Raw genomic sequence first — 57,671 nt, forward strand, 5'->3', positions numbered from 1 at the left:
GACGGCCGGTTCCGCCGTATCGAGGAGACCACCCTCATGCTCCAGGGCGCCGACGCCGACCGGAACATCGGCAGCGCCCGCTGACCTGGCGGACACGCCGTCCGGCCGGGTCGGCTGTCGACGGCCGGCATCGACACCCCGAACCGTGAGGGCGCCCACGCCGGCTCCGGCAGCCGGGCTCACCGCCACCGAAGCCACGCCCGTCCGTGCCCCCGTCACGGACGGGCGTGGCTTCGGCGCCGCGCCCCACCTGCACGCCGGCGATGGCGGGAATCCCGCGCCGGCCGCGGCTCGTCCCCGGGCCGGTATCCGATCTCCGCTCACGTGTTACCACTGGAGGCCCACACCCATGCCCCGCACAGGCAACCACCCGCACCACAACGTGACCTTCGCCGTGCTGCTCCTCGGCGTGGGCGCGTACTCCCTGCTGCAATCACTGGTGATCCCGGTCCTGCCGACCCTGATCGAGCAACTGCACACCACCCAGGAGACCGCCACCTGGATGATGACCGGCAACCTGCTGTCCGCCTCCGTGGCCACCCCGATCCTGGGCCGGATCGGGGACAGGACCGGCAAGGAGCGGATGCTGGTGGCCACCCTCCTCGCGCTGACCGCCGGAGCCGCGATGGCCGGCCTCTCCCACTCCATCGGCCTGATGATCGTCGCACGGGTCCTCCAGGGCCTGGGCGGCGGCGTGGTGCCACTGGCGTTCGGCATCATCCGCGACGAGTTCCCCGCCACGAAGGTCCGCGGCGCCGTCGGCGTCACGGCGGCACTGAGTGCCGTCGGCGCCGGACTCGGGCTGATCCTGGCCGGACCGATCATCAACCACCTGGACTACCACTGGCTGTTCTGGGCGCCGATGAGCCTCACGGCCGTCGCCACCGTCGCCACCCACCTGTTCGTCCCCGAGTCCCCCGTGCGCACCCCCGGGCGGATCAGCTGGGGAGCGGCACTGCTGCTCTCCGCCTGGCTGGTCGCACTGCTGCTCGCCGTCAGCGAGGGGCCGCGCCAGGGCTGGAGCTCGCCCTGGATCACCGGCCTGTTCGCCGCCGCCGTGCTCTTCGGCGCCTGCTGGATCCGCATCGAGCTGCGCTCCGCCGCACCGCTGATCGACATGCGGATGATGCGGATCCCGGCCGTGTGGACCGCCAACCTGGTCGCGCTGCTCTTCGGCGTCGGGCTGTACACCACGATGACGTTCCTGCCGCAGCTGACCCAGACGCCGAGAAAGCTCGCCGGCTTCGGCTTCAGTGCGACCGTCGCCCAGTCCGGCCTCTACATGCTGCCACTGACGGCCGGCATGTTCATCCTCGGCGTCCTCGCCGGGCCACTGGCCGCCCGCTTCGGTTCCCGGCGCGTGCTGATCGCCGGCAGCCTGGTCACGATCGTCCCGTTCGCGATGCTGGCCGTGAGCCACGACCACCCCTGGCAGCTCTACACCGTCTCCGCCCTGGTCGGGGTCGGCCTCGGCCTTGCCTTCTCTGCCATGTCCGCCATCGTCGTCGAGGCCGTCCCGCCGTCCCAGACCGGAGTGGCCAGCGGTATGAACGCCAACATCCGCACCATCGGCGGTGCCATCGGCAGCGCGGTGGCGGCCAGCATCCTGTCCTCCGGGGTCACGGCCACGCGCCCGTTCCCCCTCGACTCCGGCTACACGAGCACCTTCTGGTTCCTGACCGGCAACGCCGTGCTCGCCGCCGTCGCGGCTGTCGCCGTCCCGACAATCCGGCACAACCGGGGCGAACAGGGCATGGAGGCGCCCCGGCCCGCCATGGCGAACCGGTGACCGAGCAGCCGGGCGAGCATCCGGGGCACCTTCCCGTCGGGCCCGAACCCGGTGTGCAGTGGGTGTGCAGTTCCCGGTCGGAGCCCTCGGGCCCACCAGCGGGCCTTTCAGGTCGAGCACGGCGGGCGCTCGGCGTGGACGGGGATCAAACGGTCACACAGGTTGGCATCTGGAAGGCGGCAAAGGCGAACGTAAGGTGCGAATCATGCCGAAGATGTTGGTCGCCGCGCGACGGGGCGTCCGCCGTACGCGACTCGTGACGTTCTGTCAGATCGAACCGGGGTCCGCGGCGATCCGAGTGTGAGGGCGCCCGGCGGCCGCGTGGCGCCGGGATCCCGGGATGACGGGACCGGGTTGCCCGATCGGTTCGGCGGGCCAGCGGCGAGCGAGTTGATCAGCGACATGTGCACCACGACGCTGCGGCTGAAGGTGTCGGCCCAGGTCTGGCAGCGTACGTGGACGACCGGCCTCACAACCCCGGCGTCCGTCCCGGACGAGAGCTACACCGCGCTGGTGATGCACGCTGGCCGCCGGACGACGGGCAGGCACTTGGACAGCGCCGTGGCCGGAGCCGCCCGCCGGTGCCTGGGTCTGCCGCTCACCCCCTACACCGTGGAGCGCGTCCAGAAGCGCGGTCTGCTGCTCGGTCAGCCTGCCCTCGGCACGGGCCTTGGCCTGCTTGCGCAGCCACGTGCCGGGCCGAGTTTGGCCTCGCCTCACGGCCCGCTGTCATTACTCAGAGTTGCCAAGGAGCGTGGGCTTCCGGTATTCGTATGCGGCCATCCTCCTGTCCCCCTAAGGATTGACGTGTCCATACCTTCCAATGAGGCCCCCCAGCAGCCCTACGGCGCGCCGCAGCAGCCGTACGGCTACCCGGATCCGGCCCAGCAGCCGACCGGATCGAACGGCTTTGCGATCGCTGGTCTGATCCTGGCCTTCTTCTTCTCCCCGCTCGGCCTCATCTTCAGCATCATCGGCCTGGTCAAGTCGAAGAGCGCCGGCAAGGGCAAAGCGCCGGCGATCATCGGCCTCATCGTCTCGCTGCTCTCGATCGCGGTGGGCATCACGGTCTTCATGGTGATCGGTTCGAAGGTGGTCAAGGCCATCGATCCCGGGTGCACCAGCGCCACCAGCACGGTAACCACCTACTCGAACAAGATCAGCGCCGACGCCAGCAACCCGGACGCGCTGAAGGTCGACCTCAAGAACGCGACCGACCAGCTGAACGCCGCCGGGGCCAAGGCCGGCAATGCCGACGCCAAGAACGCGATCAGCGCGCTGGCCGCCGACTACCAGCAGATGTACACCGCGGTCAGCACCGGCACCGCGCCGAGCGCCGACCTGCAGTCCAAGCTGGAGAGCGACGCCAACAAGGTCGACACCGCCTGCGGCCACATCGGCAGCTGACTCCTGAAGATCACCGCGCTGGCGGCATGATGCGACGCCTACTGCTGGCTGACCTCCCGCCAGCGCCCGGCACACGTTCCCCTCTGGGGAACGTGTGCCGGGCGGAGGCGGACCTGCAGGTTCGCGGCGCCGGGTATGCCTCGCCACCGGCGCGGTCGGCCGGATCATCCAGAGTGCGGTGAAACGAACACTTCGCCTGACGATGCAGCCCGGGCTACTTCGGCACTGCCAGTGTGGGGGTTTGGACGTTCACCCAGGAGGCTCCGCCGTCGACGGAGACGACGCCCCTGCCCGTGATTTGGTCTCCGGGAGAAACGTGGACCTCTATGTCGCCGGGGCAACTGCCGAAGGCTCCCGGCGGCGGCGTGCCGCTCCCTTCTGACTGGAGCGTCAGGTTGCACGCGCCGGCCTGGTCGCGCACCCACGTCCACGGTGCTCCGTTGATGCTGATGGACGTGGCTATCAGGACGCCGTGTGCGTAGTCCTTGTCCAGGTTCTGCACAGGGACCCGGATCAGGGCGACCGGGTTGCTCGACGTGGCATCAGGCGCTGCCGACCCAGGGCTGGTGTAGGCCGAGATGCACGCCTGAACGCCCACGTTCCCTACGGTGGTCAGCTGTCCGTAGGGAGTGGCGCAGTACTCAACGACGGTTGCGGGCAGAGCGGCTGACGGTGCCGACGCGGACGCGGCCGAAGCGGCCACGACAGAACTGGCGAGCATGGGGATCACGCTCAGCAGGCTGAGATATTTCCTGCGCATGGGGTCACCTTCTTCAGCGCTGGCCCGATCCGTGCGGAATATCATCGCGCGGCGCCAGGGCCGACACTTCCGCGGCGGCGCGGCCTCCTCGGCGAGGCCAGCCCCCCCGCACATCGTTGTTCAGCGCTTCGGGATCTGTTGCTCTGCTCCTTCCAGGAGAGCACATTCGCTCGAATGGGGCATCCTGTGGCAACGAATCGCGTGGACCGGCCGACCGCTGCAGCGCCTTGTCCAGCGAGGTCTCTACGGCCCGCCCGCCGCGCCGGTGTAGGCCAAGGGCCGCCGCCGCCCGACCGCCGGCCACCCTCGGCATCACGAGATCAAACCGCCGCGCTGCGCCACGCCCGCGCCCCACCGGCCGCCCGTCCGGCTCCCGCCCGCCCGGCTCTGCCCACCTGGCAGCGCCCAACGCCAGAGCCTGCGGTCTCCGTCAGCGGGCAGCTCAGGCCCACCGACGGTGCGCGCCACGAGCAATGGGATGCAGCACGCACCGCCCGCCCGATCCTGCCAGAGCCCCGCAACCCGGCTCCCCGGCAGACCCGGCCAGCACGCCACCGCGCCCGCCAAGTACACGCCGGTGCGCCGGGAGGAATGCCCGGGCGACGCGGCCGAATGCGGCGGCAAACCGGACGACACCTACCTCAACAACCCACGCTGCGTCGGCATCGCCGACAACGGCCCCATCCCGGAAGGGATGTTCCAGTTCGAGGCCACGCAATGGGCGACCTTCTCCAGGCTCGAACGGCTGAGGATGCTGCCCGGAGGCAACTTCAAAAAGCTCACCGTCACCGTGACGTACACCGCCACCGCCCCCGACGTGGGGACGGTCGGCAGGGCGGTCGGGCGGTTCACGTACCCGAAGAAGAAGGACCCCTCCTTCTGGACCGGCTCAAGGCCGGCCTCGGCCTGGAGGAATAGAGACACACCCAGGAGACACACCCAGCGGCAGAGCAGCCCGTCGGCCCCGCGGACGCATACCCCCGGTGGACCATCAGCCGTCGAAGTTGGACCAGAAGATCCCCACGCCCGCACCGTGCGCGTCCCGGCCGACCAGGATGCTGTTCGCCGTGAAGTCACGGGTGGGGAAGACCAGGGCGTTCGCGCCGCTGGCCGGGTCGACAACGGCATCGATCACGGGGGTGCGGGAGCCGCTTGCCTGCTGGGCCGCGAACTCGGCCACGGCGTGGGCCTCGGGGCTGTCGCTGCCGGCGAAGCCCGCGGTTCGGTGAAGTGCTCCGCCGATGGCCAGGTTGCCGGGGGTGCTGGAGTAGATGGCCGAGGCGTCCTCGCTCAGCATGTTGACGTCGTCCGACGCCTCGTCCCAGCTCGCATCCACCAGTTCCTGCGGGGTGGTGCCACCGGCGACCAGCGCGACCGCGGAGACGGTGGTGCCCCGCCCGTCGTGCCGGTCGTACGCCAGGTACACGTCGTGCAGCCCGTCGGCGACGGCGGAGAACGTGTAGAACTCGGCGCCGTCGAGTCCGCACACCGCGATCTCCCCGCGGCTCAGCAGCCGCCCCGCCAGCGTGAACTCGCCCTGGTAGCCGGGCCCGCCCTGCGGATCGTTCGCCGTCAGAACCGCGTCGATCGCCTCTATCATCTTCATGCTGGCGAGTGTGCCACCTCCCTCCGACAAGCCGGTCCTACGCCCCGGTCCACCCGCCCGTCGGGCCCGGCCACGGAGCGGGTGCCGATGCCCGGGGAGCGGCTGGAGAACCGCGCGGGCGGTGAACACCGCGTTGCGTCCGGGCCGGTGCCGCTACCGCCCGTCGTGTAGGTCTGCGTACCGGGCGGGGGGTGGTGGTTTGGTCACCCGTCAGGTGGTCGTGGTGGTCCTGTGGCGAAGGCGCTAAGCTCGTCGCTGCGGCAAGGTAGTAGATTAGGGGTGGGCCGCGGTGTCGCACTTCGATTCCTTCGGGTAAAAGGACACGTTGTGCCCACTCCTGGTGTGTTGAGGGTCTTCCTCCCTGCGCTCTCGCTTCTGCCCCTGCTGCTGTTCGTCTTGCTGTCGGCGCCAGCGTGGGTTTGCTGGCCCTTCATGCCGGAGCGAAAGCAGCGGGTCATGATCGAGGTGGTGCAGAAGTTGATCGACTGGACGCGTGCTTGCGCTGACGGCCGATAGCCGCCGGAGGAAGCGAGGAGGCGGGTGGCTGCTGGCAGCCACCCGCCTCCGGCCGGTTCCGGGGGCCTGCTGCGCCCGGGCGCGGCCCGGCCCGTCGCCCCGGCGTCGCCTCGCCGCGGTCCTGGCTGTTCTCGGCCCGTTGCGCCGTCGCCCGGCCCCGTTTCGGTGCCCCGTTGTCCTGGCAGCGGGGCACGCTCGCGGGCACGGGGGACTCCGGTCTTCCAGCGCCTGGCACGCATGCGCGAACGGGCCGGAGCACCGGAGGAGGCGGCGCGGCTGTACCGGGCGCACGCGGAGGCCGGCAGCCGTTTCGCCCCCTGGGACCTCGCCTGGCTCCAGGAACGCAACGGCGACCCGTCCGCGATGGACCGGCTCGCCGCCCGGGCACTCGCTTCGGGCGACTACGACGCCCAGCTCGCCGTCCCCTGGATCCGCATGGGCCGGGACAAGCATCCGTTGTTGGACGAAGAGGTCCACGACGCCGCCATGCGGGGAAGCGCCGTCGCCCTGTGGGCCATCACGACGGACGGGTACGAGAGGGACCTGGCCGACCTGGAACCGGAGCAGCCCGAGGAGGCCTGCCGCCGCGCCGCCGACGCCGGACGGAGCCAGGCCCTGGAAGCGCCGGCCGAACGCCGTTCCGCCGACCCGCACTGGGCCCAACTGCTGTGCTACGGCCTGGAACCCGACGGCCGTCCCTCCCCGCCCTGGACCTGACCGGGCGGCGTGCCTCCGGAGTGCCCGGCGGACGGCCTCGCCGGGGACCCGCACCCTGCACCCCGCACCCCGCACTCGGGGGCCCGGCACCCGGGGGCCCGGCACCCGGGGGCCCGGCACCCGGGGGCCCGGGAGTCCTGAGTGCCCGGCAGCCGTCAGGAGACGCGCTTGAGCTGCCAGGAGTTCTTGTCGAAGCTCGGCACCGAGGAGTACTGGCACCCGGAGCTGTAGAAGGTGCTCACGATCGTCCAGCCGACCGGCGGCCAGGTGGAGGCGCAGGCGTTGACCACGGTGCCGACCGGGTAGCCGGTGAGCTGCATGATCTTCTTGGTGTTGGGGTTGAAGCCGGAGCCGCAGCCGGCGCTGTTCCACCACTGGACGTCCACGAAGCCGTCCGGGGTGAGCGACGACGAGCAGATCGTGCTGGTGCTGCCGGGTGCGGCCTGGGCGGTGCCCATGGTGAGGGTGAGGGCGGCGGCGGTACAGCCGAGGGTCAGGACGGCGGCGCGAAGGCGGGTCACGGAAGCGGCTCCTCTCGGGCGACGCGGCGGGTCCGCGTCAGGGCCCATTCCTACCGGTACGAATAACCCTTCGAACAGTGCCTTTCCGGCCCGACCGGCGGCGCGTTCTCGCCCCCTCTCCTTCGGACCCGGGCCTCAGCCCACCCGGTCGAGGACGGACGCCAGCGCGGCGCGCAGCTGTTCGTCCTCGCGGATCATCGCGTGGTCGGCCCCGGAGACGACCAGGCGGCGGTCCCCGGTGGCGAGCGCGGTCAGCCGGCCGTGCTGCTGCGGCGTCAGGGCGGCGGAGCCGAGCGCCCGCAGGGCGTCGCAGGCGCCCTTGAGGTCGGCGCGGGTCTCGGCCGAGTGCAGCGCCGCCTCGGCGAGCCGGGCGCGGTCGAGGCCCGCCGGGTCGGCGACGGCGAGCAGCCCGAGGACGGCCGAGGGTGCCTGGGCCGGGTCGTCGAGGAGGGCTTCGAGCCGGGCGGTCAGCGGGCGCCCGGCCGGGCCGAGCGCGGCGATCTCGCGGGCGGCGCGGGCGGCCGTCCAGTGGAACCACGGCCGGCCCCCGCTGTTGTCGAACACCGAGGCCAGTACCGGGAGGACCTCGGCCGCTTCCCCGGTGATCCGCCACAGGGCGAGCGCCAGGGCGAGGTCGGTTTCCACCGCCGGCGTGGTGGCGCGGTCGGTGGTGCGGCCGAGCGCCGTCCGCAGGGCCGGGGTGAGGCGGGCGGCCGCCGGGCCGAGGCCGGCCACGGCGCGGGCGCCCTCGGCGGCGCCGCGCACACCGGTGGCGAGCGCCGCCTCGGCGGCGGCGAACAGCGGTCCGGTCTCACCGGTCAGCCCGTGCAGCGCCTGCGCCACGAACAGCTTCCCGGCGCCGGCCCGCAGGGCGGTGGCGGCCTGCTCGCGCTGCTCCGGCCCGATGTCGGCGGCGACGGCGGTGATCGCGGTGGCGGCGTACTGGAACCGGGGCAGGACGGCGCACAGTTCGGGCAGCGCCTCGACGGCCCGCGGGCCCCATTGCCGCAGCAGGTGGACCAGCCCGGCGGTGTCGTTGTGGTCCTCGGTCGTCGAGCAACCGCAGTCCTTGCACCCCTCGGGACGCTCCAGCGCCTTGGCGGCCAGGCGGGCGCGGACCGCGGGGAACAGCTCCGGGTCGAACGGGAAGGGCGCATCGGCCGGGGCGTGGGACCCGGTGGCGCACTGCATGGCACGCGGGCGCCGGCCGAGGGCCCGGGCCAGCAGCGGGGCGGCGGCCTGGGGCGCCACCAGGACGAGCGCGGCGAGGGCCTGGTCGGCCGCCTCGTCGTCCGGCTGCGCGGCGAGTTCGGCGAGGACGGGCGCGGCCTCGGCGGCGGCCGGGCCGAGCTTGCCCAGCAGCCGGGCGGCCGCCCAGTCGGCGGCGAGCGGGGCGACCGCGGGGATCAGCCACCGCGGGGCGCCGCGGGACAGGGTGCAGGCGAGGTCGGCCGCCCACAGGGCCTCGGCCCGCACCTCGGGGCACTCGTCGCGCAGGGCGGCGTCGAGCAGGGCGAGGGCACTGTCTCGGTCGGCGTCCGTGTCCCGCTCCAGCAGGATCCCGACGATCGTGCGCAGCGGCTCCCGGTGCTCGTCCGCGTAGCCGGACCTGGCCGTCTCGCGCGCGGGCAACAGGCCGAGGACGGCGTCACGGTGCGCGGCGAGCCACGGTTCCCCGGCGTCCAGGGCGGTGAACACGGCGGCCAGGCGCAGCGGCGCGGGCGTGTGCGGGCCGAGCAGGGCGCGGGCCTCGGCGAGGGCGCCCGCGCGGTCCAGCCGGCCGTACGCGGTGAGGAGTTCGGCCCGGACGGCGGGGTCGGTCTCGGCGGCCAGGCGGGCCCGGACGGCGGGCAGGGCGGTGCCGGTGTCCCGGGTGTGGCCGACCGTCCAGCCGGCCGCCTGCCGGACGGCGGCGTCCTCGTCGGTCAGCAGCGTTATGAGCAGCGGCAGTTGGGCGGTGACGGCGGCCCGGACGGCGCCCGGCTCGACGTCGTACTCGTCCTCGCTCTGGGCGAGGCGGCCGAGCAGTCGGAGCGCGTCGACGCTCTGCCGGCCGCAGGCGGCGATCCGGGCGAGGTACGGGGCGGCGTCGACGCTGGCCGTGTACACGGTGCCCTGGTGCACGATCGAGCCGTACAGCTCGTCCAGTGCCTCCTCGGCGTCCTCACCGCCCTCGGCGAAGGCGCGCAGCAGCCCGGGCAGGTCCTCGGCGGGGCCGTAGGCGTGGTTGACGGCGGCCCAGGGGTGGGCGTCGAGCCCGGCGAGGGCGGTGGTGAGCTCCATGGCCGTGATCTTCGCAGGGACCTCCGACATCCGCTCGGACCAGCTGCCGCAGGCGGGCCCCGGGCCGGGATGAGGTGGTGGTTCAGAGCCAGCCGCGCCGGCCCGCTTCGAAGCCGGCCTCGAAGCCGCCGCGGTCACCGGGACCGTCGACGCTGTCGGGCCCCGGCCTCCTCCGACCCGATCGCGGTCATTCCACACGGTCACGTGCACGGCCAATAGGTCACTTTCCCGAAACCGAGGAACAGCAACTCCCGTGAGACTGAACCTCGCTGCTGCATCCGTCGGCCCCGTCTGCTGCGCCCGGGACCGCGGCCCCGGGCGCAGCAGACCCGCTCGCCGCGGTCCGCGCCATCCTGCGCCCCGTTGTGCCGGTGCTGGGCGGCCGTCAGGTCGCCGTGGAGGTCGCCCAGGCACCGGTAACGGGGACTCGTGAACCCGGTTCAGCGTCGTCGGAACCTTCCTCGGGTGGCCCCGGTCAGCGGGGGATCCGGTTGTCGGTCGCCAGCACGTCGCCCGGCACCGTCGAGCCCACCTGGCGCCGCAGCGCGCCGATCGCCGGATCGGAGATGGAGACCGTGAGCCGGTAGGGCGGCTGGCCGGTGATGGTGTTGTGCGAGTCGGTCGGCGCCGCCAGGCGCTGCTGGACGGCGAAGCCGTCGAAGCCCGGGCACAGGGCCTCGACCGGGAGGGTCACCTCTACGGAGGCGCCGTTCTCGGGTCCGACGTGGACGGTGCCGCCCGCGTCGGACGGGGCGTCGTCGTCGTGTGTGAGCGGGAGCCCGTGGGCCCCGCCGACCAGGCCGTCCGGGCCCTCGATCTCCACCGCCACGCCCTGCGGACCGAGCGGCGCGGACAGGTCCAGTGCGCGGTCGCCGGCGCCCGGACCGAGCCCCAGACCGATGGTGAAGTGCCCGGGGTCCTTCGCCGAGGTACGTGAGAACCCGTAGGAGCCGAGGACGAGTTGCGGTCCCGGCGGTGGGGCGTCCGACTGTGGTCCGGCGGCGAAGGTGAAGGATGCGGGCGCCGGCTCGAAGTGGTGGAAGCCCTTGGTGCCGCACCTGGTGCCGTCGGAGACCCCGCCGCCGGGCAGCGCGACGTCCGCGGTCGGCCGGGGCGATGCGGGCACGGCCTGCGGGTCGCGCGCCGCCAAGCCGTCCCTGTTCAGCAGACCGGCTGGGTCCGTTCCGACCGCGACGGCCAGCAGCGCCGCGAAAGCGGTGACCGCGATCAGCGCGGTGCGCCGGCGTCCGGGCCGGGTCCACCGTGAGCGGGCCGCGTCGGAAGCCGCCCCAGGTGCCCAGCGGCGGCCTCCCGGGTCCACCGGCGGCTCCTCCCGCCACTGCGCGGCGAGCATCCGGGTCCGGGCGGTCGGCTCCTTGACGGCGGCGTCCCTGATGAAACGCTCGTCCAGGACGAGTCCCTCGAACGGGTCGGGTGTCGCCCCGCCCGGCGCCATTGGCTCCGGCTCACGGGAAGGGGGCTGCTGGGGTTCCTCGGCGGTCGGCACGGCGCCAGTATGCCCGCCCGTTCGGACACACCGACCGGCGAGGTTACCCGGGACGCCCTGCGGCTTGGACACCGACGGTCACTCAGCCGTCGGGCGTCCCCCGTCACCGGCACCGGGCGCAACACCGCATTCCGCGCGAAGGTCCGTGACAACGACCCGGCTCGCCCCGACCAAGAGCCGGCCGGCCGGCCGGTGCTCCGGTCGGCCGGGCCGCGGTGCCTTGCCCGCGCGGCTCTGCGGAAGGCCGAAGGACACCTGCCCGCCGTCGGTGACGGCCAGGAGCTCGGACATCCTCCTGAGAGGTCCGAGCCCCGTCGTCTGACGGGATCGAGGGCGACGGGTGGTGCGCTCCCCGCCGCACCTGTGCCCGCGACGCGGTTACTGGAACTGCCGATGACGTCGGCGCGGGCGCGCAGCTCGGCGTAGTTGTCACCGCCGTAGGCGAATTCGGCCGAGACGTACTTGCCGTTGGCGTTCGACTTGATGGCGTAACCGGCGCCGCTGGGCTCGAGGGTGAACTGCTCGAAGCCTGCCACGACGTCGGCGCGGGCGCGCAGCTCGGACCGTCATCTCGTCTCCTTCGGCGCGGCCACCCGGTCCGCGAGCGAGCCGGGCCGCCGCGAGTGGGCGTGCGCCCGCGGCGCGTGTGCGTGATGTGCGAGCGGCCCTCACCCGTTCGGGCGATGGGCCCTGCTGTGGGTGATTTCTACCTTGTCAGAGGCACATTCCATCGCCTTCGTTCGGGAGGAAGCATGCCAACCCCGCGTACCGGTCTCACTGCCACCGCGGCCGTGCTGCTCGTGGGCGCCATGACCGTGGTGACTGCGCAGAGCAACGTGAGCGCGGCCCCGGCCGCACCGGGTGCGGACAGGGGGATCGCGAAGCTGCACACGATCGTCGACCTGCCGCCCGGCAGGTGGACCGACACCCCGTTGGAGGTCACGCTTCCCCGGGCGGGTACGTACGAGCTCGACGCGGACGTCCGCGGACGCCTCCAGGGCACGGCGCCGCTGAACGTGTTCATGAGCGCGCGGCTGTGGAACGTCACCTCCGGCGCCGAGGTGCCGGAGAGCGAGCGGCTCGTGTACCAGATCATCGACGAGAAACCGCACCCGGGCACCGCCGTCGACGGCGGTAACGCGACTGCGCCGATCAGCGAGCTGATCAGGGTCAGCGGGCCGACGACGATCCGGCTGCAGGCGCAGGAGACCAACGCCGTCGGGGCGGCCGCTATCGCGCAGGTCTACTCCGACGGCGTTGGCTTCACCGCGCTCCGCTACGACCGGGTCGGCCCCTGATACCGGCGCTTCTCGATCAAGCAGCACGGTCTCGGCGGCGGTATCAGGGCCCTGCGGCGCCATGCACGCGGATCCCGTCGGCTTGTGTGAACAGGCCGCGCCCGATTGTCCGAGTCGCGTCAACCAGCATGTCCGCCGTCAATCAGCATGTCCGCCGTCAGCCGGGATGTCCGCTGGCGGGTGGCTACCTCGGGAGTTATCGTGCGCACACGAATCCTGCCTGTCGCGACCGCAGCCGCTGCTCTCATCATGGTCCAGCCAGGCCTCGCCATGGCGGCGGGCGACCCCAGCACCACGGTCACGTTCACCGTCACGTCCGGCGCATTGACGCTGTCGGTACCGGCCAGCGCCGTCCTCGGCTCGGGAGCGCCCGGCACCACGATCAGCGCGGCGATCGGTCCCTGTACCGTCACCGACGACCGCGCCCTCGCCTCGGCCTCCTGGACGGTGACCGCGGCGGAGACGGACTTCGTGAACGGTGCGTCGACGATTCCCGCCACCGACGCCACCTACTCGCCCGGGACGGTGACGACGACCGGTACCATCACCGTCACCCCAACGACCGTGACGCTGAGCAACGCCGCGCAGACGGTACTCACCGGGAGCAGCGGTGTCGGGGACAACACCGCGTCCTGGGACCCGACAGTCGCCGTCAACGTGCCCGCCGCCGCCGTCGCCGGTACCTACACCGGAACGCTGACCCAATCCGTTGCCTGACGGAAGGAAGGGTGTGCGCCGGTACTGGGTTCTCCTGCTGATGCTGGCCTTCGTGCAGGCCGCCGGGGTGATGCCGGCGGCGGGGCACGGGGCGCCCGGGGCGCCCTCGCCCCAGGACCCGGCTGCGGGCAGGACCATCGGCATCAAGCTGCTCGACGCTCCGGAGAACCGCCGTGCCGATCCCAGGGCGCACACCTACATCGTCGACCACGTCGCACCCGGCTCGACCATCGAGCGGCGGGTGGAGATCACCAACAAGTCGTCCACACCGATGCACGTCAACGTCTACGCCGCGGCAGCCACCATCGCGAAGGGTGAGTTCACCTTCGCGCCGGAGCACACCCCCAACGAGCTGACCGGCTGGACATCACTCGACACGGCGGACCTTGAGCTCGCGGCCTCCGAAACGGCGCGGGTACGCACCATCATCCAGGTGCCCAGGGGCGCCGCCGCCGGGGAGCGATACGGCGTCATCTGGGCGCAGACAAGCACCCCCACGGACCGCTCGCACAACCTGACGGTGCTGGGCCGGGTGGGCGTCCGCATGTACATCGACGTCGGTCCCGATGGTGAGCCACCCTCGGACTTCAAGATCGAGCGGCTCTATCCGACCCGAGCCCGCGACGGGCGAGGAGAGGTTCGCGCCCGGATCCACAACACGGGGGGCCGCGCCCTGGACATCAGCGGGGCACTCTCCCTCTTCGACGGGCCGGGCGGACTGCACGCCGGACCGTTCTCGGCCGCCAAGGGCACCACACTGGCTCCGGGCGACCTCGCGGATGCGGTCGTCCCGCTGGACGCACCGCTGCCGAACGGCCCGTGGGCCGCGGAGCTCACGCTCAAAAGCGGCCTGGTCGAGCACACCACCCGCGCCACCATCACCTTCCCGACGACTCCCGGTAGCGTCGGAGCGGTCGCCGCGTCGGTCGCCCAGCAAGGGCACCTGCCCACCCCCGCGGTCGCCGGGCTCTCAGTCCTCGCCCTCACCGCTCTGTGCCTTCTGCTCTCCAGGTTCCTCCGGCGCCGCCGATGACCACTCCAACCAGGCCCCGCCCCCGCAGTCGGCTGATCTGCTTCGTGAGCGACGCATGACGGTCCTCATCAAGCGCGTCACCGCTCCTTCTGCGCCGGCGCCATCCTCGCCGGCGCTCCGGCCCCGGCACACCACTTGCCCACCCGCTGTGTTTGTCGACTCCGTGTGCTCGCCACGATCACCGTCGTGTTGTATTCGCGAGCCCACCTGCGGAAGCGTAAAGAAATGTTCATGTCACGGTGAGTACCTACGGCTCGTCATCGACGGTTGGGAGCAGAGATGTCGGTGTTCAAACATGAGAGAGGGCGGGCCGGAGCAAACCGCGGCACGGGAGGTATGGGCGGCATGTTTCGATTGTGGCTGCGGGTAGGGGCCCGCAAGACGGGGGCAGTCACGCTAACCGGGCTGGCCGTCCTGGCGGTCGTCCTGGCCACAGCCTGGACCGCCACGGTTCAGCGCACCCACGTCGCCCAGGTCAACGACGGGACGGTGCCGATGACCGACGCCTTCACCGCCGGCCTCACCAAACCCAGTGGCACCGCCACCACTGACCCCGGCAGCACCGGCCTCACATTTACGGTCACCCCCGCCGTGACCACCACGTTGACGGCCTCCCCGACCCCGTCGCTCTTCGGGCACCCGGTCACGCTCACCGACACCGTCTGCCCCAACTCCACCACGATCCCGACCGGCACCGTCACCTTCACCGACGGCGGCGCCACCCTGGGCACCGCACCACTGACCCCCGGCGGAGGCGACCACTGCGCCCAGGCCCACCTGACCTGGTCGAATCTGCTGCCCGGCAGCCACACCCTGACCGCCCAGTACAGCGGCGACGCCACCTATCCGGCCCCCGCCGCGGAGAGCGCCACCCAGACGGTCAACTGCACGCGCACCGTCACCGGCTCCGTGGCCAGCGTCGTCGCCACCGGTGAGAGCACGTGCATCCTCAACGCCACCGTCCGCGGCAGCGTCACGGCCGGGGCGGGCACCGCCCTGTTCATCGGCAACTCCACCGTCCAGGGCAGCATCACCTCTTTCGGCTCCACCCTGGTCGGGGTGTGCGGCACCACCGTCACCGGCTCCCTCACCGCCACCGGAGCAAGCAGGTTCGTCGTCATCGGCGATCCCGGCGACGACCACTGCGCCGTCAACCAGATCCAGTCGTCGGTCCAGCTGAGCAACAACACCGGCGGTCTGGAGGTCGTCGGCAACCACATCGGCGGATCCCTGATGGTCACCGGCAACACCGGCACCGGGCCCTTCCCCGAGGACAACCGCCCCGAGATCGAAGGCAACACCATCGGAGGTTCCCTGTCCTGCTCGGGCAACACCCCGCCCCCCACCAACGACGGCCACCCCAACACCGTCACCGGCATCCGTACCGGCCAGTGCAGCACCCTGTAACCCACCCGGCCGGGCATCCCGCCTCCGGGTAAACCTGTCGTGCCCGCGCCCGCTGCCGCACTCCACGCAGCGGACGCGGGCATGCGGTGGCGGAGCAGGGGAAATCCGGCTCGGCCGTGCATCTGGCGCATGATCACGGGGGGACGGTCGGATGGAATCTCCCTCCGAAGCAGGGAGAAGAGCGCGGGTTTTTTCTCAGGGCTGGTCCAGCTCGGGGTCACGGCAGGGAATCTGCTGATCAGGTGCCTGCTTTCGATTCCCGACTTCTTCCCCCTGGGCCGGTGGATCGCCCGGCTGTGCCGAGTGCGCTGCTGGGTCAGGGGCGGTGGGTCAGGCCGGAGTGCCAGTACTCGTGCAGGTCCCAGCCCGTGCCGGGTCCCCGTAGTACGGTGCGCTCGTCCAGTAGTGTGCGGGCCTGCCTATAGGAGAGGCGGGCGGCCTGGAGGACCCGCCGCACCGCTCGATCGTGGTCGTCAGCGCGGGCAGTCACCTGCGGGTCCTGCTCGGATCGGTCGCGACCGCCACCGCGTGGTGCCTGCTGCTGACGGTGGCCGGTCTGGTGCTGCCGCCGGCCCTGCTCGTGGCCGTACCGACCGCGTTCCTCACCTTCCTCGCCTCCCAGACGGCCCTGGGCCCGCACGGCGTCGAGCTGAGCCATCCCGGAGCGCTGCGCGCCGTCCTCGGGGCCTGCCTCCACCTGACCCTCATGTGCCTGTTCTCGCTGGGCATCGCGACGATGCTGCGCAGCACGGCGCTCTCGCTCTCGCTGCTGTTCGCCTTCACCTTCGTGCTCTCGCCGGTGGCCAACACCATCCCGGCGCTGCGTACCGCCGCCTGCTACCTGCCCGACCACGCCGGTGCCGAGGTCATGAAGGCCGATCCGGGCCCCAGCCCAGGAACGGGTCTGCTGGTCCTCGCGGCCTGGGCGACGGCGGCCCTGCTGGCCGGCTACCTCACGCTGCGCGGCCGTGACGGCTGAATCGGACTCATTCATCTGGTCATGACTCCACAGAGAGTGGATCAGAACCTCACAGAGTGGCCAGGGCTTTGGTGGGTGTGAGGCGGGCGGCTTTGGTGGCGGGGTAGAGGCCGGCTGCGGCGCCGATGGCGAGGGCGCCGGTGAGTCCGCCGGCGATGGCGGCGGGCGGGATGACGGGTGGCCAGTGCTGGGCGAGGACGTAGGCGAGGGTGGCCACCACGCCGAGGAGGGTGCCGGCCAGGCCGCCGAGAGCGGACAGGGCGATGGACTCGGTCAGGAACTGGGCCCGGATCTGGCGGCCGTTGGCGCCCAGGGCACGGCGCAGTCCGATTTCGCGACGGCGTTCGAGGACGGAGATGACCATGGTGTTGGCCACTCCGATGCCGCCGACGAGCAGCCCGATCGCGGCCAGGCCGAGGAACAGCGCAGAGTAGGTGCTCTGGGTGGCGCGTTTGGCCGCGAGGGCGTCGGAGGGGCGGCTGATCTGGACCATGCCCGGCAGCTGGGGGTTGACGGTGGTGGGCAGGACCGCGCGGACGGCCTCGATGGCGTCTTCCCGCGCTTTGAGATAGATGACGGTGGGATGTCCGTCGAAGCCGAGGGCGTGCTGGGCGGTGTCCCAGCCGACCATGACGGAGCGGTCGATGTCGGGGGACAGGGGGGTGGAGTTGAGGATGCCGATGAGGGTGAACCAGCGGGAGTTGATGAAGATCTGGGGGGTCGGGGCGGCGGGGTCCAGCCGCGTGATGCCGAGGCGGGTGGCGGCGACCGAGCCGAGGACGGCCGTGGGGAGCTGGTCGGTGGCGGGAGTGAGGAACTGTCCGGACATGAGGGTGGCGTTGACGAGCTGGGGGAGGTTGTCCTGGGCAGCGAGGACGGTGAGGCCGGTGTAGTCGTGGGGGTCGGCGTGGTCGTTGCGGTGGACGGTGGCGTGGGTGTTGGCGACGGCGGTGACGGCGGTGACGGGGCCGATCCGGGCGGCCATGGCGGGTGCCTGGGTGGGCAGCAGGACGGGCGGCTGCTGGCCTGGGACGGGTACGACCTGCAGCATGTTCGTTCCCATGGCGGTGAGCCGGTTCATCAGGGCCTGCTGGCTGGAGGCGGGGATGCCGGTCACGATGATCAGGGTCGCGATGCCGATGGAGATGCCCAGGGCGGACAGCGCCGCACGCAGTTTGCGGGTGCGGATGCCGAGCAGGCCGACCAACAGCAGGTCCAGTGGTGACAGTCGTACCGGGCGGGTTCGGGGGTCGAGGTCCGCGCGCGCCCGGTGGTGGCCGGCGCGGCGACCGGCTCGCCGGCCGGTCGGCCCCAGGCCGGAGTGCGCGGAGGGTGTGGGCTCGTGGCCATGGGCGGGCGGTGTGGTGGTGTGGGTCACGGGTGGTGGTCTTCTCGTGCGGTGTCGGTCACGATCCGGCCGTCGCGGATCTCGATGCGGCGCGGGAGCCGGCGGGCGATGTCCCGGTCGTGGGTGATGAGCGCGATGGTGGTTCCCTCGGCGTTCAGGCTGACGAGGAGGTCGAGGACAGCGGTGCCATTGGCGGTGTCGAGTGCCCCGGTGGGCTCGTCGGCAAGCACCAGGGCCGGTTGGTTGACCAGGGCGCGGGCGATGGCGACGCGCTGGCGTTCCCCGCCGGAGAGCTGGTGGGTCTGGTGGCCTGCGCGGTGGGCCAGGCCCACCCGGTCGAGCGCCTCGAGGGCGAGGGGGCGCCTTCGGTGACGTCGCACGCCCGCGTAGAGCAGTCCGGTGGCGACGTTCTCCGCGGCGGTCAGGGCATCGGTGAGGTGGAACTGCTGGAACACGAAGCCCAGCCAGCGGCCCCGCAGTGCCGACAGACGGCGGTCGCTGAGCGCCGCCACCTCCTGCCCCGCGATCTCGATCGTGCCGCTGGTGGGGTGGTCGAGGGTGCCCATGATGTTGAGCAGAGTGGACTTGCCCGACCCGGACGGCCCGGCGATGGCCAGGAGTTCTCCTTCGTCGATGGTCAGTGAGACGTCGTCGAGCGCGGTGACACCGGGGTAGGCCATGGTGGCGTGGTGGACGGCGAGGACAGGGGTCATGAGGTGGTCACCACCCGCAGGCCTTCGGTGATGCCGGTTCCGCTGATCTCCACGAGGCCGTTGGCGAACAGTCCGGTCTGGACGCGCAGGAGTTGTCCGTCGGCGCGCTGGACGGCGTAGCCGCCCTGGCTGACGGCGAGGAGTGCGCCAACGGGGACGGCGAGGACCTTCTGCCGGGTCTGGGTGGTGAAGTGGGCCTGTACGGGGGCGGAGTCCAGGTGGGCGGCCGCGGTGGGGTCGTTGAGGGAGAGCGTGACGTTGACAGTGGCTCCGCCGCCGGGGGTGCCGCCTCCGCTCCCTCCGTTGGGACTGGCTTGGGCGGCGGTGCTGACCTGGGCGACGCTGCAGGCGAGGGTGGTGTTGTCGGGCAGGGTGACGCTGACCTGGTCTCCGTTCTTCATGGAACTGGTGTCGGTGGAGGTGACCGGGACGGTGATGACCTTGTCGGTGCCGGTGACGGTGAGCAGCGCGCTGGTGGCCGGGTCGCCGGCGTGGGCGGGGACGGCGCTGATCCGTACGGCGCCGGGCAGTACCGCGATGTCGCCGACGTTGAGGCTGCCGGTGGCGGGCAGGCCGGCCTTGGCCTGCCAGCGCTTGATGGCGTCGATCAAGGCGCTGGTGAGCACGCCGTCGCCTTGCCGGACCTCGACCACGGAGGGCGTCGCGGCCGCCGGCGGCGGGGTGGCCGGCGTACCGGCCGACGCCGGCGCGGACGCCCCGGACGCCCCGGAAGCGGCGGGAGCGGACGGGCCGGGGCCGGCCTGTTGCCTGGACGCCCCGGACGACGCGCCAGGGGCTGCGCCGGGGGCGGGTTGCTGGGTGACACGGGTGCCGGGCGCGGGTTGGTCGCCGATGCTGTAGCCCAGTGCCTTGAGGTTGTCCGCGACGGTCTTCACGTCCCGGCCGACCAGACCCGGGGTGTCGAGGGCCCGGAACAGGGGAGTGGCTCCGTAGAACAGCGGCACGGGCCGGTCGTTGACGCGGTACAGCTCCTGGCCCCTGATCACGGTGGCGCCCGCGGCGGGCAGCGAGGTGACCAGTCCGGGTCCGCCGCCGCTGACGCCCTGGGGGCCGCCATAGCCGAGGGTGCCGTTGAGGGTCTGGGTGTCGGCCAGGTCGGTGCGCACGACCTGGGTGGTGGCCACCGAGGTGTCCGCGGCCGCGGCGCGTGTGCTGGGACGCTGATGCGCCTGATGGATCAGGACGCCGGGGATGGCCAGGCCGGCAGCCAGGCAGGGAAAGGTCAGCAGGGCTATCCGCTTGGCGCGGCCGCGCTTGGTCGGCTGGGCGTCGTCGTTACTTGTGCGCACCGAAGGTCTCCATCAGGCACTGCTGGGAAATGTCGCCCCAGTTGCTCGGCATCGGCTCGTTGAAAGACGGGAACCGCCCGTCGGGGGAGACCTCGGTCTTCAGGCCGTGGGCGTTGTCGCAGTTGATCTCGGCCCGCAGGTCGTCCTGGAAGTGCGGGTTCTTGTCCGGGTCCGTCTCCACCGGCTCGAGCGGCTGCTTCGAGCGGCAGGCGTTGTAAGCCGCCGGGTTCTCGGCGTAGCTGTCGTTGTTGGTCAAGGGGACACCCGTATATCCAGGAGGATGATGAGGCGACATCGGGAAGCCGTGCTGCGCCAGACACTGGTAGAACGCCTGGAGAAACTGCTGCTTCTCCTCGGGGGACGTGTCCAGCCGCAGCTGAGGCCGTCCGGGGTCCGGGTCCGCCGACGGCGATCCACCGCCGGGGCCGGTGCTGGATGGCTGGGGGAGGGAGGCGACGTTCTGCCCGCCCGGTGCTGCGGATCCGCCGGAGCCGGGGGCGTCGCAGGCGGTGAGCCCCAACGCCAGGACCAGTGCGCCGAAGGCCGTCCAGGTGCCGCGGCGCGCTCGCCGCCGCCCGGGCCAAGGGCCGGCAAGGCCGGTGGGGTGCTGGATCTTCGACATGCCGTCACCCTGCCCCGGCGATATGAAGATCCTGTCAGGCCTCGATCAGCATCTCGTCAGCCCGCCGCCGCGCCCTTAGAGTCGGGCACATGTGCGCAGATGTCCTGATCGCCGAGGACGATCCGAAACAGGCCGAGCTGATCGGCCTGTACGTGGAACGCGAGGGCCACACCGCCCGCATCGTCCACAACGGGCGTGAGGCCCTCGACGAGTTACGCCGCCGCGAGCCGGACCTGGTGGTGCTGGACGTGATGATGCCGCTGATCGACGGCCTGGACGTGTGCCGCATCCTGCGCACCGAATCGGACCTTCCCGTGTTGATGCTCACTGCCCGCAGCACCGAGGAGGACCTGCTCCTCGGCCTCGACCTCGGCGCCGACGACTACCTGACCAAGCCCTACAGCCCCCGCGAACTCATGGCCCGGATCCGTGCCCTGCTGCGCCGCACCCGACACACGGCCGCCGACCCGCACCCGGTACTGCACGCCGGCTCGCTGAGCGTGGACCCGCTCCGCCACACCGCGCACCAGGGCGAGCGTGAAGTGTGCTGCACCCCGGGAGAGTTCGAGATCCTCGCCGCCATGGCGGCCGAGCCGAACCGCGCCTTCACCCGGCGCCAGCTGCTCCTGCGGGTCTCCGGCTTCGACCGCTACATCAGCGAACGCACCATCGACGTGCACATCCTCAACCTCCGCAAGAAGCTGGAGCCCGACCCGCGCCGGCCCGTCCACCTCGTCACGGTCTTCGGCATCGGCTACAAGCTCACCACCGCCACCAGCCGGCCCGTAGACGTCCGTGTCCGCTGACATCCCGCTGCGCCGGAGCCTGATGACGCGGCTGCTCGCGTGCTCGGTGCTGATCGCCCTGTGCTCGATCGCCGCGACGGCCTGGCTGGCGGTGCACTCCACCACCACCGCCATTCAGCAGCAGCAGGGACAGGTCGTCGCCGACGACGCGAGCATCTACGACACCCTGCAGGGCTACGCCGCCACGCACCCCGACTGGAGCCAGGTCGCGGGCACGGTGCGCGAGCTGGCCGCCCGTACCGGCCGCAGGATCGCCCTGACCACGCCTGATCATCAGCCGCTCGCGGACTCCGCCCCGGTACCTTCGCCGCTGCCGGCCCGGTCCTCGGCGGTCCTGGACCCGTTGCGGACCGATCCGGCGCTCGCCGCCACCTCGCAAGGACCGCAGGCTCCCGCGGCGGATTCGGACGGGATCGACCCCCGCGCGGTGGGCCCCTATCTCCTACCCGCCGCCGACCGTGACCAGCTCCACACCATCGCCCAGAAGATCGGCACCTGCCTGACCAGCCACGGCGTCTCCTTCACGACGACCGACCAACCCAGCGGCCGCCCGGCGGTGGCGCTCGCCAGCCAGGACGGCCTCCTGCGGGCCAGGCCGCCGACGACTGCGGCCTGGCCACGCTGGCCCGGCCCACACCCACCGAACAGCAAGCCCTGAACCGTCTCGACATCCTGATCGCCGACTGCTTCGCGCACCAGCACCTGCCTCCGCTGCGCATCGGCACCGACTTCGAGCCCCTCGCCCCGCACTTCCCCGACGCCGCGGCCGTGCACTCCTGCATCGACCAGGGCCGCCGCCAACAACTCGCCGACTACACCGCCCCCGCCGCCCTCCTCTACATCACCGGCCACACCACCTCGGACACCCGTTCGTTCCAGCCGTCCGCGGCCGCGACCTGGCGGATCGTCACGGTCACCGCCCTCGTCCTCCTGCTGGCCGTCACCGTCACCGTCACCGTCGGCGCCCGCCTGGTCAGGCCCCTGCGCGCGCTCACCCGCGCCGCGCTGCGCCCCGAGCACCTGCACCAGCGGGTCCCGGTTACCACCCGCGACGAGATCGGGCACCTGGCCGCCGCGTTCAACGACCAGAGCGAACGCCGTGAACGCGCCGAGGAGCAGCGCAAGGCACTGGTCAGCGACATCGCCCACGAACTGCGCACCCCGCTGACCAACATCCGCAGCTGGCTGGAGGCAGCCCAGGACGGCATCGCCGTCCCCGACGCCGCCTTCACCGCCTCCCTGCTGGAGGAGGCCCTGCTGCTGCAGCACATCATGGACGACCTCCAGGACCTGGCCGCCGCCGACGCCGGCCCCCTTCGCCTGCACCCCGAGCTTCTCGACCTCGACCAGTTCCTGGCCCAGGTAGCGGCCGCGCACCGCGGCCGCGCTCACGCCGCAGGCATCGCACTGACCGTCCGGACCGGAGAAAGCCTGGTGCTGACGGCCGACCCGCAGCGGCTGCGCCAGATCCTCGGCAACCTGCTGTCCAACGCGCTGCGCCACACGCCGGCCGGCGGGCAGGTGGAGGTGGGGGCTCACCGGGACGGCGCCGAGGTGGTCGTCGAGGTCAGGGACACGGGCAGCGGTATCGCCCCTGAGGATCTTGCGCGGGTGTTCGACCGCTTCTGGCGCGCGGAGAAGTCCCGTAACCGCCGCAACGGCGGCAGTGGCCTGGGGCTGGCCATCGTCCGCCAGTTCACCGAGGCTCACGGCGGTACCGTCGCCGTGCGCAGCGCCCCGCAGGCCGAGACGGTGTTCACCCTGCGTCTGCCGGCCCGCACGTCCGCGGGCGCGTGGCGGCCTTGAGTCCAGTCCCGCCGAGGGCCCTGACGGCCTTGTCTGCCAGTGCCCCCACCTCCACCAGCGGTTCGCCGAGGGCCACACCATCGCCCGGCGCCTGTTCGAGGAGATCCGACAGCGCGGCTACCCGGGCCAGGAGCAGATCGTGCGCGTCCACGTGCGCCGGCTGAGGGAGGCGTTCCCCAATCAGGATCCGCCCCGACGCAAGCCCTCCGTCAGGGACGTGACCAGCTGGACCACCGCCCCGACCGCCTCCGCGACGATGACGCCCGGCAACTCAAGGAGCTCCTCGCCCGAGTCCCTGTGCCGGCCACCACCGCCGAGCACGTCAGGGCCTTCGCCGAGCTGGTGAACGACCGCCGACAGGCCCGACCGCCGACTGATCCGGCCGCCGCTCGCCCACGGACCGCTCCACCCTGAACCGGCCGGCGTCCGCATCCGTCTGACAGCTGTGCGGGCCGACGGCCCGGAATTACGGAAAGGGGCTGCCTGGATGAAGGAGTGTCAGGTGCTGGTCGGACGCGAGCCGGAGCTGGAAGAGCTGACCGGGTTGCTGGATGCCGCGCGCGGGAACCGCAGCGGAGCCGTGGTACTGCGCGGATCCGCCGGCATCGGCAAGAGCGCGCTCCTGGGGCGACTGGCCCGGGAGGCACAGCCTGATGTGCGGGTGCTGACCGCCACCGGTGTGGAGTGCGAGGTCGAGCTGCCGTTCGCGGCCCTGCATCAGTTGCTGCGGCCGCTGCTGCCCTTGCTGCACCGGCTGCCGCAACCGCAGGCGGCGGCCCTGAGCGGAGCCTTCGGCATGGGTCCAGGACCGGTCGACCGGTTCGTGGTGGCCCTGGCCGCACAGACCCTGTTCTCGGTGGCGTCCGAGGAGACCCCGTTGCTGCTGCTCGTGGACGACGCCCACTGGCTGGATGCGGCAAGCACCGACGTGCTGACCTTCGTCGCCCGCCGGCTGGACGTGGAGGCGATCGCGATGGTCCTGGCCGTTCGCGAGGGCTCTCGTCCCTTCACCGCTCCGGGGGTGCCGGATCGTGCCGTGGGCCCGCTCGGGCCGGAGGCTGCGGCCCGCCTGCTCGACCGTACGCTGCCGAGCACCGCAGCCGTCACGCGGGAGCGCCTGTTGCGGGAGGCCGACGGCAACCCGCTCGCGCTGGTGGAACTGCCCGCTGCGCTCAGCCCCGAGCAACGCGACGGGTCGGCGCCGCTGCCGGAACACCTGCCGCTCAACGAACGGCTGCAACAGGTCTTCCGATACCGCGCGGCCAGTATCGCGGACCAGGGCACTGGTGTGCTCCTACTGGCCGCCGCCGAGAGCGGGGGTGACATCAGCACAGTGCTCGGGGCGACGCCGGACCCGCAGGCCGCCATGGACGTCCTGTCCGCTGCGGAATCCGCCGGCCTGGTCTTCCTGGACCACCGGCAGCTGCGGTTCCGGCATCCGCTGGTCCGCTCGGCGATCTACCAGGGCGCCTCGCACAGCCAACGGCGCGCTGCCCACCTGGCGCTCGCCCGGACCCTCGGCGTTGGCGACGACCGGCGGATCTGGCATCTGGCGGCCGCCACGGTCGGCACCGACGACACGGTCGCCCGGAACCTGGCCGAGATGGCCGAGCGGATCCGGCGCACCGGCGCCGTGGCCACCGCCGCGCAGGCCCTGCAGCGTGCGGCGGCCCTGACCACGGGCCGCGACACGCGGGCGCGGTGGCTGGTAGACGCGGCCGAGTGCGCGTGGACGGCGGCGAACACCTCGCTGGCCGAGGCGCTGCTCGACGACGCCGAAGCGATGACGGACGACGCGGTGCTGCGCGGGCACTGTGCCAAGGTCCGGGGGGCCATCATCCACGCCAGCAGTGATCCGGCGGAGGCGCTGCGGGTGTTCCTGGACGGAGCGCAGGTGGCCGCCGCGGTGGACGCCGAACTGACCGAGGAGATTCTGGTGATGGCGGCCCGCTCCGCCTGGGTGGCCGGCTTGCCGGGGAAGCTGACGGAGATCGGCGGGCTCGTCACGGCGCTCTCCCGCGACCGGCTCTCGAAGGGGGCCGAGTTCGGCCGGCACTTCACCTACCTGGGCTCGTTGGGCTCCGATGCCGACCGGCCCGTCCGCGCGCGTGACCGGAACCTCTCCGGCGCACTGATGACCTGGCTGTCCCCCGAGCGACTCAAGCCGTGGATGTGGCCGCCGGTCTTCCTCCCGTACCTGACGGGTGATGTCGAGCCCATGATCGGTGCGTACCACCAGGCGGTCTCCGCCCTGCGCAAGGTCGGCGCCGCCGGGGCGCTGCCGATGGCACTGGCTCCCCTGGTGGCGCTGGAACTCGTCACCGGGCAGTGGACTTCGGGTATCGCGCACGCCGAGGAGGCACTCCTCATCGCCACCGAGACGGGCCAGTTGGGAGCCGCGTGCCATCTGCGCACCATGCTGGCCTGGATGGCGGCGGCCCGCGGGGACGGGGAGCGGTGCCGTCACCTGGCCGAGTTGTCCCTGAGCGACGCGGCGCCCCGCCGGATCTACTCCGCGGTCGCCCTGGCGCACTGGGGTCTGGGCCTGAACGCGCTCGCCGAGCGGCAACCGGAGCGAGCCGCACGGCTGCTGGGCGAGGTCGTGCGTCCCGGTGGGCCGGCCGAGCACTTCATGGTGAGCTGGCTGGTCCTGCCCGACCTGGTCGAGGCACTGGTGCGCTCCGGCGACCCAGGGCGGGCGCGCGGCGTGCTGCGGATCTTCGAGGAGCGCGCCGCTCCCGAGCAGCTGCCGCACCTGCACGCGCCCTGGATCCGGTGCCGAGCGCTGGTCGCCTCGGCGGAGGAGGCTCCGGGCCTCTACGAGGAAGCGCTGGTCGCGCCGGGCTGTTCCCCTTTCGACATAGGCCGTACGCACCTGCTGTACGGGGAGCGGCTGCGCCGGAGCCGACGGATCAAGTCCGCCCGGGAGCACCTGCACCAGGCGGCCTCCCGGTTCGAGATGCTGGACGCGCGCCCGTGGGCGGACCTGGCGTACGCCGAGCTGCGCGCAGCCGGTGACCGCAGCCGGGCCGGTCTTGCCCCCGAACCCGCTCCCGCCATCGCGCAACTCACGCCTCGGGAACACCAGATCGTCGTTCTCGCCGCCCAGGGGATGAGCAACGGCGAGATCGCCGCGCAGCTGTTCCTCAGCCGACGGACCGTCGGCTACCACTTGCACAAGACGTTCCCCAAGCTCGGGATCAGCTCCCGTACCCAGCTCTACGGCATGAACCTCTGCTGAGCCCGCCGGGACCGACGTGCCACCAGCCAGTGCCGTCAGGTCCCGCGCGGTACCCGGAACCGATCATTTTTGTCGGACCCCGGTCATGTGACAGATGCCGGGCCGTGCCGCAGGTACGGATACTCGGAGCGCTGGAGCAAGGAGCTCAAGGGAAGGCAGGAGTCGGACAGGGGTTCTGCGGGGGAGCCCGCGATCCGAGACGAGCGGCCTCGGGAAGCCGTGCCGGCGCGACCGGGCACTGGAGGAACCTTCTGCGTTCCTCCAGTCCGGCCAGGCGACCCCGGCCTCATTGACGGACGTACGAGAGAGAAAACGAAGTGAACCTGGCAAATTTCCGACGAAGGACCGTCCGCCGCGCTCTGAGTGCCGTCTATCTCAAATTGAGCGGCGGTGAGAGCAGATTTCGTCTCATTTCTCCCTATGGGATCTTTCCCGAGGCACGTGAGCTGGAGAAGGACTTCTCCAGGATCAAGGCCGAGGTGGACGAGCTCATACGGCTCAGGCGGCCCCAGAAGTACAGCGAGGTCGAACCCGAGCGTGCGGCCGAGGTCTCGAAGGACTGGAAGGTCTACTACGGCAGCCTGATGGGTGCGATCAATCCCGAGGCCATGTACGTGATACCGACGATCACCTCCTTCGCGGCAAGGAACCCGCGCGTCGTCAGCACTGTCGTGTCGATTCTCGATCCCAAGGTCACCTTGAAAGCCCATGTCGGAACCAACGGGGGATTTCTGCGCTACCACCTTACGCTGAAGGCGCCCGAGGTGAATGCACCCTACATTCGGGTGGACCAGGAGAAGTACACCTGGAAGGAAGGCGAAAGCATCATACTGGATGATACTTTCGACCATGAGGTCTACAACGAGAGCGACGAGCAGCGAGTCGTCCTCATTGTCGACATATTCCGGCCGATGAACCGCATCGCCGACGCCGTCAACCGGATGCACACCTGGTCGCGCCGCAAGGCGGCGGCAAAAATTCTCGCAAGCTCCAGAATTCTTGGCGACAGGTAGTCGAGGATCCGGATACGGCGCAGGCGACGGTCCGGCATGTGCCGGCCGGAGATGTCGCCGGGGCCGCCGCACGATCACCGGGACTTTCATGCCCCGGGCGGCTCATCGGGAGTACGACCCGGGGCTGCCGCGCGCCGAGTCCCCCTGCCCCGAGCCTGGTCGGTCCGAGCCGTCCCTTCGTGAACTCCGTCTCTCCCGTACCGCCCGAACGAAGGATGCGTATGTCAGGTATTGCCGGTTGGCTTGATCGGGAGCGGGACTTGAGGTCGTTCGACCTGACGGTCGAACAGATGGCTTCCGCGCTCGTCGTGCGTGGCCGTGCAGGCGGCTCGGCGTGGCTGGAACGGCAAGTCGCCCTGATCCAGCGGGACTCGGCGCATGGCGGGCAGCCTGCGGTCGCCACCGACGCCCTCGGTGACGTGCTGGCCGTCGCGGTGTGCGACGGAGACGTGCTACCGGCGAGCGACCTGGGCTCCGGGGCGGCCGTCGGTTCCGGTGTGACGGTTACCGGTGGCAGCGGCGGGGCGCAGGCCGTGCTCAGGGCCTACCTGCAGTGGGGCCGGTCCGCCTCGGCCCATGTGGACGGGGCGTTCGCCTTCGCCGTCTGGGATGTCCGCAGCGGGGAACTGCTCCTGGGCCGCGACCGGCTCGGAGTGAAACCCCTGAGCTACGTCCTCACCCCCGCGGGGGCGGTGTTCGCCTCCGACATCCCCTCCTTGGTGAGCCATCCGCTGGTGCGCGCCGAGTTGGACGGGGCCGGATTGAGCGCCGTCCTCACACAGTTGCGGAGCCCAGGACACGGCGTTCTGCGCGGCGTTCGCGAGGTACGGCCCGGCCACACCCTGTGCCTCGCGCCGGAGGGTCGGACCGAGGAGCCGTACTGGCGCCTGGAGGCCCGCCCGCACGAGCTCGACCTCGACACCACGGTCAGGCACGTCAGAGAGCTGCTCGAGGACGCGGTGGAACGGGTGCTGCCCGGTGATCGGGCCGCCGTCCTGTTGTCGGGCGGCCTGGACTCCAGCGTCTTGACCGGTCTCGTCGCCACCCGCGGGGGGCGGGCTCCGCAGACCTTCACCGTGATGTTCGGGAGCACCGCCGCCCCCGTTCCGGACCGGCCGTACGCCGAGGAGGTGGTCCGGTTGTGGGGCTGCGACCACCGGGAGGTCGCGGTCCGGCCGGAGGACCTGCTGGACCCGGTGACCTTGGCGGAGGTACTCGCCGCCAAGGACCAGCCGACACCCTTCGGCGACAAGAACATCACCCCCTACCTCTTCAGCCGGCACGTCTCGCAGTACGCCCCGGTCGTGCTCAGCGGGGAAGGCGCGGATGCGCTGTTCGGCGGTTTGGGCGGGTCCATCGACGAGGGCCGGGTCCTGACGTCCTTCCCGTGGATCGAGCGGTCGCGACGATTCGGCATGCCCTACGGCATCGGCGTCGGCCTCTTCGACCAGGCGCTCCTGCAGGCGCTCGATGTCGACGGTCACATTGACCGCATGTTCCGCGAAGCGCTGGAGGAGGTTCCCCACGCGGCACCCACCGATCCGGTCGACCGGCTCGCACGTCAGGTGGACTACCTCACCGTCACCAGGCTGCTGGAGCAGACCGTGCTGCATTCCGAACGGCTGAGCAGCGCAGCCGGCCTTGAGGTGCGGTTCCCCTTCACCGACCATCGCCTGCTGTCGTTCCTGTACAACGTGCCGGCGGCGATGAAATCCTTCGACGGCCGGGAGAAGAGCCTGCTGCGGGCTTTGGGACGCGACGTGGTCCCGCCGTCGGTGCTCACCCGGGCGAAGGTGCCTTATCCCATCACCTACGACCCCGGCTACAAGGCCGGTCTGCTGGGCAGGTTGCGCGAACTCCTCGACGACAGCGCGGCGCCGGTACGCCCACTCGTCGATCTGCCGGCGATCCGACGCATGACCGAAGATCCGGCGCTGCTCGACCGCGGCGGCTGGTTCGGCCGCGCGGACGCGGAGATGGTGCTCCAACTCGACGACTGGATGCGGCGTTTGAACGTGCGGACGCGACTTTGAGCAGCCGCTCCGGGCGACCGGGAGGGCGTGGTTCCGCGCCTTCTCTCCCCTGATCCTGTCCGTTGCCCCGATCTTCCCCTTCTTCTCGACTGCTTTCCTGGCCCTTCCCGTGTCATGGCCGGGCGACTTGGCTTGCCCCGCCGGGGCACCGACCTCGATGTGAGAGCCTCCTTTGACAAGGACAACAAGGACGAAAAGGACAGCGCGGAACGCGTTCAGCGACCCGCAGGGCGCGACGAACCGGCGCTGCTTCACCACCGTACGCATACCCGGGTCGGGGACGGCCGCTCCCGAACCACGTTGCGCGCGGGCGCACATGCCGTCCGGGGCCGCAACACGTTCCGCGGGCGCCTCGGCCGCCGCCCCCCGCGACCGCGACCGCAGCGCGTGGCCATGGTCCGCCGGGTTCGTCACGCTCCGGCCGGCCGCGGGCTCCCCGGAGACGCGAGCCGAGGCTTTCATCCATCGTCTGCCGCCAGTGGTCAGGTCCGGGTTCGGAGACCTGGCTGCTGTGTCCGGCACCGGCTCGGGAGTTGTCCGATGACCCATGAGAACGCCATCGCCCTGGTCGGCATGAGCTGCCGGTTCCCGGGCGCGCACAACGTCGAGGAGTACTGGCACAACCTCCGCACGGGGGCGGACAGCATCAGCCGGTTCAGCCGGGACGAACTGCTGACAGCCGGCGTCGATCCCGCACTCGTCGAGCACCCCGACTTCGTGCCCGCCGGGGGAGTGGTCCCCGGCGGCGACCGCTTCGACCGCGACTTCTTCGGTTACAGCGCCGCCGAAGCCGCCGGCATCGACCCCCAGCACAGGCTCTTCCTGGAGTGCGCCGCCCAGGCTCTGGACGATGCCGGCATCGATCCGCACCGCGCCGGCGACTGGACCGGCATCTACGCGGGCTGCGACCACACTCCACCGCCGATCGCGGGACCGGCCGATCCGGCCACGGCCACCCAGCGGGTGATCGGCCGGGAGAAGGACTTCCTGGCCACCAGGGTGGCCTACAAGCTCGGCCTGCGCGGACCGGCTGTCACGGTGCAGAGCGCGTGCTCGACCGCACTCGTCGCCGTCCACCAGGCATGCCGGGCCCTGCTCGGTTACGAGTGCGACGTGGCTGTCGCGGGTGCTTCCTCGGTGCGGGCGCAGCAGGTCGGCGGGTACCTCTACCAGGAAGGTTCGATCCTCTCGCGGGACGGCCGCTGCAGTGCCTTTGATGCAGGGGCCACCGGCACCGTCAGCAGCGGCGGCGTCGGGGCGGTCGTCCTGAAGCGCCTCGCCGACGCGCTGGATCACGGCGACCGGATCATCGCCGTCATCCGGGGATCCGCCGTCAACAACGACGGAGGGGAGAAGGTCGGCTACACCGCGCCGTCCGTCACCGGGCAGCGCGATGTGATCCGGATGGCGCTGGCCCAGGCCGGGGTCGAGCCTGCGCAGATCGGGTACGTGGAGGCGCACGGCACCGGGACCCCGGTCGGCGACCCGGTCGAACTCGCCGCGCTCAAAGCAGCATTCACCGAGGGGGACGGTCCGGCCCGCCGCGGCACCTCCTGCCTGATCGGCACGGCCAAGGCGAACATCGGCCATGCGGGCGCTGCTGCGGGCATCGCCGGGCTGATCAAGACCGCATTGATGCTGCAGCACCGCGCCTTCGTCCCGACCCCGCACTTCTCCACCCCGAACCCGGCGCTGAATCTGCAGGATTCCCCGTTCCGGGTCAGCACCGAGTACCGCGCCTGGAAGTCCGAGCGGCCCCGGCTCGCGGGGGTCAGCTCCTTCGGCATCGGAGGCACCAACGCGCACCTGGTCGTGGAGGAGCCGCCGCACGCCGAGCCGTACCGGCGCCGCGCCGCCCACGAGCCGCGCGCACTGTGCCTGTCCGCGGGCAGTCCCGAGGCGCTGCACGTCCTGCGCGACCGCCTCGCCGAGCGGCTGGCCTCGCCGGAGGCCCCCGCCCTGGCCGATGCTGCTCGTACCCTGACCGAACGCCGCCGCTTCCCGTACCGCCTCACCGTCGTCGCCGAAGGTGCCGCGGAGGCGGCCGAGCGGCTGCGCGGCACCGACCGCGTCACCAAGGCCGCACTGCGTCCCCAGGCGGCGTTCCTCTTCCCGGGCCAGGGCACCTTGCGGGCCGGGCACGGTCGGGCGGCCCACGCGCTGCTGCCGGTCTTCCGCGAGGTCTTCGAGGAGTGCCGGGCGCGCGTCCTCGCCCGGCACAGCGTGGACCTGGCCCTGGCCCTGGATCCCGACACCGACCCCGCGTGGTTCACCGACACCCGTCACCAGCAGCTCGGCCTGTTCGTCCACGGCTACGCGCTGGCCCGACAACTGATGGCCTGGGACGTGACGCCCGTCGCCATGCTGGGGCACAGCATCGGCGAGTACGTGGCCGCCGCCGTCGCCGGGCTCTGGAGCTGGCAGGACGCCCTCGACGTCGTGTGGCAGCGCTCCAGCGCGATGCACCGGTCGGCCCCCGGTCGGATGCTCGCCCTGCGTCTGCCGCCGCCGGACGCAACCGCGCTGCTGCGGGACGGTGTCGCACTCGCCACCGAGGGCTCCAGCCACGTCGTGCTGTCCGGCCCGGCCGGGCGGATCGAGGAACTCGCCGCCGCGCAGAGCGCGGCCGGTGTCGCGGCCAAGCTGCTCGACACCTGCCACGCCTTCCACTCCCCGCTGATGGCAGACGCCGCCGAGGAACTGCGCCGCGTCCTGTCCTCCGTCCCGAGCCGGGCGCCCGCCCTCAGGTTCGTCTCCGGCGTCACCGGCGACTGGGCCGACCCCGACCGCGCCGCGGACCCCGGCTACTGGGCCGGTCAGCTGCTCGGCACGGTACGGCTGGGCCGTGGGATGCGGACACTCGCGGAGGCCGGCGCACGGCTCGTGATCGAACTGGGCCCCGGTGACTCGCTGGGCCGCGAGGCCGTGCGACAGGGGCAGGACGTCGTACCGGTGGCCCTGCTGGGCCGCGATCCCAAGGAAGAGCCCATCGCCCTGCTGACCGCCGTCGCCCGGTTGTGGGAGGAGGGCGTGAGCGTGGATTGGGCAACGCTGCGGCACACCGAGGCCGGCCGGCTCTGCTCGCTTCCGCCGCACCCCTTCGCCCCCACGATCATCCAGCAGCCCGCCGCCTCCCGGCAGCCGGCCGGCTCGACGGCCGGCGCACCGGTCACGTCCGAGGGCGCGCCGCTGACCACGAAGGTCTGGACGCAGACCACGTCCGCCCTTCCGGGGAGCTTCGACGCCCTCCTGGCGGTGGGGGACGTCGACCCGGGCGTGGCCGCCCTGGTCGGCGCCGACACGGTCGTCCCGGCTCGGTGGGAGCCCCGGTCCGTGGCGGAGGCCGCTGCTGCTCTGGCAGAGCGGGGCGCGTCGCGCCCGCTGGTGGTCGCCGCCCCGCGGCGCGGCGCGGGCACCTTCGACCCGCGTACCCCGGAGACCTCGGCGGTGCTGTCCGAGCTGGCCGCCGCCGCGCAGCGGCTCGGCGCGCCGCTGTTGCTCGCGGGATCGGCGATGACGGACGTGTTCACCGAAACGCCGTCGCCGGGCGCCGCTCAGCTGGCGGCGTGGGCCACGCACCACGGGCGCGCCGGTCGGCCGGTCGCGGTGCTCGACATCGGCACCGGCCCCGCTCCCGCCCGGTTGCCGGCCATCGACGGCTCCGCGACCGCGTACGCCTGGCACCGCCAGGGTTGGTGGGCCCGCGCTTCGAAGCCGGTGCCTGTGCCCCCGGCATCCGTCGACCGCGGCCCCGTCAACTGGGCGGTGGTCACCGACGGCCGCCCGAACGGCGCCGGACTCGCCGCCGACCTGGCCGAGAGCGGGCTCCCGGTGCGCAGCTACACCGATCTGACGCCCCCTGCGGATCTCGGCGAGCGGATCGCCGAGGCGGTCGACCGCGTGGTGTGGAAGAGCGGTGAACCCCCACTCACCCGCAGGCGCGGCCTGAGCCGCACGCTCGACCTGTACTGCGCAGGACTCACCGGCTGCCAGATCATCGCCATGGCCGGCCTGCGGGGCGGTGAGCGCATCGCCGACAACGAACTGCGCCACCGCATCGATCCCGACCGCCGTCTTCCCGCCCTGGCCGACTTCTGCCTGCGCATGCTCGCGGACGAGGGCTGGCTGCGCCGGGACGCCGACGGCTGGCACGTGCACGAAACCATCGTGGACTCGCTCGCCGCCGCCCTGGCCGGTGGCGACGAGCTGACGGAACTGCCCGGCCTGAAGAAGATGCTGGACCACGTCACCGCCGCGTACCCCGACGTCTTCTCCGGCCGCCGTACCCCGGTCTCGGTGCTCTATCCGGACGCGGACGTCGACTTCCTCGACGGCTGCCTGCACGACAACCGGATCCGGCTGGACGACTGCGCCGCCGCCCTTGACGCCCTGCGCACCGTCGTCCGTGAAGCCACCGCCCGGAGGGCGGACGACGACAGCCGACCGCTGCGCGTCCTGGAGATCGGCGCGGGAGCCGGGCGGCTCACCTGGCCGCTGCTCACCGACTGGCCGGAACGCCGTGCGGTCGAGTACCACGTGACCGACGTCAGCCCGCTGATCGTACGGCGGGCCAAGGAGCGCGCGGCCGAACTCGGCCTGACCGACCTGCGGTTCTCGACGTACGACATCGGGCGGGACCCGGTGGAGCAGGGGCTGGCGCCCGGCAGCTACGACGTCGTCATCGGCTACAACGTCGTCCATGTGGCCGAGTCGATTCCCACCGCTCTGCGGCGATTGGCCGGGCTGCTGCGGCCGGGCGGGCGGCTGGGCATGGTCGAGGTGACGGAGATCGCCCGCTGGTCGCACGTGATGTGGGGACTCGCCCCCGGCTGGTGGGACTTCGGCGACGAACTGCGCAGCGACTCCATCCACCTCGATGCCGGGACCTGGCAGCATGCGCTGCGGGACGCCGGATTCACTGACGTCCGTGCGGTGGCCGCGAGCCTGGCCAGCGACCACGTCACCGTACTCGCGGCCAGTCCCGGCCCCGACCTGCCGGAATCCGCCGAAGGACTTCTCTGCCTGCCCGCTCTGCGGCAGGGCGCCGCGCAGCGGTGGGCAGAGCTGCGCTCGACCGCAGCCACCGACGGGCCGGTCTGGGTCGTCACCGAGGACCCGGTCGATTGGCCGGACGAGGAGCTGCGCAGGACCCTGGACCCCGATCCGCACACGCCCGGCTGGGGCCATCTGGAAGTCCCGCGCACCGGGCCGGCGGACCTGGCCGACCTGTTCGGGGGCCACCGGATACCGCCCATGGTGCTGCGGCTGTCCGGTGCCCTTCCCCGCGAGACCCGGGCGGGCACGCCGGCCGTGCCGAGCGCAGCCGTCGCGACGCCGGAACCCGGACGGCCGCACGGGCTCGCCGCCGGGCTCGCCGACATGTGGTGCGAGGTCCTGGGCGCACCCGGCGTCGACGAGAGCGACGACTTCCACCGGCTCGGCGGAGATTCCTTGATGCTCGTCCAGCTCACCGGGATGATCCGCAGCCGGCTGGGGCGGCAGGTCCCCGCCGCGGACCTGCCGTACGAGCTGACCTTCGGCGGCCTGCTCGCCGCCGTGGCGCAGACCCCGTCCGTCGCACCCCCGTCGGCGCCCGTCGCCGGTTCCGGCCGCGTGTCGACGCCCGGAGGGGCCGCGACGCCGGGCCCGGCGTTCCTGCCCGACCATGCCACCGTCCTGCGGAAGGGCGGCGGCGAGTGCCCGCTGTTCCTGGTGGCGCCGGCCACCGGAGACAGCCTGTGCTACCGGCAGCTCGCCGACCGCCTCGAGGGTTCCCGGCCCGTCTACGGTCTCGACTCCCCCGGTCTCGACGGCCACCGCAGGCCGCTGGTCAGACTCGAGGACATCGCCGCGCACCATGTCACCGTCCTCCGGCAGATCCAGCCGAGCGGACCGTACCTGCTGGGCGGCTGGTCGTACGGTGCCATGGTCGGGCACGAGATGACCCGGCTGCTGGAGTCGATGGGGCAGCGGGTGGAGTTGCTGGTCGCCATCGACGGCTATCTGCCCCCGACCAGCGGCCTGCCGGTCGCCGCACGACCCTCCTGGCTGCTGCCCAGCGTCGGTCTCATGCTGAAGGCCCGTCTTGCGCGTGGCCGCTCGCTCGCCGTTGGCAACGCCGGAAGGCCCGCGCGCGTCGACGGTGAACTCGCACGGATCGACACCCTGGCCGCACTGGCGCCCGCGACGGGCGGGCCGGACTACGTGCGGCTGCACAACGCGAGCATCACGGCGCTGCTGCGGCACCGGCCCAGGCCGGTGACCGGCCGGATGCTGCTGCTCAAGGCAGGAGTCGACGCGGCCGGGCGCGCCAGGCTGACCCGGCAGCTCGCCGCGCTGTACGGCGAGGTGACGGTCCGTCCGGTACCGGGCAACCACCACAGTGTCCTCGGCCGGCACCACGTGGCCGCGCTGGCCGCAGAGATCGACCGGGCGCTGGCTGTGACGGCGGTGGGCTGACCCCGACGTGTGCCCGCGGCACGGACGCGTCCCGCGGGCACACACGGTCGACGAGCCCCCGGCCGTCCGGCCCCGGCGATCGGCCGGCGCCAGGGCGCGGCCCGTCGGCAAGGCGTTGACCGGCCTCGGCCGGCAGGACGCACCCCTGTCCGCTCCTCCTTGACGTCCCACTCCCTGACGAAGGCGTTGTCCCATGGCGTACCGCTGCCCCCCGACCACCCCGACCCTTCTCCAGCACTTGTTCGACGCTCAGGCCGCCCGGGTTCCGGACCGGATCGCGCTGCGTGACGAGCACAAGGTGCTCACCTATGCCGAGACCGCTCGCCGCGCCCAGCGGCTGGCCGCTCGACTGCACCGGGCATGCCCGGTGCCGGGCGCACGGATCGGGCTGCATCTGCGCCGCGGAGCCGACACGGTGGTGGCGATGCTGGCCGTACTGAAGAGCGGGCACACGTACGTACCGCTCGACCCCGGCTACCCCTCCGAGCGGTTGCGCTACATGGCCGAGGACGCCGCCCTCACGCTGATCCTCACCGACCAGGAGCTGCCGCCGGAGCTCTCGGGGCTTGCGACGGAGCCCATGGAGGAGCCCGCCTCCGCCCGGCTGCCGGACGCGGTACCGGAGTGCGCGGTCGATCCCTCGACCCCCGCGTACGTCATCTACACCTCGGGTTCCACCGGCCGGCCGAAGGGCGTGCAGGTGCCGCACCGCAACGTCCTCGCCCTGGTGCGTGCTTGTGACCGCCGGTACGAACTCGACGGCGACGACGTGTGGACCATGTTCCACTCGGCGTCCTTCGACTTCTCCGTGTGGGAGGTGTGGGGCGCGCTCGCGCACGGTGCGACTCTCGTCGTGGTCCCGGAGGAGACCGCCCGCTCGCCACGCGCCATGCTCGACCTGCTCACGCGTGAACGGGTCACCGTGCTGAACGTCGTGCCGTCGGTCTTCCGCCATCTGGTACGGGCGGTCGAGCCCGGCACGACGTCCGGGCCGCCGCTGCGGTACGTGGTCTTCGGCGGGGAGTCCATCAATGCGGCCGACGTCCGCGACTGGCGGCGGGTCTTCGGCACCGGAACACGATTCGTCAACACCTACGGGATCACCGAGGCGACCGTCTTCGTCACCTCCCGCCCGCTGACCGACGCGGAGCTGGACGCCGGGTCGTCCGCGGCGGCGACCTCCGACTTCGCCGTCGACCTCGGCGAGCCACTGGACGGCTGGGAACTACGCGTGCTGGACGAAGCCGGCGAGCCGGTACGGCCCGGGGAGACCGGCGAGATCCACGTGGCAGGCGACGGGCTGGCGCTCGGCTACCTCGGCCGACCCGACCTGACGGGCGAACGCTTCGTCGAGCGCTCGGTCGCCGGCGGTCCGACGCGGCGCTACTACCGCAGCGGCGATCTCGCCCGGCTGACCCCGGACGGCACGCTGTGCTACGCGGGCCGCGCGGACGACCAGGTGAAGATCAACGGCTTCAGGATCGAACTGGGCGAGGTGGAGGCAACCCTGCAGGGGCTGCCAGGTGTGCAGGACCTCGTGGTGGTCAAGGTCACCAGCCGGATCGCCGAGGCCATGATGGTGGCCTGCTGGACGGCCGCTCCCGGCACCGACCCCGATCGGACCGCCGCTCTGCTCAGGACGGCCGCCGCCGCTCTGCTGCCCCGGCACATGGTCCCCGGACGCTTCGTCCGGCTTCCGGAACTGCAGTTGAGTCCGTCGGGCAAGACCGACCGCCGGTCCCTGGTCCGGTCGCTCGGCTAGTCGGGCCGCCGCGACCGCGCGGCCCTTGCGTCCAAGGCCGCCTGACGGCCTCCGCACCCGCCCTCGACGATAGGCCCGCTCACATGACACAGCAGCGCTCCGGCGGCACCCGCAACTTCAACTCCGACCCGGACCGCCCCAGCTTCCTGGAGGAGCTCTTTCAGGGCCGGTTCCGGTGGGACCTCATCCACCCGTTCCCCGAGCAGGAAGCCGCTGACCGGGCGCGCGGTGACGAGGCGGTCGGCGCGCTCGGGGACTTCCTGCGCGAGCATGTCGACCCGGCCGAGGTCGAGTCCACCAGCCGGTTGCCCGACGGCCTGCTCGAGGAACTCCGGGCACGGGGCTACCTGGGTCTCCAGCTCGACGCCGCGCTGGGCGGCCTGGGCCTGTCGCACTTCAACACCTTCCGGATGATCGAGGCCGCCGCCACCTGGTGTTTCCCGGTCGCCCTGGTGATGGGCATCGAGAACTCCGTGGGTGCGTCGGCGTTCCTCCCGGTGGTGTCCGGAGGGCCGTTGAAGGAGCTGCTGGCCAAACACCAGGCGGTGGGCGGTCTGTCGGGCACCGCCGACACCGAGATCGCGGGGGCGGCGAACCAGCACCGCCTCACCACCGCCGAGCCGGTCGACGGGGGAGACGCCTACATCCTCAACGGGCACAAGCTCTTCGTCGGTCACGCCCCCGTCGGCAGCCTGTTCAGTGTGACCGCGGCGGTGCGCGAGAACGGCACGGTCGGCACCCGCGTGTTCTTCGTGGAGGCCGACAGCCCCGGATTCACCAGCGGGCAGTGGCACGAGTTCGCCGGCATCAGGGGCTTTCCCAACGGCTACATCACGTTGGAGAACGTCCGGGTCCCCGCCACCCACCAGCTCCACGAGGCACACGACCCGCGCTCGCGGCTCACCCCGGCCGTCTCCCGGCTCGTCATCCGGGGCCGCATGCACATGATCGTCGCACCGTCGCTCGCGGTGGCCAAACGCTGCTGCCAGTGGTCCCGGGACTTCGTCAACCGCAGGACCGTCGACGGGCGCCCTCTCCGGGAGTACGAGGAGATCCGGCGGCAGGTGGCCGAGACGCTCTCCGAGACCTTCGCCCTGGAGAGCGTCGCCCGGGCCGCGCTGCTCCCCGAGGACCTGATGCTGGGCCACAACCTCGCCTTCAAACAGAACGTCGCCAAGAACATCGGCTCGGTCACCGCATGGCGCATCGCCGACCGCACGGTGTCGCTGCTGGCGGCGGAAGGGTACGAGACCGCTGCCAGCAAGGCCCGCCGCGGCGCACCCGCCCTCCCCGTCGAACAGGCCCTGCGCGACGTGCGCAACATGCGGGTGTCCGGCGGCGTCGACTTCATGATCGACTATTGGGTGGCAGGTCGCATGATCCTCTCCTACTACTACCCCGAACCGGCCGAGGCCGCAGCGCCGACCGTCCCGTGGAACCCCGATCCGACGGACACGGAGCTCAGTGAACGCAACCGAGGCCACCTGGCGGCGATCGCCGCCGACGTGCAGCGGTTCGGCCACATGTGCCGGGAGCTGGTGCGCTGCCACCCGGACCGGGCCGAACTGGCCGAACACCAGCGCATCCTGATCCTGCTGACCCAGATCACCAGTGAGCTGCTCACCATGTCCGTCACCCTGGCCCGAGCGTCCCGAATGTCCGCCGAACCGGACACCGCGGACACCGCCGACGGCCAGCGGCTGGCCGACCTGTACTGCACCGCCGCCCGGCACCGGCTGGCCGACCTGTGGCACCGGCTGTCCGCCGCCGCCGGCGCGGACGACGCCGACTTCGCCGGGCAGAGCGACGCCTGGAACGCGTCCGACGAGCCCCACCACCTGTCCGCCGACTTGATCTGACACGCCACCACCCCTCAGCCAGCGCATTCGAATGAAGGAGCCATTTCCTATGCCCGCCCCCTCCGGCCCGCGAGCCGCGCGTGTCTCGCAGATTCCCCTCTCGGTCGGCCAGGAGGCCATGTGGCTTGGCTGGAAACTCGATCCAGGCCAGTGGTCGCACATCATCCCCACTCCCTTTCGGGTCACCGGCACCCTCGACGGCGACCGGCTGCGCCAGGCGGTCGCCGCGGTCGGAAGGGCCTACCCGCAGTTGCGCGCCCGGGTCGTCGAGACGCCGGACGGGCCGTGTCTGAACTGGGCCGAGGCGCCGCCGATCACGGTGACGGAGCACGCGGTGACCGGTGCTCTCGAAAGCGAGGTACGCCGAGTCTGGCAGCGTCCCTTCGACCTGCGGCACGGTCCCCTCGCCCGAGTCGACGTCCTGCGGGGCCCGGACTGGACGGTGCTGCTCCTCGCCGTCCACCACCTGGTCTTCGACGGGGCCTCGATCCTCGTCCTCCTCGACCGGCTGCGCAGTGCCTACGCCGGGCAGCCACTGGAGGAGCCGGACCACGCGCCGGCCCTCGCAGCCTTCGCCGCCCGTTCCCGGGAACTCGCCGATACCCCGGCCGGTGACGCACACCGCGCCTACTGGCGGGATGTGCTCGCCGTTCGGCCGCCGGTGCTGGACCTCCCCGAGTCGGTGGACGGGCCGGGCTACGCCGTCCTCGACACGGCAGTGCCGCCGGAGCTCGCCCGGCGGCTGCGGGATCGAGCCCGCGAACTCGGTGTGTCGTACGTGGCCACGCTGTTCGGGGCCTACTTCGTTCTGCTGCGCCGTCACTGCGGCCAGGACGACCTCCTCGCCTCGATCCCCTTCCACGGACGCACGGACCGCGCCGGCCGCCGCGATCCCGCGCTGAGCGAGACGGTCGGCTATTTCGTCAACGCCCTGCCGGTGCGCTGCCGGGTACGGAACGGCGACTCCCTCGCCGACGTGGTCCGCGCCGTCGGCGCCGACCTGCGCACCGCGGCCGGCCACGGCGACCTGCCGCTGCCCGCGATCCTGCGGGAGGCCGGGCTCACCGGATGGGAGGCCCGCGCCCACACCCACGGCACGGTCTTCCAGTACTGGCACGCGGGATTGCGCGAGGACGTGGACGTCCAGGACCTGCGACTGCGGGGGGCGGACGTCGGGGGACACGGCGCGGACGAGTGCTCCGCCTCCCTGCTCGGCATGGAGAGCAGTGCCGACTACACCCTCGCGGTGATGGTCCGCGAGGACAGCGCCGGTACGCATGTGCTGTGGAAGGACCCGGCAGGCGCCGTCGGACCGACCATGCTGCGCATGCTGGCCGACGACTACCTCGCGGTGCTCGCGGCCGTCGCCGAGGACGCGGACACCGGCGTCGCCGAGTTCACCGATCGGGTCGCCACCGCACAGGGCCCGGTCGCCCCCAGCCGCGTCGCTGCCCTCCTCGAGGCGCTTCCGGCCGTGCGGCGCGCCGTGGTGACCCCCACTGCGGCAGGGGCCGACCTGCACGTCCGGCTGACTCCGGAGGGCCAGGTGACGGCTGCCGACGCCCTCGCGGCCGTCCGGGCCGGACTCGGCGACCGCGCTCCGCGGATCCGGGTCACCGTCGTCCAGGCTCCCGCCGCCGGCTCGTCACCGGCCACCGGGCCCCGCCAGGAGCCCCCCACTCCCGCACTCGCGGCCATGACCGAGCTGTGGGAGGAGGTCCTGGGGATCGACGGCATCGAGCCCGACGACTCCTTCTTCGAACTGGGCGGGCACTCCCTGATCGCCGAGTCCCTGGTGATCGCGGTCTCCCGTCGGCTGGGCCGCGAGGTCGCCGTTCGCGCCCTGTTCGAGTACCCGCGCCTGCGTGACTTCGCCGACCAGCTCGGCCTCCATGACGCCCCGTCCGAGACCGGCGAGGCTCCGATCCCCCCTTCCGCCGGCACACCGGACGACGCGTCCTTCCCGGCGTCCGGATTCCAGCAGCGGATCTGGCTCGCCGAGCGGATCGACCCCGGTGCCGCCTCCTACAACGTGCCGCTCGCCTGGCGGATCCAGGGCGGCCGCGTGGACCTCGGTACCCTGGCCCGTGCGCTGGAACTCCTGGTGGCGCGGCACGAGATCCTGCGCACCCGGTTCGTCGAACACGACGGCGTGCTGCGCCAGCACGTCGAGGACGTCTGGCACCCTCGACCGGACCACATCGACCTGCGTGACAGCCCGGACGCCGAAGCCGACCTGTGCCAGTGGCTGAACCGGGCCGCCGACCAGTCCTTCGACCCCGCCGCGGGCCGACTGCTGACCGCCGCGCTGCTGGAGATCGGCGAGGCGGCGGGGCAGGTCCTCTTCGTCTGCCTGCACCACCTGGTGTGGGACGGCGAGTCCGCGGGGGTCTTCCTGCGAGAGCTGTCCTCCTGCTACGACGAAGCCGCACGCGATGAAGCCGGCCCGCGGGACGAAGCCGTCGCTGCTGCTGACGTCGTGGACGACCGGGGCGGCCCCGAGACCCACGCCGTCTCCGCGCACCAGGAACGCATCGGCTTCATCGACCAGTTCGAGAAGGGCACCGTCTACCCGACCGCGCCCGTCTACCACAACCTGCCGCTCTTCCTCCGGCTCGACGGCGCCGTCGACCCCGTTCGACTCCGAAACGCGGTCGACCAAGTGGTCGCCGCGCACGAAGCCCTGCGCACCGGCCTCAAGGAGACCGCGGGACGGATCACCCAGGTCATCCACCCGCGCGCCCGTGTGGAGCCGCGGTGGTTCGACGCACGGCCGGACCAATCGGGCACCGTACCCCAGTCGCTGCGGAGCTGGGCCATGGAGCCGTTCGCCCTCGACTCCCCGTCCCTGCTGCGGGTGGCCGCCCAGCCCTCGCCGGAAGGCATCCTCTGGCTCGCACTCGTCGGCCATCAGGCCGTCGTCGACCGTGCCGCGCTACTCGTCGTCGGCGAGGACCTGCTGACCGCCCTCGACGGCGGGGCCATCGCCGGCAGCAGCTACCGCCGGTGGCTGGCCGAGCAGTCCCCGGATGAGCGCACGCGAGACCTCGACGTACGCGCCGCCTCCCTCAGCGGCGCCGTCGAACCCGTGCGACTGCCCGAGCGCCGCCCCCGCAAGCCCGTCCACGTCTACGAGGAGCACGCCGTCGACGTGCGGCTGCCGGAGTCACAGCCGCTCTCCGACTTCGCCGACCTGCACGGCCTGACCCGTGAGGACGTCCTCCTCGCCGCCTTCGCCGCGCTGCTGGCCTGGTACTCCGGTCAGCAGGAGATGGTGGTCGGAGTCGCCCACCACGCTCGCCGCGACGCCGACCGCCGCGTTGTGGGCCCCCTGGCGAACCTGCTGCCCCTGCGATTGCGGCCCGCCGCCGACACCAGCTTCCGGACGCTGGCGGTGCACGTTGCCGCGGAACTCGCCACGGCCCGCCGACACGACCGCGCTCCGTTCGACGAGCTGGTGCGGCGGCTCGACCCGGCCAAGGACATGAGCCGCACCGCCCTGTTCGACACGTTGTTCACCTGGGCCGAACCGTCGGCCTTGCTGCCCACGGCGACCGAACTGGGCGCCGGCCACGGCAAGTACGACCTCCACCTGTTCCTGCGCCCCGAGGGGGAGACCGGCGCCGCGGGCAGCCTGATCTTCAACGGGCTGTACTTCGACGACGCCCAGATCCAGCTCATGGCCGAGCACTACGCACTGCTGCTGCGGGCGGTGCTCGACGCTCCCGACCGGCCCGTAGGCGACGCGGAACCGCTGACCGACCGTGAGCGGCACAGCCAGCTGCAGGTATGGAACGACACCGGCGCGGACTACCGGGCGACCACCCTGCACACCCTGCTGCGCGAGCGGGCCGAGCACCAGCCGGCCGCCACCGCCCTCACCGACCTCACCGTCGGCGCCCCGGCCCACCACCGCTACCGTGAACTCCTCGAACGGGCCGAGGTGCTCGCCCGCGGTCTCGTGGCACGCGGCGTGCGCCCCGGGGAGCTGGTCGCTCTCCTGCTGCCCCGCGGCGCGGCACAGGTGGAGGCGATGATCGCGGTGCTGCTGGCCGGCGCCGCCTACCTGCCGCTCAACCCCGCACTCCCCGACGAGCGCAAGGAGTTCATCTTCGCCGACTCGGGAACCCGCTGGGCCGTGGTACCGGACGGCTCCACCGCCGACGTACCGGCCGCGTTCACCGGAGAGACGCTGACCCCGGCCGGACTGGCCGCCGCGGACGACCCGTCCACCGTCCTGCCCGACACCGCCCCGGACTCCCCGGCCTACTGCATCTACACCTCAGGCACAACCGGGCGCCCCAAGGGCGTGGTGATCAGCCACCGCAACGTCGTCCGGTTGATCGCCAACGACCGGTTCCCCTTCTCCTTCGGACCGAGCGACGTGTGGACGATGTCCCACTCCTACGCCTTCGACTTCTCGGTCTGGGAACTGTTCTGCGGCCTCGCCCACGGCGGTCGCGTCGTGCTCGTCTCCGAGGCCGACGTGCGCGATCCCCACCGCTTCTGGCAGCTGCTGCGCCGCGAACGGGTCACCGTGCTCAACCAGACCCCGACCGCCTTCCGCGAGCTCCTCACCGCCGAGCGGGACGAACCGGCGGCCCTGGACCACCTGCGCTACGTGATCTTCGGCGGCGAACCGCTGCCGCCCGCGCTGCTCGCGCCCTGGACGGACGTCCACCCGCACGTACGGCTCGTCAACATGTACGGGATCACGGAGACCACCGTCCACGTCACCGCCCGCACCGTCACCAGGGCCGACATCGACGCAGGACGCAGCGTCATCGGCACCCCCATCCCCACCACCACCGTCCACCTGCTCGATCCGAACACCGGTCGGCGACTGCTGCCGGTCGGCGCCGTCGGTGAGATACACGTCGGCGGGGCGGGGGTCGCGGAAGGCTACCTGAACCGACCGGATCTGACGGCCGAGCGGTTCGTCGCGAACCCGCACGGTGCCGGTACCCTCTTCCGCAGCGGTGACCTGGGGCGCTACCGTCCCGACGGAACGATCGAGTTCCTGGGCCGCGCCGACTCCCAGGTGCAGGTACGCGGCCACCGCGTCGAACCCGGCGAGATCGAGACCGTGCTGCGCGAGCATCCGGCCGTGGCCGACGCCGCCGTGGTCATGGAGGACGACCGGCTCGTCGGCTACGTCCTGCCCCATGGGAAACCGCCCCGGGCGGCCGAATTCCGCGCCCACCTGCGGGCGAGCCTGCCTGAGTACATGGTCCCCGGGCCCCTGCGTGCGGTGGACGCGCTGCCGCTGACCGCCAACGGCAAGCTCGATCACCAGGCTCTGCGCGCCGCGGCGATCCCTCTCGACACGTCGGAAGGCCGGGCGCCCACCACGCCCACCGCCGACGCCGTCGCCGAGCTGTGGGCGGTGCTGCTGGACGTCGGCCGGGTCGGAGCCGACGACTCGTTCTTCGCCCTCGGCGGCCACTCGCTGCTGGCCGTGCGCATGCTCCGCCAGATCGGCTCGCAACTCGGCGTCACCCTTCCCCTGCGTCAGCTCTTCGAGAACCCTCGCCTCCAGGACTTCGCCGACCTCGTGGACGCGGAGCGGGCCACGACCCCGCAGATCACGCGTGCGGCCCCGGACACCGCTGCCGCGCCGCCCGCCTCCGGTTTCCAGGAGCGGATCTGGCTCGCCGAGCGGTTCGCCCAGGACAGCGCCTACACGATCGTCTGTGCCTGGCACGCCCCTGCCGGGCTGGACCACGCCCTGCTGCAACGCGCCCTCGGCCTGCTCGTGGCCCGCCACGAGATCCTGCGGACCGCGTTCATCGAGCAGGACGGCCGCCTGCGCCAGCACGCCGGCGCCCCGTGGACCCCGCAACCGGAGAGCCTCGACCTGCGCCGCGACGCCGATCCCGACGCAGGTCTGCGCGCCTGGTCCCGGGAGCAGGCTGCCGCCCCGTTCGACCCTGCGTCCGGTCGACTGCTCCGTGCCGCCCTGGCCGACCTCGGCGAGCGCGGCCACGCCCTGCTGCTCTGCTTCCACCATCTGGTCATCGACGGCGAGTCGATCCCCACACTCCTGACCGACCTCCAGCTCTGCTACCGCGCCGCCCAGGACGGTACCCGACCCTCCCAGGTGGTCGCGCAGTACCGGGAGTTCAGCGCCGCGCAGGAGGCGCAGCGAGGCGGTGGCCGGCACACCGCCGACCTCGCCTACTGGGACCGCCACCTCGCGGGAGCACCGGCCCACGCCCGGCTGGCCGCCCCTCGGGTCGCGGAACCGCACGGCGCGATCGTCCTGGACCTGCCCGCCGATCTGACCGAGCGGCTCGGCCCGGTACAGCGGGAGCACGGCGTGTCCTGGTTCGTGATCGCGGCCAGCGTGCTGGCCGTGGCGCTGCACCGCACCACCGGCAGCGGCGACCTCACCATCGGCGTGCCGTTCTCGCTGCCCGACCGCTCCCGTTTCCCCGGTCTGATCGGGCCCTGCCTCAACACGGTGGTGCTGCGTTCCCGCCCCGCCGCCGGCGCCACCCTGCTCGACCTGCTCACCGCGATGCGCACCGAAACACTCGACGCCCGCCAGCACGGCGGCGCTCCCTTCGAGGAGGTGGTGGAGCGGCTGAACCCGGCACGCGAGCCGGGACGGGCTCCGTACACCGACATCACGCTCAACATGAACCTGCTGGACGGCCGCACCACGCAACTCGGCGACGGACGACTCGCACCCCTGGTCCTCGATCCCATCGGACAGCACGAGACCAAGTTCGCGATCACCGTCACGCTGGTCGAGGAGCACGGCCGACTCAGCGGCGTCCTCGCCTACCGGGGCGATCTGGTCGCCGCCACCGCGGCCCGGCGCCTGGCCCAGGCCGTGTCCGGTCTCCTCGCCGACCTGCCGTCCGCCCTGCGACAGCCCGTCGTCCTCGCGGACCGCAGTGCGACCCCCGACCCGGCACACCGGGATTCCGTCCAGTACCGGGACTACGTCGCCGCCCAGGCGTGCGCGCACGACACCCTGCGACGCGCCGAGGACCTCGCGTACTGGAGCGACCACCTCGCCGAAGCCCCGCAGTACACCGATTTCGCCGCACCCGACGTGCCCGGGCCCAACGGCACCGTGACCGTGCCGCTGCCACCGGACCTGACGGCACGTCTGCGCTCGGTCCAACAGGACCGGAACTGCACCCTCTACCAGATCGCTGCCACCGCACTGGCCGCCGTGCTGCATCGTTGGACCGGGCGCGAGGACGTCGTCTTCGCCACCCCGCTCGCCCACCGCGACGACCCCCGCTTCGCGGACCTCCTGGGCCCGTGCCTCAACACGGTGGTGCTGCGTTCCCGCCCCGCCGCCGACGCCACTCTGCTCGACCTGCTCACCGCGATGCGCACCGAAACACTCGACGCCCACCAACACGGCGGCGCTCCCTTCGAGGAGGTGGTGGAGCGGCTGAACCCGGTCCGCAGGCCCGGCCGCACCCCGTACGCGGACGTGACGCTCAGCCTGGAGACCGCCCCGGCCGAACCGCCCCGCCTGGCGGGCCACCCGCTGGTCCGCCTGCCGCTGGTCTCGGACAGCGCGGGCTACCTCGGCAAACTCGGCATCACCGTGGTGCTCTCGCTCACCGGCGACGCCCTCACCGGCACCGTCGCCTACCGCGGGGACCGCATCCGGCGCTCCGACGCCGAGCAGTTGGCCGCGCTCCTCGGCCGCGTCCTTGCCGCCCTGCCCGCCGCACTCGGCACCCGCCTCGACGCCCTCGATCTCCTCGGCGACGATCCCGAGGAGGAGGCGCGCCTGAGGGCCTGGGAGAGCGGCGGCGAACCCGCACCCGCCACCACCGTGCCGGCCCTGCTCCACCGCTGGATCCGCCGGACACCCGATGCCCCGGCAGTGGAGACCGGACACGGCGTCCTCACCTACCGGGCTCTGCACGACCGGGCTCTCACCCTCGCCGCACGCCTGCGCCCGCTGCGACCGGCCACCGACCCGGTGGTCGCGCTGCTCCTCGGCCGGGGCGAGGAGCTGATCGTCGCGATGCTCGCCACCTGGTACGCGGGGGCCGCGTTCTGCCCCATCGATCCCGCCACCCCGCCGGAGCGCGTGGACGAGCTCCTGGCCGACCTGCAGGCCTGCGCCGTCATCACCACCGACTCCGCCGCCGCCGCACGGCTCACCGCAGCCGGAGCCACCGTCCTCGGTGTCCCCGGCACAGCCGGGCCGATGCCCGACCCGGACACCGCCCCGATCCCGGTGGCCCCGCAGGATGCCGCGTACGTCATCTACACCTCCGGCACCACCGGGCGGCCCAAGGGTGTGATGGTCCGCCACCGCGGCCTGGCCCAGCTCGCCCTGTGGGGTCAGGACTCCTTCGGCCTCGGGCCCGCCGACCGGACCGGACAGCTCCTCGGCGCCGCCTTCGACGCCACCCAGTGGGACGTGTGGTCCGCCCTCACCTCCGGAGGCTGCGTCGTCCCGCACGAGGGCGCCGTTGAGGCAACCGGCCTCGCGCGATGGCTCGACGATCGCCGGATCTCCGTCGCCCTGCTCGCCACCCCGCTCGCCGAGACGCTGTGGGCGGCCGATCCGGAACTGCCCCACCTGCGCTGGATGCTCGTCGGCGCCGCCCCGCTCACCCGAACGCCCCCGCCACGCACCACCTACCGGGTGCGCAACGCGTACGGCCCCACCGAATCCACCGTCATAGCGCTCACCCACGATCTCCACAGCGACGCCAAGGGGCCGCTGAACACCCTCGGCAGGCCGGTCACCGGAACCGACGTCCTGGTCCTCGACCCGTACGGCCGCCGCTGCCCGGCCGGCGTGGCGGGGGAGATCTACATCAGCGGCGCCGGTGTGGCAGCCGGCTACTGGCGGCTGCCGGAGCTGACCGCCGAGCGCTTCTGCCCCGCCCCCGAAGCCCCCGGTGAACCGGTGAGCACCCCCGCCGTGCGCTATCGCACCGGTGACCGGGGACGGCGGCAGACCGACGGCACCATCGAGTACCTGGGCCGCATCGACCGCCAGTTGAAGATCCGCGGATACCGCATCGAACCCGGCGAGATCGAAGCGGCGCTCCTGCGCCACTCCGCGGTGGCAGCGGCCGTCGTCCACGGCGACCCGCACCGCACACCCAGCCTCACCGCCTACCTGGTTCCCGAGCAGGGCGGGGCCACCCGGCCCTCGGTCGCCGAAGTGCTCGAAGGGCTCGGCTCCCTGCTCCCGGCGCATCTGGTCCCCGAGGCAGTGGTGTGGCTCGCGGAGCTGCCGCTGAACCCCAGTGGCAAGGTCGACCCGTCCCGACTGCCACAGCCGGGCCGCGCCGACCTGCCGGTGGCTGCCGACCGGGTCGTCCCGCGCGACGACCTGGAGCGCGAGATCGCCCAGGCGTGGACCGACGTCCTCGGCCTCACCGAGGTCGGAATCCACGACAACTTCTTCGACCTGGGCGGTAATTCGCTCTCCCTGGCCAAGCTCCACCATCGGCTTGCCCAGCGGACCGCACCCCGGCTGTCCCTCACCGCGCTCTTCGAACACGCCAGCATCGCGGCTCTGGCCCGATTCCTCACGGACAGCGCCGGTGATACCGCCGTGGCCCCCACCGACGCGCTGCGCGACCGCGCGGCCAGGGCTCGTCGGGCCGCCGCCCGCCAGGCCGCCACCGGACGCCCGAAAGCCGCGAGGAACTAGCATGCCGACGCGTTCACCCGACGGTGGGCAGCGCCGCCGCACGCTGCGCCTGGTGCTGCTCGCCGAGGTCCTGTCCATGTCCGGATCCCAGCTCAGCGCGGTCGCCATGCCGTGGTTCGTGCTCAAGTCCACCGGATCGTCCGCCGACATGGGCGCCGTGATGGCCGCTCAGATGGCCGCCGTCGCCGTCTTCGGGGCGCTGGGTGCCCCGCTGGCCGGACGGCTCGGACCCCGCAGGGTGCTGCTCGTCGCCGACTACGCACGTGGGCCACTGGTGGCCCTCGTACCGCTGCTGCACGACACCGGCCTGCTGGTGCTTCCGGTGTTCATGCCGCTGGTCTTCGCGATCGGTTCCTTCTACGCTCCGTACACCGCCAGCCAGCAGGCCCTGCTGCCGGCCCTCGTGGGCGACGACGAGACCCTGCTCAGCCGGGCCAACGCCCGCCTCCAGGGCGCCACCCGGCTCGCCGTACTCCTGGGGCCGCTCGCGGCGGGGTTGCTCATCAGTTCGCTCGGCGCGGCGACGGCGCTGGTCCTGGACGCGCTCAGCTACCTGCTCTCCGCCCTTCTGCTCACCTTCGGGCTGCCGCGGCGCATGGCCGCACCGGCCCACCGCTCGGCCCACGGCCTCGGCGACGCGGTACGCGTCATCCGGCGGGACCGGCTGCTGGGCAGCTGGACCATCGGCCAGATACTCGGCGAGACGGCCTGGCAGGCCATGTTCGCCCTGCTCCCGGTCCTGGCCCTGCGCTACTACGGGGGGTCCGCCACCCTCGCCGGGCTGCTGCTCGGGGCCTTCGGCGCAGGCGCGCTGACTGGCACCCTGCTGGTCGGCCCGGCGCTGCGGCGGATGTCCGCCACCCGGCTGGCCGTGCTCGGCAGGCTCGGCCAGACCATCGCCTTCGGAGGGCTGCTGCTGCCCATCGGAGCCGCCGGGCTCGCCGCGGTGCTGCTCGCCGCCGGCCTGCTCAACGGCCTGTCCAACGCCCCGATCGCCGCGCTGCGCACCACCCGCATCCCGGCGACGTTGCGTTCCACGACCCTGACCGTGATCGCCGCCGCCGGACTCACCGGCGGCACCCTCGGTCTGGCGGCGGCCGGAGTGGCGGCCGACCACCTGCCGATCCGGCTGCTGTTCGCCTGCCTGGCGGTGTGCCAGATCCTCGCAGGCGCCTGTTTCGTCCTCGGCGCACGAGAGCCCGCCGGCATCCGGCCCGCGGCACAACTCGCAGCTCCGGCCCCGGATCCCGCCCGTCACAACGCCACCCCGGCCGTCCGGCCGCCCACCACCGACCACCGACCACCGACACACGCCACAGACGAGGAGACCCGATGACCTCCACCACACAGGGGGGCTGCCCGTACCTGGCCGGCACCCCCGGCGCTGTCCACGTACTCGGACCGGACTTCGTCCAGGACCCCTTCCCGGTCCTGGGCGAGCTTCGCTCCGAAGGCCCGGTACACCTCGTCAGGCTGCCCGGCGGGGCCGAACGCTGGCTCATCACCCGTTATGACGACGTCATCGCGGCCCTGGCCGACCCCCGGCTCAGCAACGAGCTCGGCCGCGGCGTCCAGCAGAACCTGCCCCCCGAGCCGCTGCCGCCCCGGGCCCAGGTCACCCTGCGTACCACGCAGATCCTCGGGCGCGCCATGGCCAACCTCGATCCTCCGGAGCACGACCGGCTGCGCAAGCTCGTCGTCCGCGCCTTCAGCGCCAAACGTGTGGAGGACCTCCGCCACCGGATCCAGCAGAGCACGAACGCGCTCTTCGACGCCGTGGCCGGAACGGCCGAGTTCGATCTCGTCGAGGCAGTCGCGGACCGGCTGCCGATCAGCGTGATCTGCGAACTGCTGGGAGTACCGGCAGACCGTGCCGACCTCTTCCGCACGGCCGCCTCCGTGGTGGGCGGCTTCGTCGCCGACGACGAAGCCGCCCTGCGCATCGTCGCCGCCCTCGATGAGTTCGACGACTACGTCCGCGGCCTGATCGCCGCCCGTCGGGCCGCACCCGCACCCGACCTGATCAGCGCCCTCGTCAGCGCCGAGGCCGACGACCGGCCCCTCACCGACGACGAACTCGTCAGCATGGTCGGACTCATCCTGTTCGGCGGCTATGAGCCCTCCGCCCAACTCATCGGCAACACCCTGCTCGCAGTCCTGCAGCATCCTGCCCAGCTCGCCGCCCTGCGCGCCGACCCCTCCCTGGTGCCCGCCGCGGTCGAGGAGACCCTCCGCTACGACGGCCCCGTCACACCCGGGCTGAGCCGCTACGCCCTTGAGGACGTCGAAATCGGCGGCACGACCATTCCCAAGGGCTCGTACGTGATCGTCGGTACCGCCTCCGCCAACCGCGACCCCGATCACTGGACGGATGCCGACACCTTCGACATCACCCGGCCGGCGACAGCACGCTCACTCGGCTTCGGCCACGGCCTGCACTACTGCGTGGGTGCGCGGCTCGCCGTCCTGGAGGTCGAGACGGTCCTGACCACCGCCCTGCGCCGCTACCCCCGGCTGCGCCTGGCCGTCGACGCTGAAGAACTGGTCCACCGCCAGGGATCAGTGCGAGGGGTGCGCGAGCTTCCCCTGCGGGTGGACTGAGCAGAGAGGATGTGTGGTGGCTTCTCCGGCGGGTCCGACCCACGGGCCGACGGACACCGACTGGCTGTCCTTCGCGGGATCGGTCGGCCCGTCCGGAGGAGCCACCGCCCGCGACCGGACGGGCGCTCGGGGCGCGGGCGGCAGCGACTTCGTGCTGGCGAGGTCGGCCGTCCAGCGGCTACCAGGTGGCCCAGGGGAGGTTCCAGCCGCTGAGGCCGTTGTCAGGGGCGACGGTCTTCTCCTTGGTGTTGACGATCGTGACGACGTCGCCGATCAGTGAGCTGTTGTAGAACGACCCGGCGACGGAGGTGTCGCTGCCGCCCTCCACGTCCTTGAGCGAGACGCAGCCGTGGCTGGTGTTGGCCTTGCCGAACGGGTCGCCCTTGTACCAGTAGTTGCCGTGGAGGTAGGTGCCGGATGTGGTCAGCCGCATCGCGTGCGGGGCGGCGGGGATGTCGTACTCGTTGCCCATGCCGACGGTCTGGGAGTTCATGTGGGTGACCGGCTCCTTGGACATGATGACCATGGTGCCGCCCCAGGAGGGGTGCTGGTCGTCGCCGAGGGTGGCGGGCACGGTGGTGGACTTGCCGTCCCGCACGATCGTCATCTGGTGCGTGGCGGCGTCCGCGGTCGATATCTGGGAGCGGCCGATGGTGAAGGGTTCGTCCTTGTCGATGTCGCCCCACACGCCGGGGGCGACTTCGACGTTCTTCAGCCGGTAGTGGATGGTGACCTTGGTGTTCGGCTTCCAGTAATCGGCCGGGCGGAAGTCGATCCGGTTGTCGCCGAACCAGTGGCCCTTCACCTCGGTGCCGTTGTCGGTCTCGAAGGTGATGGCCTTGGCGACGGCGTCCTTGTTCAGGACCTTGGTGCTGAAGTCCACCTTGACGATCATGCCCACGCCGTAGGTCTGGCCGTCGGCGATGTTGTCGTTGGTCGACACCTGCTTGCCGGGCAAGGCGGTGGTGAAGGCGCTGGTGGCCGCGGCGACCAGGCCGTCTGCGTCCTTCGCTTGGGCGTTCACCGTGTAGGCCGTGCCGGGGGCGAGTGCGGCGGCGGGCTTCCAGCCGGTGCCGTCCGGGGTGATCGAGCCCTGGAGGGGCTTGCCGTCCTTGTCCGTCACGTCGACGGCGGTGAGCTTGCCGTGGGAGACGGACACATGGAGCGCGGTCGGCGCGACCCCTTGGGCTCCGTCCTTCGGCTCCACGTCCAGCACCGCGGTCGACGTCCTCGGCGTCGCCACGGCGGGCGCCCCGCCGGGGGCGGCTCCGGAGGCGGCTCCGGAGGCGGCGGTGCCGGCCGGCGCGGCGTCACCGCCGCCCTCTCCCTGGCCGTCGCCGCAGGCCGCGGTCATCAGCAGGACCCCGCCCATTGCCAGTGCCACCGCGCCGCGGTGGAGACGGTCGCTGGTGCGTATCGCGGCCCGGGCCGCCCGAACAGTGCTCACAGTTGCTCCCTCTCGGTGTTTCGCCGTCAGCTTGTGCGCCGGTTCGTCCCGGCCGCAACGGTGGGCCGGCGATCAGGGACGCGGGGACGCTGTTACCCGGTTTGAGCTGGGAAGACGTAATCTTCCTGGGACGCGTTCGCGGGGCTCAGGGAGGGCGCGGCCGGCTCCGGAGGTGCCCTCGGGGGAACCGTGGGACGGTCTGCGGCATGCTTGTCTGCCGGAGCTCGTGCCGGTCCGCGTCCGGGCGGGGCGCCGCGGAGGGGGTCCACGAACGGGTGGAGGAGCAGTGCCAGAGGGGACCGGGGGAGTGCGGGAGGCGGACGAGGTTGCGCGGCTGCTCCAGGAGCTGAAGAGCCGGTCGGGGCTCAGTTACGGCGCGCTGGCGAAGCGGCTGCACGTGAGCACGTCGGCCCTGCACCGTTACTGCAACGGTGATGTGATGCCGGTGGAGTTCGCCCCGCTGGAGCGCCTCGCGCGGCTGTGCCAGGCGACTCCGGAGGAGCGCACCGAGCTCTACCGGCTGTGGGGCATCGCCCACGCGGCGCGGGCGAACCGGCAGGCTTCCGCGCCCGCGCCCGCACCCTCACGCGCACCCGAGCCCGCAGCTGAACCCGAGCCCGCACCTGCGGCGGAGGCTTCGTCAGCGGCCCCGGTGGCACGGCCGGTGCCGGACACCCCTGACGCGCCGGGACCGGCGGAGGAACCGGCCACGGGAGGCGCCACCAGGGCCGGCGCGGCCGCCCCGGAGCCTGCCCCCGCCGTACCGCCGCAGCGGCGCGTGCGCCGGGGCGCACTCGCCGCCGTGACGGCCGCAGCGGTGCTCGCCATCATCGGGGCCGTCGCCACCGGCCTTGAGACCCACTCGGACGGTCCGCCCGCCTCCGTGCCCGCCCGGGTCGTTGACGCCGGTCCGTCCGCCGAATCCCCGACGCCGGCCCCTGTCGCCAAGCCCGTCGGCGCCGCCACTTCCACCAGTGCGGGCGCGACCCCGTCGGGGCCGACCGGCGCCGCGGACCAGGGCGCGAGCGCCCCGATCGCCGTCGCGGTCCACCCCTCGGGCTGGGACACCGAGTGCGACCAGTACGTGGTCGACCGCCCGCCGTCGGAAGTCCCCCGCCCGCCCGCAGTGGTGGACGTCCCGGCCTGGGTCTCCAAGGTCGGTGCGGTGCCCGGCGACTACCAGTCGATCGAGCTCACCGTGCAGGGCACCGGCAGTGAGACCGTGGTGCTGACCGCCCTTAACGTCCGCATCGCCCGGATCGCGGCCCCGCTGCCCTGGAACACCTACTCCATGGGCGAGGGCTGCGGCGGCGGAATGGACGTCCACTCCTACAACCTCGACCTGGACGCGGCCCGCCCCCGTCCGGTCCTGGAAGAGGACAGCATCGGCCTGCCGCTCAAGGTGAGCGAGCGGGACCCGGAGGTCATCGAGGTGACCGCCCGGACCACCTCCCACGACGTCAGCTGGTACCTGGAACTGGAGTGGACCAGCGGCAACCGCAAGGGCACGCTGACCATCGGCCCCGGCGCGGGCACGCCCTTCCGCACCAGCGCGGTCAAGGGCCGGCCGCTCTACCGCTACCCGATCGACGGGAAGGCCTGGGAGCCCAGCCCCTTCCAGCAGTGACGGCCGAGCGGGGTCCCTGTGCCGTTGGGAAACTCGGCGCTGCTGCTCGGAGTGGGTCTGGCGAGCCGTCACGGCCGGCTGGAAATGCGCCGGTCCGCCGCCCGAATGAGTCCCGTCCAGCGTCTAGCGGCTTTTATGGCCGCGGCGCTCCTGATCGCCGGCGGTGTCACCGCCGGGGTCTACTCCTCCACCGAGCGTCCACCGGCGTGTGCGCGGGCGGACGTGCAGGAGACGTTCGGCATGACGGCCCTGAACGAGTGCCTCGACGAGGTCGCCAAGTGGTGCGAGGACAACTACCCGGAGGACGGGGCCTGCAAGAACAAGGTCTTCGGATACGACCCACGCCCGCTCGGCCAGGACTGAACCCGGCGGCGCCCTGCACGACGGCGATGCGGACCTTGCTGGTCTGCCCGCTCTGGAGTGCCCGAGCAGGGCGGTCTTCAGGTGGAGTGAGGCGGATGAAGACGTGACGTCGCCGCCGCCGAAGAGGAGGCGGCCGAACGCGCTCGTCTCGCCGATATTCCGTTGGTGACGCTCCGTCGGATCGGTACGGTCGCGGGCATGGCAATCCCGATCGTGTTCGACATGGAGACCGGCGACCCCGACGACGTCTTCACCCTGTGTGCCCTCGCGACCCATCCGTGGGCACGTCTGGTGGCCGTGACGGTCATGCCCGGATCGGATGAGCAGGTCGGCATCGTCAAGCACCTCCTCGGGCGCCTCGGGGTGAGCGCGCCGGTCGGCGCGTACCGGCCGGGCGCCGACGTGAAGCCGGTGTCGGGCTTCCACCGCCGATGGCTTGGCAGCGTTCCGGCTCGCGAACCCGACGCCGAGGCCTGGCAGCTGCTGCGGGACGCCTTCGCCAACGGGGACGCGACGCTGCTCACGGGGGCGCCGCTGAAGAATCCCGGCATGCTCCTGGAGCGGGAACCGGACGTGCGCATCGCCCGCTGGGTCGCGCAGGGCGGCTTCGCCGGCGACTGCGTCGTCCCGCCCGAACACCGTCTCCCCAAGTTCGAGGGACGCGAGACCTGCCCGACGTTCAACTTCAACGGCGCTCCGGACGCCGCGTTGAAGCTGCTGGAATCGCCCCACGTCGGTGAGCGGGTGCTCGTCTCGAAGAACGTCTGCCACGGCGTCGTCTACGACGGCGCGATGCACGCCGCCCTGTCGGCGCGGCGGCTCACACCCGGGATGGCGCTCGTGCGGGAGGGCATGGGGGTCTACCTGGCAAAGCGCCGCGCCGGCAAGGCCTTCCACGACCCGCTCGCGGCGGCCGTGGCGCTCGACGAATCCGTCTGCGCGTTCCGCGAGGTCGAGGTGTACCGCGAGCGCGGCGCCTGGGGTGCGCGTCCGGCGGCAGGCACCCGGACGCGGATCTCGGTCTCGGTCGACCACGCGCGATTCCTGGACGTCCTCACGGCTACTGGGTGACGGCCCTCGCTCCGAGCGAGGTGGTTGTGCGGCCCGCTCGGCCCGGTGCGGTGGCGCTTCGGACGCCCCGGCCGGCACTGCCTGACCGAGGCGCTGGAGAACCGGAAGGCCGCGCGGGCGGTGCCGATTCCGATCGGTAGCCGCGGCCTGTCTGCTCGAACCGCGGCGCGGTTCCGTGGGTTTTCCGGGAGGTCGGTGGGATTGTCGCGATCCTGTCCCAACGCTCGACCGTGCCGGGTGGCGGCTTGAACCGGTGGGCATACCGGGTATACATACTCGGTATGCCCATTCGTCACGGTCTCCTCGCCCTGCTCGACCAGGGCGCGCGCTACGGCTGCCAGCTGCGCACCGAGTTCGAGGCGCGCACCGAGTTCGAGGCGCGCACCGGCGCCACCTGGCCGCTCGACGCCGGCCAGGTCTGTACCACGCTGGGCCGCCTGGAACGGGACGGCCTGGTGGAACCGGCCGGGGAGGACGCGGAGGGCCACGTCTTCTACGCCCTCACCGGCAAGGGGCGCGCCGAACTACGGGAACGGTTCGAGACTCCGGTCCCGCGGACCAACCCACCCCGGGACGAGTTGGCGATCAAGCTGGCGATGGCCGTGACCGTACCGGGCCTTGACCTCAACGCCGTGGTCCAGTCGCAGCGCCGCCACAGCATGAAGGCCCTCCAGGACTACAACCCGGCTCAAGGCCCGTGCCGTGGCCGACGAGAGCCAGCAGCCCAACGATCTTGCCTGGCCGCTGGTGCTGGACCAGCTGATCTTCCAGACCGAGGCCGAAATCCGCTGGCTGGACCACTGCGAGACCCGCCTGTCCCAGCACGCGCCGCCGCCCCGCCGGGGGCCGCGACCAACCGCCGGCCGGCGGCACCGGGAGCCAGCGCCTCCGCGCCCGCCCCGTCCCGCCGCACCCGCTTCCGACCGAACACCGCAAGGGGAATGACCATGTCTCACACCGACGTACCCGTGCTCCAACTGGAGCGCGTCACCCGTGCCCACGGCCGCGGCGCCGCCGAGGTCCACGCCCTGAGCGGGGTGGACCTGGCGGTGTACCCGGGTGAACTCGTGGCCGTCATGGGCCCGTCCGGGTCCGGCAAGTCCACGCTGCTCACCCTGGCCGGCGGCCTGGACAGCCCGACCAGCGGCAGGGTGGTGGTCGAGGGCACCACCCTCGGCAAGCTCTCCCGCAAGAAACTCGCCCAGGTGCGCCGCCGCGCGGTGGGCTACGTCTTCCAGGACTACAACCTGATACCCGCGCTGACCGCCGCGGAGAACATCGCATTGCCGCGCGAACTGGACGGTGTCTCCAGCCGCGCCGCCCGCCGGGAGGCGCTCGCCGCCCTGACCGAACTCGGCATCGAGGACCTCGCCGACCGCTTCCCCGACGACATGT

At 72.2% G+C, this 57,671-nt stretch carries 36 protein-coding genes and 2 pseudogenes (2 of these 38 cut by a window edge); 26 read left to right on the forward strand and 12 right to left on the reverse strand.

Going from position 1 to position 57,671, the window contains the following annotated elements; translation table 11 throughout:
* The 3 genes from ACWCXH_RS23900 to ACWCXH_RS23910 all read left to right on the forward strand — a co-directional run.
* Window positions 1-84, forward strand: partial view of a nuclear transport factor 2 family protein gene (locus ACWCXH_RS23900; RefSeq protein WP_449803491.1) — the 3' end only. 321 nt of this gene lie to the left of the window's left edge; 84 of the gene's 405 nt are visible here — the last part of the coding sequence; its start codon lies beyond the left edge, outside the window; the stop codon is at window positions 82-84.
* 265 nt (window positions 85-349) lie between these two features.
* Window positions 350-1,789, forward strand: coding sequence for an MFS transporter (locus ACWCXH_RS23905; RefSeq protein WP_449803492.1), 1,440 nt, complete (start codon window positions 350-352; stop codon window positions 1,787-1,789).
* A 390-nt stretch (window positions 1,790-2,179) separates the two neighbouring features.
* Window positions 2,180-3,196 (forward strand): hypothetical protein, encoded by a 1,017-nt coding sequence (locus ACWCXH_RS23910; RefSeq protein ID WP_449803493.1) that lies wholly within the window; start codon window positions 2,180-2,182, stop codon window positions 3,194-3,196.
* Between the two features lie 214 nt (window positions 3,197-3,410).
* Here ACWCXH_RS23910 and ACWCXH_RS23915 read toward each other — a convergent pair whose 3' ends face one another.
* The 3 genes from ACWCXH_RS23915 to ACWCXH_RS23925 all read right to left on the reverse strand — a co-directional run bounded on the left by ACWCXH_RS23915 (window position 3,411) and on the right by ACWCXH_RS23925 (window position 5,562).
* The gene (locus ACWCXH_RS23915; RefSeq protein WP_449803494.1) at window positions 3,411-3,956 is read right to left on the reverse strand and encodes a hypothetical protein; all 546 of its coding nucleotides are present in this window, start codon (window positions 3,954-3,956) and stop codon (window positions 3,411-3,413) included.
* Window positions 3,957-4,592: 636 nt separating this feature from the next.
* Entirely contained in the window at window positions 4,593-4,808 is a 216-nt protein-coding gene (locus ACWCXH_RS23920; RefSeq protein ID WP_449803495.1) for a hypothetical protein, read from the reverse strand.
* A 139-nt stretch (window positions 4,809-4,947) separates the two neighbouring features.
* The gene (locus tag ACWCXH_RS23925) at window positions 4,948-5,562 is read right to left on the reverse strand and encodes a hypothetical protein (protein ID WP_449803496.1); all 615 of its coding nucleotides are present in this window, start codon (window positions 5,560-5,562) and stop codon (window positions 4,948-4,950) included.
* 753 nt (window positions 5,563-6,315) lie between these two features.
* Between ACWCXH_RS23925 and ACWCXH_RS23930 the strand changes: the two genes are divergently transcribed.
* Window positions 6,316-6,795: a hypothetical protein gene (locus ACWCXH_RS23930; RefSeq protein ID WP_449803497.1), complete on the forward strand. Its 480-nt coding sequence runs from the start codon at window positions 6,316-6,318 to the stop codon at window positions 6,793-6,795.
* A gap of 155 nt (window positions 6,796-6,950) precedes the next feature.
* On the opposite strand, the gene ACWCXH_RS23935 is transcribed toward ACWCXH_RS23930, so the two are convergent.
* The 3 genes from ACWCXH_RS23935 to ACWCXH_RS23945 all read right to left on the reverse strand — a co-directional run bounded on the left by ACWCXH_RS23935 (window position 6,951) and on the right by ACWCXH_RS23945 (window position 11,106).
* The gene (locus ACWCXH_RS23935; protein ID WP_449803498.1) at window positions 6,951-7,316 is read right to left on the reverse strand and encodes a hypothetical protein; all 366 of its coding nucleotides are present in this window, start codon (window positions 7,314-7,316) and stop codon (window positions 6,951-6,953) included.
* Window positions 7,317-7,451: 135 nt separating this feature from the next.
* Window positions 7,452-9,599, reverse strand: a complete 2,148-nt coding sequence (locus ACWCXH_RS23940) for a hypothetical protein (protein ID WP_449803499.1) — start codon at window positions 9,597-9,599, stop codon at window positions 7,452-7,454.
* Between the two features lie 475 nt (window positions 9,600-10,074).
* Window positions 10,075-11,106, reverse strand: coding sequence for an SCO2583/SCO2584 N-terminal domain-containing protein (locus tag ACWCXH_RS23945; RefSeq protein ID WP_449803500.1), 1,032 nt, complete (start codon window positions 11,104-11,106; stop codon window positions 10,075-10,077).
* A 752-nt stretch (window positions 11,107-11,858) separates the two neighbouring features.
* Here ACWCXH_RS23945 and ACWCXH_RS23950 point away from each other — a divergent pair.
* From ACWCXH_RS23950 to ACWCXH_RS23965, 4 genes are all read left to right on the forward strand, one after another.
* Window positions 11,859-12,404 carry a hypothetical protein gene (locus ACWCXH_RS23950; RefSeq protein ID WP_449803501.1) on the forward strand — a complete coding sequence of 182 codons (546 nt, stop codon included), beginning with the start codon at window positions 11,859-11,861 and terminating at the stop codon, window positions 12,402-12,404.
* A 147-nt stretch (window positions 12,405-12,551) separates the two neighbouring features.
* Window positions 12,552-13,121 carry a hypothetical protein gene (locus tag ACWCXH_RS23955; protein ID WP_449803502.1) on the forward strand — a complete coding sequence of 190 codons (570 nt, stop codon included), beginning with the start codon at window positions 12,552-12,554 and terminating at the stop codon, window positions 13,119-13,121.
* 13 nt (window positions 13,122-13,134) lie between these two features.
* Window positions 13,135-14,154, forward strand: coding sequence for a COG1470 family protein (locus ACWCXH_RS23960; RefSeq protein WP_449803503.1), 1,020 nt, complete (start codon window positions 13,135-13,137; stop codon window positions 14,152-14,154).
* Window positions 14,155-14,499: 345 nt separating this feature from the next.
* Window positions 14,500-15,561: an Ig-like domain repeat protein gene (locus ACWCXH_RS23965; protein WP_449803504.1), complete on the forward strand. Its 1,062-nt coding sequence runs from the start codon at window positions 14,500-14,502 to the stop codon at window positions 15,559-15,561.
* Window positions 15,562-15,889: 328 nt separating this feature from the next.
* Here ACWCXH_RS23965 and ACWCXH_RS23970 read toward each other — a convergent pair.
* Window positions 15,890-15,997: pseudogene (locus ACWCXH_RS23970) on the reverse strand (site-specific integrase); the annotation flags it as partial.
* Between the two features lie 30 nt (window positions 15,998-16,027).
* Here ACWCXH_RS23970 and ACWCXH_RS23975 point away from each other — a divergent pair.
* Window positions 16,028-16,540 (forward strand): hypothetical protein, encoded by a 513-nt coding sequence (locus ACWCXH_RS23975; protein WP_449803505.1) that lies wholly within the window; start codon window positions 16,028-16,030, stop codon window positions 16,538-16,540.
* Window positions 16,541-16,589: 49 nt separating this feature from the next.
* Here ACWCXH_RS23975 and ACWCXH_RS23980 read toward each other — a convergent pair whose 3' ends face one another.
* Genes ACWCXH_RS23980 through ACWCXH_RS23995 form a run of 4 tightly spaced genes read right to left on the reverse strand, consistent with a single transcriptional unit; the run spans window position 16,590 to window position 20,533 of the window.
* Complete coding sequence (locus ACWCXH_RS23980; protein ID WP_449803506.1) at window positions 16,590-17,918, reverse strand: ABC transporter permease; 1,329 nt, start codon at window positions 17,916-17,918, stop codon at window positions 16,590-16,592.
* Window positions 17,915-18,601 carry an ABC transporter ATP-binding protein gene (locus ACWCXH_RS23985; protein WP_449803507.1) on the reverse strand — a complete coding sequence of 229 codons (687 nt, stop codon included), beginning with the start codon at window positions 18,599-18,601 and terminating at the stop codon, window positions 17,915-17,917. The genes ACWCXH_RS23980 and ACWCXH_RS23985 overlap by 4 nt, the downstream gene beginning before the upstream one ends.
* Window positions 18,598-19,911: a hypothetical protein gene (locus tag ACWCXH_RS23990; protein ID WP_449803508.1), complete on the reverse strand. Its 1,314-nt coding sequence runs from the start codon at window positions 19,909-19,911 to the stop codon at window positions 18,598-18,600. Before ACWCXH_RS23990 ends, ACWCXH_RS23985 begins: the two co-directional genes overlap by 4 nt.
* Entirely contained in the window at window positions 19,898-20,533 is a 636-nt protein-coding gene (locus tag ACWCXH_RS23995; RefSeq protein WP_449803509.1) for a hypothetical protein, read from the reverse strand. Before ACWCXH_RS23995 ends, ACWCXH_RS23990 begins: the two co-directional genes overlap by 14 nt.
* Before the next feature lie 89 nt (window positions 20,534-20,622).
* On the opposite strand from ACWCXH_RS23995, the gene ACWCXH_RS24000 reads away from it, so the two are divergent.
* The 12 genes from ACWCXH_RS24000 to ACWCXH_RS24055 all read left to right on the forward strand — a co-directional run bounded on the left by ACWCXH_RS24000 (window position 20,623) and on the right by ACWCXH_RS24055 (window position 51,768).
* A complete protein-coding gene (locus ACWCXH_RS24000) occupies window positions 20,623-21,339 on the forward strand; it encodes a response regulator transcription factor (protein ID WP_449803510.1) in 717 nt (238 codons plus the stop codon).
* The gene (locus ACWCXH_RS24005; protein WP_449803511.1) at window positions 21,329-21,997 is read left to right on the forward strand and encodes a hypothetical protein; all 669 of its coding nucleotides are present in this window, start codon (window positions 21,329-21,331) and stop codon (window positions 21,995-21,997) included. The genes ACWCXH_RS24000 and ACWCXH_RS24005 overlap by 11 nt, the downstream gene beginning before the upstream one ends.
* A 110-nt stretch (window positions 21,998-22,107) precedes the next feature.
* A complete protein-coding gene (locus ACWCXH_RS24010) occupies window positions 22,108-23,145 on the forward strand; it encodes an ATP-binding protein (RefSeq protein ID WP_449803512.1) in 1,038 nt (345 codons plus the stop codon).
* Window positions 23,146-23,632: 487 nt separating this feature from the next.
* Window positions 23,633-26,386: an ATP-binding protein gene (locus ACWCXH_RS24015; RefSeq protein ID WP_449803513.1), complete on the forward strand. Its 2,754-nt coding sequence runs from the start codon at window positions 23,633-23,635 to the stop codon at window positions 26,384-26,386.
* Between the two features lie 317 nt (window positions 26,387-26,703).
* Window positions 26,704-27,399: an aspartyl/asparaginyl beta-hydroxylase domain-containing protein gene (locus ACWCXH_RS24020; RefSeq protein WP_449803514.1), complete on the forward strand. Its 696-nt coding sequence runs from the start codon at window positions 26,704-26,706 to the stop codon at window positions 27,397-27,399.
* Between the two features lie 221 nt (window positions 27,400-27,620).
* Complete coding sequence (locus ACWCXH_RS24025) at window positions 27,621-29,432, forward strand: asparagine synthetase B family protein (RefSeq protein WP_449803515.1); 1,812 nt, start codon at window positions 27,621-27,623, stop codon at window positions 29,430-29,432.
* A 540-nt stretch (window positions 29,433-29,972) separates the two neighbouring features.
* Window positions 29,973-35,891 carry a type I polyketide synthase gene (locus ACWCXH_RS24030; protein ID WP_449803516.1) on the forward strand — a complete coding sequence of 1,973 codons (5,919 nt, stop codon included), beginning with the start codon at window positions 29,973-29,975 and terminating at the stop codon, window positions 35,889-35,891.
* Between the two features lie 193 nt (window positions 35,892-36,084).
* Window positions 36,085-37,653: an amino acid adenylation domain-containing protein gene (locus tag ACWCXH_RS24035; RefSeq protein WP_449803517.1), complete on the forward strand. Its 1,569-nt coding sequence runs from the start codon at window positions 36,085-36,087 to the stop codon at window positions 37,651-37,653.
* An 83-nt stretch (window positions 37,654-37,736) separates the two neighbouring features.
* Window positions 37,737-39,512, forward strand: a complete 1,776-nt coding sequence (locus tag ACWCXH_RS24040) for an acyl-CoA dehydrogenase family protein (protein ID WP_449803518.1) — start codon at window positions 37,737-37,739, stop codon at window positions 39,510-39,512.
* A gap of 49 nt (window positions 39,513-39,561) precedes the next feature.
* Window positions 39,562-49,167: an amino acid adenylation domain-containing protein gene (locus tag ACWCXH_RS24045; RefSeq protein ID WP_449803519.1), complete on the forward strand. Its 9,606-nt coding sequence runs from the start codon at window positions 39,562-39,564 to the stop codon at window positions 49,165-49,167.
* A 1-nt stretch (window position 49,168) separates the two neighbouring features.
* A complete protein-coding gene (locus ACWCXH_RS24050) occupies window positions 49,169-50,503 on the forward strand; it encodes an MFS transporter (RefSeq protein ID WP_449803520.1) in 1,335 nt (444 codons plus the stop codon).
* Complete coding sequence (locus ACWCXH_RS24055) at window positions 50,500-51,768, forward strand: cytochrome P450 family protein (protein ID WP_449803521.1); 1,269 nt, start codon at window positions 50,500-50,502, stop codon at window positions 51,766-51,768. Before ACWCXH_RS24050 ends, ACWCXH_RS24055 begins: the two co-directional genes overlap by 4 nt.
* Before the next feature lie 178 nt (window positions 51,769-51,946).
* On the opposite strand, the gene ACWCXH_RS24060 is transcribed toward ACWCXH_RS24055, so the two are convergent.
* A complete protein-coding gene (locus ACWCXH_RS24060; RefSeq protein WP_449803522.1) occupies window positions 51,947-53,215 on the reverse strand; it encodes an Ig-like domain-containing protein in 1,269 nt (422 codons plus the stop codon).
* Window positions 53,216-53,501: 286 nt separating this feature from the next.
* Between ACWCXH_RS24060 and ACWCXH_RS24065 the strand changes: the two genes are divergently transcribed.
* From ACWCXH_RS24065 to ACWCXH_RS24085, 5 genes and pseudogenes are all read left to right on the forward strand, one after another.
* The gene (locus tag ACWCXH_RS24065) at window positions 53,502-54,842 is read left to right on the forward strand and encodes a helix-turn-helix domain-containing protein (RefSeq protein WP_449803523.1); all 1,341 of its coding nucleotides are present in this window, start codon (window positions 53,502-53,504) and stop codon (window positions 54,840-54,842) included.
* Between the two features lie 135 nt (window positions 54,843-54,977).
* On the forward strand, window positions 54,978-55,205 hold the full coding sequence (locus ACWCXH_RS24070; protein ID WP_449803524.1) for a hypothetical protein: 228 nt from the start codon (window positions 54,978-54,980) through the stop codon (window positions 55,203-55,205).
* 198 nt (window positions 55,206-55,403) lie between these two features.
* A complete protein-coding gene (locus ACWCXH_RS24075; RefSeq protein WP_449803525.1) occupies window positions 55,404-56,276 on the forward strand; it encodes a nucleoside hydrolase in 873 nt (290 codons plus the stop codon).
* Window positions 56,277-56,557: 281 nt separating this feature from the next.
* A pseudogene (locus tag ACWCXH_RS24080) lies at window positions 56,558-57,221 on the forward strand (PadR family transcriptional regulator).
* 2 nt (window positions 57,222-57,223) lie between these two features.
* Window positions 57,224-57,671, forward strand: partial view of an ABC transporter ATP-binding protein gene (locus ACWCXH_RS24085; RefSeq protein ID WP_449803526.1) — the 5' portion only. 311 nt of this gene lie beyond the right edge of the window; 448 of the gene's 759 nt are visible here — the first part of the coding sequence; the start codon lies at window positions 57,224-57,226; the stop codon falls past the right edge of the window.

Source organism: Kitasatospora sp. NPDC001660 (assembly GCF_053596725.1).

Coding starts and splice junctions, on each gene's coding strand:
- ACWCXH_RS23905 (WP_449803492.1), top strand. CDS start 350: ATGCCCCGCACAGGCAACCACCCGCACCACAACGTGACCTTCGCCGTG.
- ACWCXH_RS23915 (WP_449803494.1), bottom strand. CDS start 3,956: ATGCGCAGGAAATATCTCAGCCTGCTGAGCGTGATCCCCATGCTCGCC.
- ACWCXH_RS23925 (WP_449803496.1), bottom strand. CDS start 5,562: ATGAAGATGATAGAGGCGATCGACGCGGTTCTGACGGCGAACGATCCG.
- ACWCXH_RS23930 (WP_449803497.1), top strand. CDS start 6,316: ATGCGCGAACGGGCCGGAGCACCGGAGGAGGCGGCGCGGCTGTACCGG.
- ACWCXH_RS23940 (WP_449803499.1), bottom strand. CDS start 9,599: ATGGAGCTCACCACCGCCCTCGCCGGGCTCGACGCCCACCCCTGGGCC.
- ACWCXH_RS23950 (WP_449803501.1), top strand. CDS start 11,859: ATGCCAACCCCGCGTACCGGTCTCACTGCCACCGCGGCCGTGCTGCTC.
- ACWCXH_RS23955 (WP_449803502.1), top strand. CDS start 12,552: ATGTCCGCCGTCAGCCGGGATGTCCGCTGGCGGGTGGCTACCTCGGGA.
- ACWCXH_RS23965 (WP_449803504.1), top strand. CDS start 14,500: ATGTTTCGATTGTGGCTGCGGGTAGGGGCCCGCAAGACGGGGGCAGTC.
- ACWCXH_RS23985 (WP_449803507.1), bottom strand. CDS start 18,601: ATGACCCCTGTCCTCGCCGTCCACCACGCCACCATGGCCTACCCCGGT.
- ACWCXH_RS23995 (WP_449803509.1), bottom strand. CDS start 20,533: ATGTCGAAGATCCAGCACCCCACCGGCCTTGCCGGCCCTTGGCCCGGG.
- ACWCXH_RS24000 (WP_449803510.1), top strand. CDS start 20,623: ATGTGCGCAGATGTCCTGATCGCCGAGGACGATCCGAAACAGGCCGAG.
- ACWCXH_RS24015 (WP_449803513.1), top strand. CDS start 23,633: ATGAAGGAGTGTCAGGTGCTGGTCGGACGCGAGCCGGAGCTGGAAGAG.
- ACWCXH_RS24025 (WP_449803515.1), top strand. CDS start 27,621: ATGTCAGGTATTGCCGGTTGGCTTGATCGGGAGCGGGACTTGAGGTCG.
- ACWCXH_RS24030 (WP_449803516.1), top strand. CDS start 29,973: ATGACCCATGAGAACGCCATCGCCCTGGTCGGCATGAGCTGCCGGTTC.
- ACWCXH_RS24035 (WP_449803517.1), top strand. CDS start 36,085: ATGGCGTACCGCTGCCCCCCGACCACCCCGACCCTTCTCCAGCACTTG.
- ACWCXH_RS24040 (WP_449803518.1), top strand. CDS start 37,737: ATGACACAGCAGCGCTCCGGCGGCACCCGCAACTTCAACTCCGACCCG.
- ACWCXH_RS24045 (WP_449803519.1), top strand. CDS start 39,562: ATGCCCGCCCCCTCCGGCCCGCGAGCCGCGCGTGTCTCGCAGATTCCC.
- ACWCXH_RS24050 (WP_449803520.1), top strand. CDS start 49,169: ATGCCGACGCGTTCACCCGACGGTGGGCAGCGCCGCCGCACGCTGCGC.
- ACWCXH_RS24055 (WP_449803521.1), top strand. CDS start 50,500: ATGACCTCCACCACACAGGGGGGCTGCCCGTACCTGGCCGGCACCCCC.
- ACWCXH_RS24070 (WP_449803524.1), top strand. CDS start 54,978: ATGGCCGCGGCGCTCCTGATCGCCGGCGGTGTCACCGCCGGGGTCTAC.
- ACWCXH_RS24075 (WP_449803525.1), top strand. CDS start 55,404: ATGGCAATCCCGATCGTGTTCGACATGGAGACCGGCGACCCCGACGAC.